Consider the following 57,025-nt stretch of genomic DNA (forward strand, 5'->3'; position numbering starts at 1 on the left):
GTGTTGGGTAGGGGAGCGTCGTGCATCCAGTGAAGCGGCGGGGTGACCCAGTCGTGGAGGGTGTGCGAGTGAGAATGCAGGCATGAGTAGCGAATGCAGAGTGAGAACCTCTGCCGCCGAATGACCAAGGGTTCCTGGGCCAGGTTAATCCGCCCAGGGTGAGCCGGGACCTAAGGCGAGGCCGACAGGCGTAGTCGATGGACAACGGGTTGATATTCCCGTGCCCGTGATAGTGCGTCCGTGCTGAGGCCGGTGATGCTAACCATCCGAACCCGCTTACCGACCTTCGGGTTGGTTTGTTGGGGGAGCGTGGGACCCGATCCGGTAGTAGGCAAGCGATGGGGTGACGCAGGAGGGTAGCTCCGCCAGTGAATGGTAGTACTGGTGCAAGCCTGTAGCCCGACATCCAGGTAAATCCGGGTGTCATATAAGGGTGAGAGGTGACGCGTAGCCGATTGAGGCGAAGTAGAGTGATCCCATGCTGCCGAGAAAAGCCTCTAGCGAGTGCTGTTGCGGCCCGTACCCCAAACCGACACAGGTGGTCAGGTAGAGAATACTAAGGCGATCGAGTGAACTGTGGTTAAGGAACTCGGCAAAATACCTCCGTAACTTCGGGAGAAGGAGGACCGGCTGCTGTGAAGCTCCTTGCGGGCTAGCGGTGTCCGGTCGCAGAGACCAGGCCCAAGCGACTGTTTACTAAAAACACAGGTCCGTGCGAAGTCGCAAGACGATGTATACGGACTGACGCCTGCCCGGTGCTGGAACGTTAAGAGGACCTGTTAGTCCTTCGGGGCGAAGCGGAGAATTTAAGCGCCAGTAAACGGCGGTGGTAACTATAACCATCCTAAGGTAGCGAAATTCCTTGTCGGGTAAGTTCCGACCTGCACGAATGGCGTAACGACTTGGGCGCTGTCTCGACCACAGACTCGGCGAAATTGCACTACGAGTAAAGATGCTCGTTACGCGCGGCAGGACGGAAAGACCCCGGGACCTTTACTACAGCTTGGTATTGGTGCTCGGTTCGGCTTGTGTAGGATAGGTGGGAGACTGTGAAGCGGCCACGCCAGTGGTTGTGGAGTCGTTGTTGAAATACCACTCTGGTCGAATTGGGTGTCTCAACCTCGGGCCATGATCTGGTTCAGGGACAGTGCCTGGTGGGTAGTTTAACTGGGGCGGTTGCCTCCCAAAATGTAACGGAGGCGCCCAAAGGTTCCCTCAGCCTGGTTGGCAATCAGGTGTTGAGTGTAAGTGCACAAGGGAGCTTGACTGTGAGACCGACAGGTCGAGCAGGGACGAAAGTCGGGACTAGTGATCCGGCACCACCTGGTGGAAGGGGTGTCGCTCAACGGATAAAAGGTACCCCGGGGATAACAGGCTGATCTTGCCCAAGAGTCCATATCGACGGCATGGTTTGGCACCTCGATGTCGGCTCGTCGCATCCTGGGGCTGGAGTAGGTCCCAAGGGTTGGGCTGTTCGCCCATTAAAGCGGTACGCGAGCTGGGTTTAGAACGTCGTGAGACAGTTCGGTCCCTATCCGCCGCGCGCGCAGGAGACTTGAGGAAGGCTGTCCCTAGTACGAGAGGACCGGGACGGACGGACCTCTGGTGTGCCAGTTGTCCCGCCAGGGGCACGGCTGGTTGGCTATGTTCGGAAGGGATAACCGCTGAAGGCATCTAAGCGGGAAGCCTGTTCCAAGATGAGGTCTCCCACCACCTTGCGTGGTTAAGGCCCCCAGCAGACCACTGGGTTGATAGGCCAGAGATGGAAGCCCGGCAACGGGTGGAGTTGACTGGTACTAATAGGCCGAGGGCTTGTTCATGACGAGTTGTTTGCATCCACTGTGCGACCCTGAACACACAACTACGGTGTGGTCGGGTTGCGAAGGGTTCTGCGATGGTTCGTCGTCGTGTTTCGCATCCATTAATTGCATACGCTTGATCAGCACGACACTTGGAAGATAGTGTTGTCGGTGGTTATGGCGGAGGGGGAACGCCCGGTCCCATCCCGAACCCGGAAGCTAAGCCCTCCAGCGCCGATGGTACTGCACCTGTCAGGGTGTGGGAGAGTAGGTCGCCGCCGACATCAAACCTGAATTTGTGGGCCCCCGCCGTCAGGCGGGGGCCCACTTTTTTGTATCCTCTGTCGGTGAGTATCGCGGATGGTTCCGGCGATGACCGCCCGCGACGGGATGATCGCGGCGGCTCCCCGGCACGACAAGATCGATCGGGTGGAGAACGACGCGGAAACCCGTCGCGAGGTGGATCCGGTTCCGGCCGTGATTCCCGTGGCGATTCCCGTCGCAGTGGTGGTGCCGGTGGTTCCGGCGGCGTGGGAAGCGGGTGGTCCGACTCGCGCTCGCGCGGTGACGGCGACCGACCTCGGAACGGTGGTGCGCGTCCTGCGCAGGATGGCGACCGCCGTCCTGCTCGCGCGTACGGCGGGGACCGCGGGTCGAGCGCGGCCGGCCCGCGGCGTGACGACCGGCCCCAGGGCGGCGGGTACGGCGCCGGTGGTCGTTCCGGTGGCGGCTACCCCCGCAAGGACGACGACCGCGGCTCGCGCGGCGACCGTCCCTCCCACGGAGGGGCGCGGCGTGACGACGACCGCGGTGGGCGCGGCGCATCGTCGCGCGACGACCGCGGACCGCGCGACGACCGCGGCTACCGCGGTGGTGGCGGTAGCGGTGGGGGTCCGGACGCCCGCGGCGGCTCCGGCCGGCGCTTCGACGGTCCGGCCCGGACGGACGACCGTCGCGGAGGGTCCGACGATCGCCGGGGTGGTTACAGCAAGGACCGCGCGAGTGGCTCGGACCGTCCGGCGCGCAGCGGTGGCTTCGCACCCCGCTCGGACCGCCCCGACGACCGGCGTCCCGCACGCGACGACCGCTCGGGTGGGCGCAGCGGCGGTTACCAGGGTCGCGACGATCGGGGACGCTCCGGCTCGTCCGACCGTCGCGGCGGGTCCGACCGCCCGTCGGGCTCCGGTGGGTACCGGGGCTCGTCCGACCGCGGAGGGTCCGGCGGCTACCAGGGCTCGTCGGACCGGCCGCGCTCGTCCGGCTACCAGGGGTCCTCGGACCGGCGCGACTCCGGCTACCGGGGCACCGGTGACCAGGGATCGGGAAGCAGGGGAGCCGGGTACCAGGGTTCCGGCAACAAGGGACCGCGCGACGACGCGGGCCCGGTGTCGGGCAACCGCGAGGAGCGTCGCGCCGGTTACCAGGGGAACCGGGACGACCGGCGCTCTGGGTACCAGGGTTCCCGGGACGACAGCTCCCGAGGCGGCCGTGACGACCGGGGCCCCCGCGGCGACCGGGGTGGCTCCCAGGGCTCGGGCAGCCGCTTTGGCGGCTACCAGGGCGGGCGCGACGACCGCGGTCCGCGCCGCGACGACGACCGCACCGGGTCCCGCCCGGTAGGGGACCGTCGGGACGACCGTCCGGCGCGCACCTCGTCGGACCGCCCGGCGTCCGCCCCGCCCTCCTCGGACCGTCCTGCTGCGGATCGGTCGTCCACGGCCGGGCCCTCCACGTCCGGGCCCTCCACGTCCGGGCCCTCCACGTCCGGGTCCGCCTCGGACCGGCCGCCGTACGACCGCTCGGACCGTCCGCGGTCGGAGCGGCCTGTGTCCGACCGATCTGGCTCCGACCGCCCCGCCTCCGACCGGCCCCGTACCGACCGGATCGGGTCGGACCGGCCCGCCTCCGACCGCCCCTACCGGGAGCGCCGCGACGACGGACCACGGCGCGACAGCGCGGATCGTCGGCCGGCGCGGCCCGGGGACCGCCCGGACCGCGGCTCGTCCGCGGGCCGCCCCTACGCGGAGCGGACCGGGCGCAGCGACCGCGCCTCGGGCGACCGCCGCCCGGACCGCCCTTCGGGTGACCGCCGCTCCGACGACCGCCGCCCCGCCTCGGGCGGGTACCGCGAGCGGGCCGGCGTGCCGGAGTCGGCGCGGGCGTCGTTCGTCGCCGAGCCGGCGCTGAGCGACGAGTTCACGGTGGCCGCACTCGACCCGGAGGTCCGCCGCGACCTGCGCGGGCTGCAGAAGGACACCGCCGACAGCGTCGCGCGGCACCTGGTCGCGGCGGGGACCCTCGTCGAGGAGGACCCGCAGCTCGCCCTGGAGCACGCGCGGTACGCGCGGCGGCGTGCGTCGCGGATCGCGGTGGTCCGCGAGGCCGCCGGCATCACGGCGTACCACGCGGGGGAGTGGGCCGAGGCGCTCGCGGAGCTCCGCGCGGCGCGGCGGATGGGCGGCGGGCCGGTGCACCTGCCGGTGATGGCCGACATCGAGCGCGCCCTCGGACGTCCCGAGCGGGCGATCGACATCGCGCGCGGGCCGGAGGCGTCCGAGCTGGGCACGGCGGAGCGGATCGAGCTGGCCATCGTGGCGGCCGGTGCGCGCCGCGACCTCGGTGAGCTCGACGCCGCCGTGGTCGGACTGCAGGGCCCCGAGCTCGAGCCGACGCGGCGCGAGCCGTGGAGCCCGCGGCTGTTCTACGCCTACGCCGACAACCTGCTGGCCGCCGGGCGCGAGTCCGACGCGCTGCAGTGGTTCGTGCACGCGGCCGAGGCCGACACCGAGGGCGAGACCGACGCCATGGGTCGCATCGCCGAGCTCACCGGCGAGGACCCGGACGACGCCGACGACTTCGCCTTCGGGGTCGACGACGGGGACGCCGCAGTGGAGGCCTCCGCGCAGGTCGCCGACGACCCGGCGGACGACGAGCCCGACATCGATCAGGTCGAGGAGGCTGCCGACCAGGCCGCACCCGGGACGGTCGCGGTGGACGGGTCCGTCGACGACGAGCCGGCCGAGGACGGGGAGCCCGTCGCGGTGGCCGAGGAGGTCGCGGTCGAGACGCCCGTCGACGACGTGGCGGTGGACGACGTGCGCGTGGAGGACGTGGCCGACCTCCCCGACGAGGAGCCGGCCGAGGACGCCGTGTCCGAGGAGCCCGTGTCCGAGGAGCCCGTGTCCGAGGAGGCACCGGCCGAGGCAGTCGCGATCGACGAGCCGGCCGAGCAGGAGCCGGCCGAGACGGAGTCGGCCGAGACGGAGTCGGCCGTCGAGGAGGATCAGGCCGGGACGGACGGCGGCACCTCCCGATGACCACCCCGCTGGACCGGCACGACGTCCTGCTGGCCGACCTCGACGGCACCCTCTACCGCGGTGCGGTGGCGGTGCCCGGGGCGGTGGAGGCCGTGCTGGCGGCGCAGGCGCGGGGGGTGGCGACGATGTACGTCACCAACAACGCCTCCCGCCGCCCCGTCGATGTGGCCGCGCACCTGGCGGAGCTGGGGTTCCCGGCGACCGAGCGGGAGGTCGTGGCCAGCTCGCAGGCCGCCGCGACGATGCTCGCCGCGCAGCTCCCGGCGGGCGCGGCGGTGCTGGTCGTGGGCACCGAGGCGCTGGCCGAGGAGGTGACGGGGGTCGGCCTCACCGTCACCGCCGACGCCGCGGAGGCCGCGGCCGTCGTGCAGGGCCACAACCCGGAGACGGGGTGGCGGGTGCTGGCCGAGGCCACGGTCGCGCTGCGGGCGGGGGCGGTGTGGGTGGCGTGCAACGTCGACCCGACCCTGCCCACCGAGCGCGGTCCGCTGCCCGGCAACGGGTCGATGGTGGCCGCTCTGCGGACGGCCTCGGGGCGGGAGCCGCAGGTGGCGGGCAAGCCCGCGCCCGCGCTGCTGCACGAGGCGGCGAGCCGGTCGGGCGCGCGCGAGCCGCTGATGATCGGTGACCGGCTCGACACCGACGTCGAGGGCGGCCGCGCCGCCGGCATGACGACGCTGCTCGTGCTCACCGGCGTCTCCGACGCCACCGAGCTGCTGGGTGCCCCGCCCGCGCTGCGCCCGGACCTCGTCGGTGCCGACATGGCCGCGCTGGCGCTGCCCGTCGACGAGCTGGCGCCCGGGCCGCGCCCGGGGTGGGACGTGCGGGCGTCCGACGGGGGACTGGAGCTCTCCGGTGACGGCGACGCGCTCGACGCGCTGCGCGCCCTGTGCGCGGCGCACTGGGCCGCGGGCGGCGGACCGGCGCGGGTCTCACCGTCCGGAGAGGGGGCGGTGCGGGTCCTCGGCGAGCTGGGGCTCGTCCCGGCTACCGTGGCGGGAGCCGACACCCCCGACCCGGCCGGAGCCCGACCATGACCGTCCCGATCCCGGGACCCCCCCGCCCGGCCGACCCGCGCGGGCCCGACCCGCGCACGGCCGTCGCCGCGGCGATGGCCGGCCTGGACGGTCTGGCCGAGCGCCCGCTCGCGGAGCACGTCGACGCCTACGAGCGCGTGCACGCCGCGCTGGGCGACGCGCTGGCCACGGGCTCGGCGTGACGCGGGTGGTGACCCGGGCCCGGCTGGACGCGGAGCTGGTGCGGCGGGGCCTCGCCCGGTCGCGGCAGCAGGCGGCCGAGCTGATCGAGCAGGGGCTCGTCGCCGTGCACGGGGTGGTGGCCGGCAAGCCCGCCACCGTCGTCGACCGCGACACCCCGGTCGTCGTCCGCGAGACCGGCGAGCGCGAGTGGGCCTCCCGCGGCGCGCACAAGCTGATCGGCGCCCTGGACGCCCTCGACGTCGACGTGGCCGGCGCCCGCTGCCTCGACGCGGGTGCCTCCACCGGCGGCTTCACCGACGTGCTGCTCGACCGCGGCGCGGCGGAGGTCGTGGCCGTCGACGTCGGCTACGGGCAGCTCGTGTGGCGGCTGCGCAGCGACGCGCGCGTGCACGTGCACGACCGCACCAACGTCCGGGCGCTCACCCCCGACGACATCGGCGGGACCGTGGCGGTGACCGTCGCCGACCTCTCCTTCATCTCCCTGCGCACGGTGCTGCCCGCGCTCGCGGCCTGCACCGACGGGGTGCTGCTGCCGATGGTGAAGCCGCAGTTCGAGGTGGGCCGTGCGTTGCTGGGGTCCGGCGGGGTCGTGCGCGACCCGGCGCTGCGGCGCTCCGCGCTCGTCGACGTGGCGGCGGCCGCACGGGCGCTCGGGCTGGTCGTGCGCGGGGCGCAGGCGAGCCCGCTGCCCGGTCCGTCGGGCAACGTCGAGTACTTCCTGCTGCTGGCCCGCACCGGCGAGGACGCCGGCGACGACGTGCTCGCGCACGCGGTCGAGCAGGGGCCGGCGTGACGCCCCGGGAGGTCCTGCTCGTCCTGCACACCGGGCGGGAGACGAACCGGCGCACGGCCGCGGCGGTCGCGTCCCGGCTCGCCGTCGACGGCGTCCGGACGCGCGTGATCGGCGACGAGTGGGCCGAGGTCGGCGACGGCGACCTGCCCGCGTCGCTCGCGCCGCGGATCGTCGAGGGGCTGCCGGGGTGCGCGGAGGGCGCGGAGGTCGTCCTCGTCCTCGGGGGCGACGGCACGCTGCTGCGCGCCGCGGAGATGGCCCGGCCGGTGGGGGTGCCGCTGCTCGGCGTCAACCTGGGGCGGGTGGGCTTCCTGGCCGAGGCCGAGCAGGACTCGCTCGGCGACGCCCTCGACGCGATCGTCGCCGGCGACTATCGGGTCGAGGAGCGGATGACGCTCGACGCGCTCGTCCGCCGCAACGGCGACGTCCTGGCCCGCACCTGGGCGCTCAACGAGGCCGCTGTCGCCAAGAGCACGCGCGAGCGGATCCTCGAGGTGGTGCTGGAGGTCGACGGCCGGCCGGTGTCGGCCTTCGGCTGCGACGGCGTGCTCTGCGCGACCCCCACCGGCTCCACCGCCTACGCGTTCTCCGCGGGCGGGCCGCTGGTGTGGCCGCAGGTGGAGGCGCTGCTGCTGGTGCCCAACAACGCGCACGCGCTGTTCGCCCGGCCGATGGTGATCTCCCCGGACTCGACGGTGGCCGTGGAGATCGACGCCGACGGGCCGCCCGCGCTGCTCGACTGCGACGGCCGCCGGACCGTCGAGCTGCCGCCCGGCGCGCGCGTGGAGCTCTCCCGCGGCGAGCACGGGGTGCGGATGGTGCGCCTGGACGGGCAGCCGTTCGCCGACCGGCTCGTCCGCAAGTTCGACCTGCCCGTCCGCGGGTGGCGCGGGGCCCCGAAGCCCTAGCCGTCCCACCCGCGGCGGCCCTCCTCGTCGGGGACTGTCGGGGGGCGCCCGTACCCTCCGACCCATGCTGGCCGAGATGCGGATCCAGGGGCTCGGCGTGATCGACGACGCCACCCTCGAGCTCGATCCCGGGCTCACCGTGCTCACGGGCGAGACCGGCGCGGGCAAGACGATGGTGGTCACCGGGCTGTCGCTGCTCGGGGGCGGTCGCGCCGACGTGTCGCGGGTGCAGGAGGGCGCGAAGCGGGCCGTCGTCGAGGGCCGGTTCGCGGCGGGGGAGGCCGCGCTGGCCGTCGCCGACGAGGTGGGGGCCGACGCCGACGAGGACGGCACGCTCATCGCGGTCCGCACGGTGGGTGCCGACGGGCGGTCGCGGGCGCACCTGGGCGGGCGCTCGGTGCCGGTCGGGGTGCTCGCGCGCCTGGCCGAGGCCACGCTGGCGGTGCACGGCCAGAACGACCAGCTGCGGCTGCTGCGCCCCGCCGAGCAGCGGGCCCTGCTCGACCGGTTCGCAGGCGACGCGGTCGCGGGCCCGCTCGCGCGCTACCGCTCGGTGCGGGCGGAGTGGCAGAAGGTCGCCGTCGAGCTCGTGGAGCGGCGCGACGGGGCCCGGCGGATGGCGCAGGAGGCCGACCTGCTGCGCCACGGCCTCACCGAGATCGGCTCGGTCGACCCGCAGCCGGGGGAGGACTCCGAGCTCCAGGCGCAGGCGCGCCGCCTCGCCGCGGCCGACGAGCTGCGCGAGGTGGCCGTGCTCGCGCAGGTCGCGCTCGTCGGGGCGGAGGAGGGCGATCCCGACGCGCCCGCGGCGCTCGCGCTGATCGGCGACGCCCGCCACCGGCTCGCCGGCTCCGGCGACGACGAGCTCGCCGCGCTCGACGCCCGCCTGGGGGAGGTGCTGGCCCTGCTCGGTGACGTCGGGGCCGAGCTCACCGACTACCTGGGCCGGCTCGACGCCGACCCCGAGCGGCTGGCGGCGGTGCTGTCGCGCCAGGCCGAGCTCAAGGCGCTCACCCGCAAGTACGCCGCCGATGTCGACGGGGTCCTGGCCTGGGCCGAGGAGGCCCGCGGGCGCCTCGACGGGCTCGACACCTCCGAGGAGACGCTCGGCCTGCTCGCCGAGCGCCGCGACGCGCTCGCCGAGGAGCTGGCCGGGCACGCAGAGGAGGTCACGGCCGCGCGGGTCGAGGCGGCGGAGCGCCTGGCCGCCGGCACCACCGCCGAGCTGGGCGGGCTCGCCATGGCCGACGCCCGGCTGCTGGTCGACGTGCGCCCGCGCCCGGCCGGGCCCGACGCCCCCGACGCGCTCACGGTCGGCGGGCTGCGGCTGACCGCCGGCACCACCGGCGTCGACGACGTGGAGCTGCGGCTCGTGGCGCACGGCGGGGCCACGCCGCAGCCGCTGCACAAGGGCGCGTCCGGCGGCGAGCTGTCGCGGGTGATGCTCGCGCTGGAGGTGGCGCTGGCCGGGGCCGACCCGGTGCCGACGATGGTGTTCGACGAGGTCGACGCCGGCGTCGGCGGCCGTGCCGCGGTGGAGATCGGGCGGCGCCTGGCCCGGCTCGCCGCGCGCCACCAGGTGATCGTGGTGACGCACCTGCCGCAGGTGGCCGCCTACGCCGACCGGCACCTCGTCGTCGACAAGTCGGTGCCCACCGGTGCGGGCTCCGACCGGGCGCGCAGCCGCGTGCGCACCCTGGCCGAGGGCGACCGGATCGTCGAGCTGGCCCGGATGCTCGCCGGGCTCGACGACACCGACACCGGTCGCGCCCACGCCGAGGAGCTGCTCGGCGCGGCCCGCGCGCACCGCGAGGCCGACCGCGCGCCGACGGCGAAGCGCGGCGCCGCGCGCAAGGGGGCCGTCACACGGACACGGTGACGCTGGGGTGACGGTCCGGCGTGCCTTCCTGGCCCTCGGTCCACCCGGTGTCACAGTGCGTGCATGAAGTTGTCCGGCCTGCTGCACCGCACTCGCCCCGAGCTGCCCGGGATCTCCGGGATCGCCCGCGTCGACCGCCGCACCGACGCCCTCCTGCGCCGGGTGAAGGCGGGGGAGATCGCGGTGCTCGACCAGATCGACCTCGACCGGGCCACCGCCGACGCGCTGGTGGCCGCCGACGTCGCCGCCGTCGTCAACGCCTCGCCGTCGATCTCGGGGCGCTTCCCCAACCTCGGGCCCGAGGTGCTGGTCGCCGCCGGGATCCCGCTGGTGGACTCCGTCGGCGACGCGGTGCTGCACGCCGTGCGCGACGGCAGCAAGCTGCGCCTGCTCGACGGCGTGCTCTACCTGGGTGAGATGCAGGTCGGCGAGGGCGTCGAGCAGGACGCCGACTCGGTGGCCGACGCGCTGGTCGAGGCCCGGTCCGGGCTGACCCACCAGCTCGAGGCGTTCGCCGCCAACACCATCGAGTTCATGCGCCGCGAGCGCGCGCTGCTGCTCGACGGCGCCGGGGTGCCCGAGGTCGACGTCGAGCTGGCCGGGCGGCAGGTGCTCGTCGTCGCCGCCGGGTACGACCACGTCGCCGACCTCGCGAAGCTGCGCAACTACATCCGCGAGTACCGGCCCGTGCTCGTCGGCGTCGGGGCGGGCGCCGACGCGCTGCTCGCCGCCGGGCACTCGCCCGCGCTCATCGTCGGCAACCCCGGCGAGGTGTCGAACGAGGCGCTCACCAGCGGCGCCGACGTCGTCGTCCCCGCCTTCTCCGACGGCCAGGCCCCCGGCCTGCACCGCGTGCAGGACCTCGGCACCGGCGCCGTCACGTTCCCCAGCTCGGGCAACCCCGAGGACCTCGCACTGCTGCTGGCCGCGCACCACGGGGCGTCGATGGTGGTCACCGTCGGGCTGTCGGCGAGCATGGCGGAGTTCCTCGACCGCGGTCGTTCGGGCAGCAACGCCTCCACGTTCCTCACCCGCCTGCAGCTCGGCGGGATCCTGGTCGACGGGCGGGTGATCGCGGCGCTCTACCGCAGCCGCGTCTCGCTCGGCGCGATCGTGCTGATGATCGCCGCGGCGGTGGTGGCCGTCGTGGCCGCGCTCCTGGTCTCCGACGCGGGGGACGCGGTGCTCGACGCGATCGTCCAGGCCTGGAACGGCCTCGTCGGCACCGTCCGGGGCTGGTTCGGATGATCTCCCTGCGCTACCACGTGGTCTCGATCGCCGCGGTGTTCCTCGCGCTGGCCCTGGGTGTCGTCCTGGGGGCGAGCGGGGTCTCCGACCGCCTGCTGTCGGCCGTCTCCGCCCAGCGCGACGATCTCGGCACCCGGGTGCAGACGCTCACGACCGAGCGGGACGACCTCGCCGCCGCCGCCCGCGCCTCCGACGAGTTCGCCCGCCGCGTCGGCCCCGCCGCCGTCCGCGGCCTGCTCGACGGGCAGGCCGTCGCGCTCGTCACCGCGGGTGCCGACCCGGCGTCGCGCGACGGGCTCGTCGCGCTGCTCGGGCAGTCCGGTGCGACCGTGAGCGGGGAGGTCGCGCTCACCGACGCCGTCGGCGACCCGGCCCGCGCCGACCAGCTCCGCGAGCTGACCGCGGGCCTGCTCCCGACCGGGGCCCAGCTCCCCGCCGCGTCCGACACCGGCAGCCTGCTCGGCGGCCTGCTCGGCGGCGCGCTGCTGGAGGGCGGCGACCCGGCCGCGGTCCTCACCGGCCTCACCACGGCGGGCTTCGTGGCCGCAGGCGACGTCCCGGCGCCCGCCTCGCTCGTCGTCGTGCTCACCGGCGGGGCCCTGACCGGCATCGACGCCGCCGACGCGGCCGCCGTCGTCGCCCGCCTGGCCGCGGAGCTCGACCGGCGCGGCGCAGGTGCTGTGCTGGCCGGCACCACGGGCTCGGCCGAGGCCACCGGCGCCGTCGGAGTGGCCCGCGCGGACTCCACCGTGACCGCCGCGCTCTCCACCGTCGACGACGTGCAGTCGGGCACCGGGCAGGTGTCGACGGTGCTGGCCCTGCGCGAGCAGATGGACGGGCGCGCCGGGCGCTACGGGTCGGCCGCGACGGCCGCGGACGGGGCCGCTCCGGTCGCCTGAGGACGGTCGCGACGGGGGAGCGGGGGACGGGGTGCGCCGCGTTCGGGTGAGCCGGGCGCCCCGCCGATCGGTCGCGGGGGAACCGCTGTAACCTGAAAACCCGTGCAGCCTCGTGCGACGCGTCATCTGTTCGTCACCGGTGGGGTCGCGTCCTCGCTGGGCAAGGGTCTGACGGCTTCGAGCCTCGGCCAGCTCCTCACCGCCCGCGGGTTGCGGGTGATCATGCAGAAGCTCGACCCGTACCTCAACGTGGACCCGGGCACGATGAACCCGTTCCAGCACGGCGAGGTGTTCGTCACCGAGGACGGGGCGGAGACCGACCTCGACGTCGGCCACTACGAGCGGTTCCTCGACCGGAACCTGCACGGGCGGGCCAACGTGACCACGGGCCAGGTCTACTCCACGGTGATCGCCAAGGAGCGCCGCGGCGAGTACCTGGGCGACACCGTGCAGGTCATCCCGCACATCACGAACGAGATCAAGGACCGCATCCTCGCGATGGCCCAGCCCGATTCGTTGGGGCCCGACGAGGACGGGCTCGCGCCCGACGTCGTCATCACCGAGGTGGGCGGCACGGTCGGCGACATCGAGTCGCTGCCCTTCCTGGAGGCCGTCCGCCAGGTCCGCCACGAGGTCGGCCGCGACAACTGCTTCTTCCTGCACGTCTCGCTGGTGCCCTACCTCGCGCCGTCGGGAGAGCTCAAGACGAAGCCGACGCAGCACTCGGTGGCGTCGCTGCGCAACATCGGCATCCAGCCCGACGCGCTGGTGCTGCGCGCCGACCGCGAGATCCCCGAGGGCATGAAGCGCAAGATCTCGCTGATGTGCGACGTCGAGCTCGACGGCGTCGCGGCCTGCGCGGACGCCCCGTCGATCTACGACATCCCCAAGGTGCTGCACGGCGAGGGCCTCGACGCCTACGTGGTGCGGCGGCTGTCGCTGCCCTTCCGCGACGTCGACTGGACGGTGTGGGGCGACCTGCTCGACCGCGTCCACCACCCCGACGAGACCGCGCGGATCGCGCTCGTCGGCAAGTACGTCGACCTGCCCGACGCCTACCTCTCGGTCACCGAGGCGCTGCGCGCGGGCGGGTTCGCGCACAAGGCGCGCGTGGAGATCGTCTGGGTGCAGTCCGACGAGTGCCGCACCCCGGCCGGGGCCGCCGCCGCGCTCGAGGGCATGGACGGCGTGCTGATCCCGGGCGGGTTCGGCGTCCGCGGGATCGAGGGCAAGCTGGGCGCGCTCACCCACGCCCGCACGCGCGGCCTCCCGGCGCTGGGCCTGTGCCTGGGCCTGCAGTGCATGGTGATCGAGGCCGCGCGCAGCCTCGCCGGGCTGGCCGACGCCAACTCCACCGAGTTCGACGAGCGCACCCCGCACCCGGTGATCTCCACGATGGCCGACCAGCGCGACGTCGTCGCCGGCGACCGCGACATGGGCGGCACCATGCGGCTGGGGTCCTACCCGGCGACGCTCGGCGCGGGCACCGTCGTCGCCGCGGCCTACGGCGACCGCGAGGTCACCGAGCGCCACCGGCACCGCTACGAGGTCAACAACTCCTACCGGTCCCGGCTCGAGGAGGTCGGCCTGGTGTTCGGCGGCACCTCGCCCGACGGGAAGCTCGTGGAGTTCGTCGAGCTCTCGGCGTCGACGCACCCGTTCTACGTCGGCACGCAGGCCCACCCCGAGCTCAAGAGCCGCCCCACCCGGCCGCACCCGCTGTTCGCCGCGTTCGTCAAGGCGGCGCTGCGCTACCGCGGGGAGGGCCTGCTGCCCTTCGACGAGCCGGCGCGCGAGTCGGTCTCGGTGAACGGGGCGGGCGCGTGAGTCGTCACGACTTCCCGGTCGAGAGCACCGAGGACGTCTACGCGGGGCGCGTCATGGCGCTGCGCTCGGACCGCGTCGTCATGCCCGGCGGGCGGGTGGCCACACGCGAGATCCTGGAGCACCCGGGTGCCGTGGCGGTCGCGGCGCTCGACGCCGACGACCGGCTGATGATGATCCACCAGTACCGGCACGCGGTCGGGCGCCGGCTGTGGGAGCTGCCGGCGGGCCTGCTCGACGTGCAGGGCGAGGACCCGCTGCTCACCGCGCAGCGCGAGCTGGCCGAGGAGTCCGGGCTCGCGGCCGCGGAGTGGTCGGTGCTCATCGACGTCGTGCCCTCGCCCGGCTTCTCCGACGAGTCGGTGCGCGTCTACCTGGCCCGCGGCGTCACCGAGGTCGGCCGTCCCGACCTGGGCGACGACGAGGAGTCCGACCTGACGACACGCTGGGTGTCGATGCCGGTGGCGGTGCGGATGGTGCTCGCGGGCACGATCGTCAACGCCGTCACGGTGGCGGCGGTCCTCGCGGCGCACGTTCTGGCCGCGGCACCGACGGCCGCGCGTCCCGCGGACGCCCCGTGGACCGACCGGCCGACGCGGTTCGCCGCCCGGAAGGCCTGACGGGAGGGCATCAGGTGCGCAGCGGCCGGCCGTGAGGGTCGGTCGGGTGCCCGGCGAGCAGCACGATGCCGTCGATCCAGGCCCACAGGATCCCGATGCCGAACACCGACAGCAGCAGCTGGGCCACGCCGATGCCGTGGTGGCCGCTGTAGAAGCGGCCGACGCCGAACGGCAGGACCAGCTGCAGGACGCCGGCGACGACCTTGTTGCGGTCGGAGAACGGCAGGCCGGTGCGGTGGTCGACGCCGTAGGGGGCGTCGGATGGGCGGTCTACCGGGTAGGGCGAGGGATAGGACGCCGGGGCCACGGCGGCGGGGGGCCGGGGCAGGTCGGCGAACAGGGCGTCGAGCTCGTCGTCGGTGCGGGCGGAGTACGCGGCGGCGGCGCGCTCGGCGTACTCGTCGGGATCGAGCCTGCCCGCGGCGAGGTGCTCGCCGAGCTCGGTGACCGCCCACTCGCGCTCGGCGTGACCGACGCGGATGCGCCGGGGTTCGGGCGTGCTCACACCCGCGACGGTACCGGCCCGGACGCTCTAGGCTCGGCGATCGTGACCGGTATGCGATTCGGACTGTTCGTTCCCCAGGGCTGGCGACACGACCTCGTCGGCATCGACCCGAAGGACCAGTGGTCCACGATGAAGGGGCTCGTGCAGCACGCCGACGCGGGCCCGTGGGAGTCGGTGTGGGTCTACGACCACTTCCACACCGTGCCCACCCCCACCGACCAGGCCACGCACGAGGCGTGGTCGCTGATGTCGGCGTTCGGCGCCGTCACCGAGCGGGTCCGGCTGGGCCAGATGTGCACGAGCATGGGCTACCGCAACCCCGCCTACCTGGCGAAGGTCGCGGCCACCGCCGACATCATCTCCGGCGGCCGCATCGAGATGGGCATCGGCGCGGGCTGGTACGAGCACGAGTGGCGCGCCTACGGCTACGGCTTCCCGTCGGGCCCCGAGCGGCTGCAGATGCTCGACGAGGGCGTGCAGATCATGAAGCAGGCCTGGGAGACCGGGTCGGCCACGCTCGACGGCAGGCACTACCAGGTCGACGGCGCCATCGTGGAGCCCCGGCCGCTGCAGGAGGGCGGCATCCCGATCTGGATCGCGGGCGGCGGCGAGAAGGTGACGCTCAAGATCGCCGCGAAGTACGCGCGGTACACCAACTTCGACGGCACGCTCGAGGGCTTCACGCGCAAGTCCGACCTGCTCAAGGGCCACTGCGAGACCGTCGGCACCGACTTCGACGCCATCGTCCGCTCGGCCAACTACAACGTGGCCATCGGCAAGGACCAGGCCGAGGTCGAGCAGCGGATGCAGGACGCCAAGGCGCGGATGCTGCCCCACGTCGGCGAGGAGAAGGCCGAGGGCTCCCTCGGCGCGGTGCGCGGGCTACCCGCGTGCGGCACGCCCGACCAGATCATCGAGAACCTGACGGCACTCAAGGAGGCCGGCATGACCTACGCGATCCTCAACTTCGCCGAGGCCGCCTACGACCGGTCGGGGATCGAGCTGTTCGAGCGCGAGGTCATCCCGGCGCTGGCCTGACACCACTGCCGACGGCTCGACGCGCACCCGGCTCCCGGCGGGTGCCGCGCGCTTCCGCGCGGGCCATCCCGCCTCGTGACACGCAGGCCGCGCGGACCGGGACGGACGGCGGGTAGCGGCATGATGGCGCGGTGGGCGTGGCGGTCGGTGCGGCGGTGGAGGCGTTCCTGCACCACCTGACGGTGGAGCGGGGGAGCGCGGCCAACACCGTGGCGTCCTACACGGCCGACCTGCGGCGCTACACCGCGCACCTCGCCGGCCTCGGGACCGAGGACCTCGCCGCCGTGCGCGAGGCCGACGTCAGCGCGTTCGTGGTGGCCCTGCGCAGCGGCCCGAGCCCGCTGGCGGCGTCGTCGGCGGGGCGGGCGCTGGCCGCCGTGCGGGGGCTGCACAGGTTCGCCGCGCGCGACGGGCTGGTGCCCGAGGACGTCGCCCGCGCCGTCACCCCGCCCGCGCTGCCCTCGACGCTGCCGCGCGCGCTGGGCGTCGACGAGGTCGACCAGCTGCTCGCGGGCTGCATCGGCGACGGCCCGGTCGCGCTGCGCGACCGCGCCCTGCTGGAGCTCCTGTACTCCACCGGCGCCCGGATCTCCGAGGCCGTCGGCGTCGACCGCGACGACCTCGACGTCGAGGGGCGCACGGTCCTGCTGCGGGGCAAGGGCGGCAAGCAGCGGATCGTGCCGGTCGGGCGGCCCGCGCTGGCCGCCGTCGACGCCTACCGGGTGCGGGCGCGCCCGGCGCTGGCCGAGAAGGGCCGCGGCACGTCCGCGCTGTTCCTCAACGCCCGGGGGGCCCGGCTGTCGCGGCAGAGCGCCTGGCACGCGCTGCGCGGCGCCGCCGAGGTGGCGGGGCTGACGGCCGACGTCTCCCCGCACACCCTGCGGCACTGCTTCGCCACGCACCTGCTCGCCGGGGGCGCCGACGTCCGCACCGTGCAGGAGCTGCTGGGCCACGCGTCGGTGACGACGACGCAGATCTACACCCACGTCACCGTCGACGCCCTGCGCGAGGTCTACGCGACCAGCCACCCCCGCGCACTGGCGTGAGCGCCGGCCGCCTACGAGGTGGCGTCGCCGGGCAGCGGGATGCGGGCCAGGTGGTAGTCGCGCAGCACCCGGACCGTGGGGCGGGCGGCGAACAGGACCGACCCGACGAGGAAGAACCACGTGCCCGGGGTCTGCTGGGACGGGAAGAAGAACAGCACACTGCCGACCACGAACGCCAGGGCGGCGGCGAACTCGACGACCGTGTAGATCCGCTGGTAGCGGCCGTAGACCTCGCGGTGCTGGGAGCTGGCGGTCGCCGAGCGGGGGTCGAAAACGGCGGTGCGGGTCATCGTGCTCCTCTCGGCCCCGGGCGGACACGCGGCCGTCGTCGGGCGGTCCTGGCCGCGGCGGCGTCGGCGCGCCGCTGACCGCCACCCGGGTACCCGCCACGACCGGTCACATCCCCCGGGGCAGCCGGGGTGACCTGCGCGACACCCACCCGGCGCCGGACGGGCAGCGCCCGGCAACGTCGGTCGCCCGTCGGCTCTGTACAGCCGAAAGACGGCGGTGACACGGCGGGGCGCGTTGCCGGTCGTCGTCGGCGCCTCCTAGTCTGCGCGGAACGGCCCCCACGGGCCGCCCCGTCACAGAGCGGAGCCCGCATGGACACGCCGCGGCCCTTCGTCCCCGGCCCGGAGCCGCACTACGAGGACGAGCCGGATCCGCAGCAGGAGCCGCTCGACCCGGGGGAGGTACCTCGCGTGAACGCACCCGAACCGGCCCCGCTGACCCAGCACGGCCCGGCGCGGATCATCGCCGTGGCCAACCAGAAGGGCGGCGTCGGCAAGACGACGTCGACGATCAACCTGGGCGCCGCGCTCGCCGAGTACGGACGCAAGGTGCTGCTCGTCGACTTCGACCCCCAGGGCGCGCTGTCGATCGGCCTCGGCGTGCAGGCCCACGAGCTCGACACGACCGTCTACAACCTGCTGATGGAGCGCGGCGTCGAGGTCGAGGACGTCATCAAGCAGACCGGCGTCGAGGGGCTGGACCTGCTGCCCAGCAACATCGACCTGTCGGCGGCCGAGGTGCAGCTCGTCACCGAGGTCGGGCGCGAACAGGCGCTGGGCCGGGCCATCAAGCCGGTGCTCGACCGCTACGACGTCGTCCTCATCGACTGCCAGCCCTCTCTCGGACTGCTCACGATCAACGCCCTGGCCTGCGCCGACGAGATCCTCATCCCGCTGGCGTGCGAGTTCTTCTCGCTGCGCGGCGTCGCGCTGCTCATGGACACCATCGAGAAGGTGCAGGACCGCCTCAACCCCGAGCTGAAGATCCTCGGGATACTGGCCACGATGTTCGACCCGCGCACGCTGCACACCCGCGAGGTGCGCCAGCGGGTGGTGGAGGCGTTCGGCGGGCTCGTGTTCGAGGCGGTGATCAACCGCACCGTCCGGTTCCCGGAGACCACGGTCGCCGGGGAGCCCATCACGACGTGGGCGCCGCACTCCAACGGCGCCGAGGCGTACCGGATGCTGGCGCGCGAGGTCATCGCCCGGTGAGCGAGCGTGCGAGCTCGCCCATCGGACGCAGCGACCGGCGTCGCTCGCCCCGTCGAGCGGAGCGAGGTCGGGGCGAATGACCCTGGTCAGCGACGATGCGGCGCCGTCGGGTCCGCAGCGGTTCACCGTCCGCCTGCACAACTTCGAGGGCCCGTTCGACCTGCTGCTGCAGCTGATCGGCAAGCACGAGCTCGACATCACCGAGATGGCGCTGCACCGCGTCACCGACGACTTCATCGCCCACCTGAAGTTCCTGGGCGACGACGCCGACCTCGACGAGACCACCGAGTTCCTCGTCATCGCGGCCACGCTGCTCGACCTCAAGGCGGCGCGGCTGCTGCCCGACGCCGAGGTCGAGGACGCCGAGGACCTGGCGCTGCTGGAGGCGCGCGACCTGCTGTTCGCGCGGCTGCTGCAGTACCGGGCGTACAAGGCGGTGGCCTCGCTGTTCGTCGAGCTGGAGCAGGGCGCGGCGCGGCGGTTCCCGCGGTCGGTGGCGCTCGAGGAGCGGTTCGCGGTGCTGCTGCCCGAGGTGCTGCTCGGCGTCGACGCGGCGACGTTCGCCGACCTCGCCGCCAGCGTGTTCCGGCCCAAGCCGCCGCCGGAGGGGCCGGGGCTGGGCCACCTGCACCTGCACGAGGTGTCGGTGTCCGAGCACGCCGAGCTGCTGCGCGCGCGGCTGGCCGAGCTGGGCGTCGCCACGTTCGCGGTGCTCACGGCCGACTGCGTGGCGCCGATCGAGGTCGTCGCCCGGTTCCTGGCCGTGCTCGACCTGTTCCGCGGGGCCTGCGTCGAGCTGGACCAGCCCGAGCCGTTCGGGGAGCTGACGGTGCGGTGGACGCCGTGACGGACCCGGACGCCGCCCAGGAGGCCGGGTCGGGGGAGGCCGGGGAGCTCGTCCTCGTCGACGACGACGAGCTCGACTCGGCGCTGGAGGCGCTGCTGCTCGTCGTCGACGCCCCGACGGAGGCCGAGTCGCTGGCCCTGGCGCTGGGGCTGCCGGTCGTGCGAGTGACCGAGGCGCTGGTGCGCCTGGCCCGTGGCTACGCCGACGCGCGGCGCGGCATCGACCTGCGCCACGTCGGTGGCGGTTGGCGCTTCTACACCCGCGACGCCTACGCCCCCTACGTCGAGCGGCTGCTGCTCGACGGGCAGCGCGCGAAGCTCACCCGCGCCGCGCTGGAGACCCTCGCGGTGATCGCCTACCGGCAGCCGGTGACCCGGGCGCGCGTCTCGGCGGTGCGCGGCGTGAACTGCGACGGGGTGCTGCGTACCCTGGTGAGTCGCGGGCTGGTGCAGGAGGCCGGCATCGACGGCGCGACGCAGGGCACCCTGTTCCGCACCACCGAGCTGTTCCTGGAGCGGCTGGGGCTGTCCTCGGTGGAGGATCTGCCCCCGCTCGCCCCGCTGCTGCCCGATGTGGACTCGATCGACGACATGTGAAGTAGGACCGTGAACCCCAGCGAAGACCGTGACGGCGTACGACTGCAGAAGGTGCTGGCCCAGGCCGGTGTGGCGTCGCGGCGCGCGTCGGAGGAGATGATCGCGCAGGGCCGCGTCAGCGTCGACGGCAAGACCGTCCGCGAGATGGGCAGGCGGATCGACCCGGCCACCGCGGTCGTGCACGTCGACGGCTCGCGGATCGTGCTCAACGAGGACATGGTGTACCTCGCGCTGAACAAGCCGCGCGGGCTGCTCTCCTCGATGTCGGACGACCTCGGCCGGCCCAGCGTCGGCGACCTGATCGTCGAGCGCGGCATCATGGCCGAGCACTTCACCGGCGAACCGCGCAACCGCCTGTTCCACGTCGGCCGGCTCGACGCCGAGACCGAGGGCCTGCTGCTGCTCATGAACGACGGCGACCTCGGCCACCGCCTGATGCACCCCTCCTACGAGGTCGAGAAGACCTACGTCGCCGAGGTGATGGGGCAGGTCCCGCGCGACCTGGGCAAGCGGCTGCGCTCGGGCGTCGACCTGGAGGACGGGCCGGTCGTGGTCGACTCGTTCAAGCTCGTCGACTCCACCCCGGGCCGGTCCATGGTGGAGCTGAAGATCCACGAGGGGCGCAAGCACGTGGTGCGGCGCCTGCTCGAGGAGGTCGGGTTCCCGGTGCAGCGCCTGGTGCGCACGTCCGTCGGCCCGGTTCAGCTGGGCGACCAGCGGCCCGGGCGGTTCCGCGCGCTCACCCGCCGCGAGGTCGGCGACCTCTACAGCGAGGTCGGTCTGTAGCCCGCCCGGGGCCGCCGCGCGGCTCCGGGGCATGATGGACAGCTGGTCCGGATCACCGAGAACGGGCCCGTCAGCGAAGGGGGCCGCGGGGCCCGGGAGGTCGGGGAACGTGGTGGGCAGGCTGCACGGGGTCGTCGCGATGGACGGGCCCTCGGGCACCGGCAAGTCCACCGTCTCGCGCCGGCTGGCCCGCGAGTGCTCGGTTCCCTACCTCGACACCGGCGCCATGTACCGCGCCGCCACCCTCGCGGTGCTGCGCGCGGGGCTCGACGCCGACAGTCCGGCATCCGAGGTCGTCGCCGCCGCGGCGGGCGCGGAGATCGAGTCGGGCACCGACCCGTCGGCGCCCAGGATCCTGCTCTCCGGTGAGGACGTCGAGGCCGAGATCCGGGGCGCGGCGGTCACCGGGCTGGTCAGCGCGGTGTCGGCGCACCCGGAGGTGCGCGAGCTCGTCGTCGCGCGGCAGCGCGAGCTGATCGCCGACGCCGTCGAGGCCGACGGCGGGATGGTCGTCGAAGGGCGTGACATCGGCACCGTCGTGGCGCCGGACGCGGCGCTCAAGGTCTACCTCACCGCCTCCGACGAGATCCGGGCGGCGCGGCGCGGCGCGCAGGACCGCAAGGCCGGGCGCGGGGCCGACGCGGCCACGGTGCTCGCCTCGGTGCGCCGCCGCGACCACCTCGACACCACCCGCACCACCTCGCCCCTGACCGCCGCCGCCGACGCCGTCGTCCTGGACACCGACCACCTGAGCGTGGACGCCGTGCTCGACGAGCTGCGCAGGCTGGTGGGGGAGCGGGGCCTGGTGCGGTGACCGGCGCGCAGGTCCCGGGCACGCAGCTCCCGCCGGGGGCGTGGCCCTGGCTGCACGACCTGGCCCGGTGGGTCGGCACCTGGTTGTTCACGCCGTTCTACCGGGTGCACGTGCAGCACGGTGAGCGGTTGCCGGCCACCGGCCCGGTGGTGCTCGTCGCCAACCACAGCGCGTTCGTCGACGGGCCGCTGCTGTTCGGACTGGTCGGGCGCCGCGCGGTGTTCCTGGTCAAGCAGGAGATGTTCGACGGCCCACTGGGCCGGGCACTGCCGCGGATCGGGCAGGTGGGCGTGCGCCGCGGGGCGCCCGACCGCCGCCCGCTCACGGCCGCGCTGGCGGTGCTGCGCGAGGGCGGGCTCGTCGGGGTGTTCCCCGAGGGCACGCGCGGCGACGGCGACATGGCCGCCGCGCAGCACGGCGCGGCCTGGCTCGCGCGGACCGCGGGCGCGGTCGTCGTCCCGGTCGTGTGCCGGGGCACCCGGCGCCGCCCGGGCGAGCGGCGCCGCCACCGGCCGCGCGTGGACGTGCTGTTCGGTCCACCGCTGGACCTCCCCGCAGGTGGTGGGCGAGCAGGACTCGCCGCCGCCACCGAGACCGTCCGGGCCGAGCTGGCCGGGATGGTCCGAGAACTCGATGCGTTACGGAGCAGGACATGAGCGAGTACGACGACGACACCATCTCGGAGATGGGCCGGTTGGGCCTGGACCCGTCCGAGTTCACCGACGCCGATCTGGCCGACGGTGCCGACGGCGAGTCCGAGGGGTTGGTCCCGGCACCGGTGCTGGCCGTGGTCGGGCGCCCCAACGTCGGCAAGTCGACGCTGGTCAACCGCCTGCTGGGCCGTCGCGAGGCCGTCGTGCAGGACATCCCGGGCGTCACGCGCGACCGGATCGCCTACGACGCGCTGTGGAACGGCCGCCGCTTCACCCTCGTCGACACCGGCGGCTGGGAGCCCGATGCCAAGGGGCTGCAGGCCTCGGTGGCGGCGCAGGCGGAGATGGCGATGCAGACGGCCGACGCCGTGCTGCTCGTCGTCGACGCCTCGGTGGGGGCGACCACCACCGACGAGGCCGTCGCGCGGGTGCTGCGCCGCGGCGACGTGCCGGTGATGCTGTGCGCCACGAAGGTCGACGACGACCGGCTCACCTCCGACATCGCGGCCCTGTGGCGCCTCGGCCTGGGCGAGCCCTACCCGGTGTCGGGCCTGCACGGTCGCGGCTCGGGCGACCTGCTCGACGCCATCCTGGAGATCCTCCCGGAGAGCCCGCGCGACCTCGGGCTGGGCACCGCGGGCGGGCCGCGCCGCGTGGCGCTGGTGGGCAAGCCGAACGTCGGCAAGTCGAGCCTGCTCAACCGCGTCTCGGGGGAGGTGCGCTCGGTGGTGCACGACGTCGCCGGCACCACCGTCGACCCCGTCGACTCCCTGGTGGAGCTCGACGGCGAGGTGTGGCGGTTCGTCGACACCGCGGGCCTGCGCAAGCGCGTCAACACCGCGAGCGGCATGGAGTACTACGCCAGCCTGCGCACGAAGGCCGCGATCGAGGCGGCGGAGGTGGCCGTCGTCCTCATCGACGCGGGCGAGCCGATCGCCGAGCAGGACCAGCGCGTGATCACGATGGTCGAGGAGGCCGGGCGCGCACTGGTGCTGGTGTTCAACAAGTGGGACCTCGTCGACGAGGACCGCCGCCTCGCCATGAAGCGCGAGCTCGAGCGCGACCTGGTGCGCGTGCGCTGGGCCGAGCGCGTCAACATCTCGGCGCTGACGGGCCGGTCGGTCGTCAAGGTCGCACCCGCGCTGCGCACCGCGCTGGCGTCGTGGGACCGGCGGGTGCCGACCGGACGGCTCAACGGCTGGCTGTCCGAGGTCGTCAACGCCACTCCGCCGCCGGTCCGCTCCGGCAAGCAGCCCAAGATCCTGTTCGCCACGCAGGCCGCCACCCGCCCGCCGACGTTCGTGCTGTTCACCAGCGGGTTCCTCGAGGCGGGCTACCGGCGGTTCCTGGAGCGGCGGCTGCGCGAGGAGTTCGGGTTCACCGGCTCGCCGATCCGGATGTCGATCCGGGTGCGCGAGAAGCGTCCGCGCAAGTAGTGGGTCCCCGGCCACCGCTTCCCGGGCCCAGCAGGGCGAGCGAGGGCGGCGGTCGGGGGTGGGGTAGGCTGATCGAGCCTCTTCGGGGGCGGCCGGGACGTGGCGCAGCTTGGTAGCGCACTTGACTGGGGGTCAAGGGGTCGCAGGTTCAAATCCTGTCGTCCCGACGGTCGAAACGGGCGGTTCTCCTTCGTGGCGAACCGCCCGTTTCGTTGTTCCACCTGCTGTTTCGTGCGCGGTCTTCGGTGCTCGTCCGGCGGCGGTCCGCATCTTCATGATCTACATCGCCTCGGGCTGGGGACCGCTCGGGGACCGCGGCGTGCGGAGGTAGGCGGTGAGCGCCTCTCCGGCGTCGGTGATGGTGCGGCGGTCAGGATGCAGGTAGCACTGCGTCGTCGTCAGCGATCCGTGTCCGGCGATGACGCGCAGGACGTGCACGGGCACTCCTGCGTCGGCCATCCACGTGAGCCCGGTGTGGCGCAGGGCGTGGCGCCGGAGGTGCTCCAGGCCGAGCGAGCTCACGACCTCGTCCCAGTGTGTGGCGTCGCGGAGGACGGCGGTGGTGATGCGCCCGCCCCGTGGTCCGGTGAAGAGACGGGCGTCGGGCCGTCCGTCTGCGGTGGCGATCCGGCGCGCGACGAGCTCGCGGACGTCGGCGATCAGCGGCACGACCCGCGCGCGTTTGCCCTTGGTGCCCTTGTCGACGAGCCCGCCGGGTGAGGGTGTGGTCTGGCGTCGGACGGTCCACACCCAGGTCCGGGTGTCGATGTCGCCGACGCGGCACCCGGAGACCTCTCCGATTCGCGCGGCGGTGCAGGCGGCGAAGACGGTGACGTCGCCCCAACCGCCGTGCTGGTCGGCCGATCTCGCCACGAGTGCGTCGGCCAGCCGGATCAGCGTGTCCCAGTCGGGCAACGCGAGTGAGCGGGGATCGTCGAGTTCGTCCTCGGCTGCACGGAACTGGTGCTGCCACCCGGTGATGCGGGCCGGGTTCCGATCAACGATGCCGTCCCGCACCGCCTGCTCCATGACGCGGACGAGGACGGCGAGGCTGTTCTTGATCGTGGAGCGGCTGCACTCGTCGGCGATCCAGCCGCCCGCGGCGCGGTCGACAGCACCGTTGGTGATCATCCGGGGTGTGAGATGACCGAGTGACGGGACGACACGTCGTCGCCAGCCCGACAGGTAGGGGTCCAGCGTCTTGGCCTCCAGACCGCGCAGCGCAAGCGGCATGACGGCCTCGCCGTACTCGGCGAGCGTCACGGTGGCCGTTCCCGGGTGGACGCCGCCCAGTGCCAGGCGTCGCATCTGATCGACCCATGCGGTGGCCAGCTCCTCGGCGGCGAAGGCCTCGGACTTCGACCGCCTCCTGCCCGACGCGGGATCGGTCCACCGGACCCGGGCGCGGAACCGGAGCGGACGGTCGGGTCGTTCCTCGATCGCGCCGTGCAGCAGAACACCGAGAGGGACGCCGGGGACGGTCACGCGGCGGTGCCCGGATCGCTGCGCTGCTGCTCCAGCCAGGCCTCGACATCCGTCCTCGCGTAGATGGTGTGTCGCGCCGAGACCCGGACGAACGGGGGCCCCTCCGGTGGCGTGGCGGTGCGCCACCGACGCACCGACGAGGGATCGACACCGAGGAGGTCCGCGAGCTCTTCGGTCGTGAACCACGTGTCGTGCGAATTCATGATCGACTCCAGCGGGTGCGATGATCGCGCACTGCGCGGCGATCTAGCTCGATGGTCCGGAACCCGACGTCCGACCTCGTGGTCGGAGGCGGTCGGACCGTGGCTGTCGCGTGGTCGAGCATGGGCCGGCCGGGCGCGTCGACCACGGAACGACCGATGGGGACAACTGATCCGTGGCGCACCGATCGACGGGACAGGAGCGTGGTCGATCTGTTGCCACCCGTGGTCAGGCGGTCAGCTTTCAGGTGATGTCGACGCCGTGGGCGCGGGCGAGTCCGGCGAGGCCGTCGGCCCAGCCCTGGCCGACGGCGCGGAGCTTCCAGACCGGTCGCGTGTCGTGGGTGTGGCGGTAGAGCTCGGCGAGGACCATGGCGCGGATCTGGGGGTCGGCCGGGGTGGGGATGGTCCAGGCGGTGGTGGGGCCGGTGATGGTCAGTGCGGCGTCGTGGAGGGCTCCGCAGGTCAGGCCGGTGTCGACGTCCATGTTGATGGAGACGGCGATGCGGTGGACGTCGTGGGGGAGTGCGGCCAGGCGCACCGAGGCGCGTTCGACGGTGTGCGTCCTCGCTGCTGTCTTGCCGAGGAGCCGGGCTGCGCCGCCGGCGGTGACGGGATGGTTGTAGAAGGCGAAGTCGGTGTCGCTGCGGACGCGCCCGTCGGTGGCGAGCAGGAGCAGGGTGAGGTCGGCGTCGGCTCCGGCGAAGCGGAAGTCGAGGGTCAGGTCGGTCTCGGCGTCGTCGGGGAGCACGAGGTTCTGGCCGGGGGTGAGGGGTTGTGCCTGCGTCGGGGCCGGTGGTGGTGGCGGGGGTTGGGCGGTCCAGTCGGCGAAGGGGACGATGGCGTAGGGGTCGGCCTGCTCGGGTGCGGGCTCGGGGTGGTGGTCGTCGAGGCCGTCGTCGATCGCGGTGTCGACCAGTGCCTGCAGGCCCGGGTTCGCCGCGGTGTCGATGGCGGTGATGCGGGCGGTGGTGGTCCTCGCGGTGCAGGTGACGTCCTCGCCGAGGTCGAGGAACCGCAGGGCGTCCTCGGGTGTGCGCAGGGTGGCGGCGGCGAGGGCGTGGCGGGTCCAGCGGCCTTGGGCGACGACGCCGAGTCGTCCGGTGTCGGGGATGCGGCTCAGGACGGCCAGGTCGACGGCGTCGACGGCGGGTGCGGTGGCGAGGGCTTCGGTGCCGGTGGCGAGGACGTTGGAGCCCATGACGGTGAGCCACCACAGGGTGCGGTCGCGCTTGGTGAGGGTCTTGAGGCGAGCACGGCCTGCCACCAGGTGGCGGCCTGGCGGCTCAGGTCGTGGTGCAGGCGGGTGAGACGGGTCTGCTCGGTGGCGAGGTAGGCCGTGGCGTCCTGGGCTGCGGCTGCGCGTGCGGCAGCTCGGGCCGATCGGGAGAATCGGCCGATGCCGCGCAGGTGGAACGCCTCGGCCTCGGCGGTGGCCCATGCCGGGGTGAGTGCGGGGGGGTGGCGGGATGTCGGGTGCGTGCGCGGTGGGAACTGCTGGAGGTGCACGCTGGTGGTGGACCGGCGGCGCAGCTCGCGGAGCTCGGCGATGCGGGCGTGGCGCTCGGCTCGGCCTGGGCGCGTTCGGCGGCGCGTCGGGCGCGGTCGAGCTGCGCCGGTGAGGGACCGGTGGATCGGGTGCGGGGGGTGCGGGGGGGGGGGGGGGGGGGGGGGGGGGGGGGGCTGCGGCGGCTGGTGGTCGTGCGACGGCCGCTGCTCAGCGAGGTCGAGGCGAACAACGGGCCGAGTCCGCTGGAGACCCGGTTGCCACCGGACCCGACGCTGACGCGCGCGATCCGCGGCCCGGCCGAGGCCCGGACTCCGCGGGCCGACACGCGGATGCCCAGTCCTGGCACGCCGACCCGGAACCCGAAACCCATCGTCGCGCCCCCATCCACCCCAGCTGCAGCCGACGCGCGCGGAGTCGGGTCGCGGTGCCGGAGCGGTCTCGCCCGGACATCGGGCCGGCGGGCTGGCCTGTTACTCGTCGGCCGTATCGGTCGGGGTGCGCAGGTGACCACAGTTCAGCGAGATATGCCGATGGCAGCCTTCTGGCTCGGAAGGGCGGGAACGGGGGCGTTCCCGATGGGGCAGGCGGGCGGTGCGTGGTCGTCGCGGACGACTCGGCGTCTGGCGTGACCACGCATCGATCCGGCCGCGATGGTCGCCTGTCGCCCTGGATGGATCGGCCTGGCTGCGGGACGCCGGCGAGCTCGTGCAGGTGAGGTGCGGTACTACCGGGTGGTGGTTCGGTTCTCGGAGTCGGAGCGCTGCAAGCTCGACGATGTGGGGCGCGTGGCCGGTGGCGCGCTGGTGGCCCTCCTCGTGCGCGACGTCACCGGGGCGGACCGAGCGTGACGGCGGCGGGTCAGGTCACCTCGAGCCCACGATGCGCATCGCGAAGTCGGTGTACTCATCTGCGACCTGGTCGGCCGTGCGGGGTCCGTCGTCCCGGAACCAGCGGGCGACGCTGACGCACATCTCCCGGATCGCGAACGAGGCCAGAGCGGGAGAGTCGACCGAGAACCGTCCCGCGGTCACTCCCTCCTCGATGATCGCGCGCAGCGCGTGGTCGTGTCGGCGGCGGAGTTCCTGCATCTCCGAGCGGTGCGGTTCGTCCAGGCTGGAGGTGTCGCGGTTGACCACGATCGCCTCGCGGCGGTGCGACGCGTGGCGCAGCGCGTAGGCGCGGACTGCCGCACGCAGCTTGTCCCCGGGGTCGGTCAGGCCGTCCGTCGCCGCCGCGAAGTCGTCGAGCACGCCCGTGACGGTGCCCCGGACGATGGTGAGCAGGAGGCCCTGCTTGCCACGCATGTGGTTGTACAGGCTGGGGGTGCGGACCTCGAGCGACTCGGCGATCTGGCTCAGCGCGGTGCCGTGGTAGCCGAGCTCGGCGAACAGGGTCAGAGCGGAGTCGAGGACGGCCGCGCTCGTGACCGTGGTGCGTTCACCGGTCCTGGTCATCGGCGTCCATCTCCGTGTGACCGACGATCCGCAGTGCGAAGTCGGTGTACTCGTCGGCGACCTGCTCGGCGGTGCGGGACCCGTCCTCGCGGAACCAGCGCGCGATGCTGACGCACATCTCCAGGATCGCGAACGACGCGAGGGCGGGGGAGTCGACGCGGAACACGCCGGCGGCGATGCCGTCACCGATCACGGCCCGGACGGCCCGCTCGTGGTCGCGGCGGCGCTCCCGCATCCGGGTCAGCGCGGGTTCCGGGAGGTTCGTGGTGTCGCGGTTGACGACCAGTGCCTCTCGGCGGTGCGTCGCGTGGCGCAGCGCGTAGATCCGGACCGCGCGGCGCAGGCGCTGGACGGGATCGGTGACGCCGGCCACCGAACCCTCGAAGTCGGCGAGCACCTCGTCGAGCGTGCGCTCGACGATCTTCTCGAGCAGCTCCTGCTTGGAGCGCATGTGGTTGTACAGGCTCGAGGTGCGTATCCCCAGGTCGGCGGCGATCTGGCTGACGGCGGTTCCGTGGTAGCCACGGGCGGCGAACACGGTGAGTGCGGCGTCCAGGACGGCGTCGGACGTGACCCCGGCCCGGACGTCGGGAGGACTTGGATCGGCACGCACCGGGGACATGCCGGCGACTCTACCCTTGCCATACGAATGAGCGTTAGCTAGCTTCCCAGCTACGAACGAGCGTTAGCTCGTAGCCCCCCTGCGCACCGAGAGGCAACTCGATGACGAGCCGAATCAGCCCTGCGATCGACTGGTCGGCGGTGCAGCGCTCCGAGGAGTTCCGGGCGCTGGTCGCCCGGCGCGGACGGTTCGTCCGCGTCGCCGCCGCGGCGATCCTCACCTGGTTCGCCGTGTTCCTCGCGGTGGTCGGGGCCGCCCCGGCCTTCGCCGGCACGGTGGTCGTGGCCGGGATGACGGTGGGTTTCCTGCTCGGCCTGAGCCAGTTCGTCCTGGCCTGGTTCCTCACCTGGCGCTACCTGCGCCTGTCGACGACGGTCTTCTCCGGTCTCGAGGACCGGGTCCTGGCGCTCGCGGCGGTGCGGGCGTGAACACGACGCGGCTCCTCGCCTTCGCCCTGATCGTGGGCGTCACGGTGCTGGTCACCGTCTGGGCGTCGCGGCGCACCAGCTCGGCCACCGACTTCTTCGCGGCCGGCCGGGGCATCTCCGGGCCGCAGAACGGCCTGGCCATCGCGGGTGACCTGATGTCCGCGGCCACGTTCCTCGGCTTCACCGGGCTGATGTACCTGTCCGGGTTCGACGGGTGGATCATGCCGTCGGTCACGCTGGTGGCGTTCGTGCTCATCCTGCTGCTGTTCGCGGAGCGGATGCGCAACGCCGGCCGGTACACCGTCGCCGACGTCCTGTCGTTCCGCCTGCGCGAGCGTCCCGTCCGCGCAGCGACCGCCGCATCGACGGTCCTGGTCGCCGTCATCTACCTGGTGGCGCAGCTGGTCGGCGCCGGTGTGCTGATCCGCGCGCTGACCGGGCTGGACTTCGTGCCCGCGGTCGTCCTGACCGGCGTCGCGATGCTCGGCTACGTCGTGTTCGGCGGGATGCTCGCCACGACCTGGGTGCAGATCATCAAGGCCGTCCTCCTGTTGTCCGCGGGCCTTGCGCTGACCGTCGGGGTGCTGGTGCAGACCGGGTTCAGCCTCGAGGTGCTGTTCACGACCGCGGCGGCGAACAGCCCGGCCGGGGACGCCTACCTGATGCCCGGCGGCTCGGGGCGCTCGTTCCTCGACACCGTCTCCGTCGCGCTCGCCTTCGCGATCGGCACGGCCGCGCTGCCGCACATCCTCATCCGCTTCTTCACCGTCCCCGACGCCAAGCGGGCCCGCTCCTCTGCGGGCTGGGCCACTGCCCTGATCGGCTCGTTCTTCGTCATGACGGCGGTCATCGGCTTCGGGGCCCGCGCGGTCCTCCCGCCGGAGGCCGCCGAGGGTGTGGGCAAGAGCGGCAACCTGGCCGCCCCGCTGCTGGCGGAGTTCCTCGGCGGCGGGGCCGGCACGGTCGGCGGCGACCTGTTCACCGCGTTCGTCTCGGCGGTCGCGTTCGCCACGATCCTGGCCGTGGTCGCCGGGCTGGTCCTCTCGGCGTCCGGTGCGGTCGCCCACGACCTGTGGACCAACGTGGTCCGCCGCGGCCGCGAGGCCGGGGACGAGACCGCCATCGCCCGGTACGCCGCCGCCGGGATCGGCGGGGTCGCGATCGTCATCACGCTGGTCGCCGGGCCGAACTTCAACGTCGCCTTCCTCGTGGGTCTCGCCCTCTCGGTCGCAGCCGGCGCCAACTTCCCGGCCCTGCTGCTCGCCCTGACCTGGCGCCGCTTCACCACGACCGGGGCGATCGCGGGCATCACCGCGGGACTGGTCACCTCGATCGCGCTGATCGTGCTCGGGCCGTCGGTCTGGCCCGGCGGCGCCGCCGCCGCGCCCTACCCGATCGAGTACCCGACCCTCGTGGCCATCCCGGTGGGCTTCCTCGCCTGCTGGTTCGGGTCGGTGCTGTCGAGCGAGCGCGGCGCCACGCGCTCCTTCGACGAGCTGCAGGTCCGCTCCCAGACCGGCCTGGGCTCCGAGCAGGCCACGGTCTCCACCCACTGACCGGAGAGGGGTCGCTGTGCTGCACACGGAACTGATCAGGACGGTGTCGGAGACGCTCGACGCGCACGCCCGCCTGCGTCCGGACACCACTGCCTTCGTCGACGACGAGCGGTCGATCACCTACGGCGCGCTCGCGGCCTCGACCGCCCGTCTCGCCGGCCACCTGCAGGGGCTGGGCGTCGACCGCGGTGACCGCGTCCTGCTGCACCTGGACAACCGGGTGGAGGTGGCCGAGTCCTACCTCGCGATCCCGCGGGCCGGGGCGATCGCGGTGTGCGCCAACCCGGGAGCGGCACCGGCCGAGGTCGCGCACATCCTCGACGACAGCGGCGCCCGTGTCGTGATCACCGACGACGCGCACCTCGACGTGGTGCGGGCGCTCGCCGCCGAGCGCAGCGGCCCGCTCGCCGTGATCGTCGTCGGCGCCGGGGCGAGCGCCGGCGAGGTCCGGTACGCGGACCTCCTGGCCGCGCCGGCCGACGAGGCGCCGCGCGACTGCCTCGAGCTCGACGACGTGGCCTGGATGCTCTACACCTCCGGCACCACGGGCCGCCCCAAGGGCGTGCACCTCACCCAGCGCGGCTGCTTCTGGGTGGTGGCCGCGTGCTGGGCCCCGATCGCCGGGCTCGGCCCCGGCGACGTCGTGCTCTCCGCGCTGCCGCTGTTCCACTCCTACGCGCTCGTGCTGTGCGTGCTCGGCGTGGCGGCGGTAGGGGCGAGCGAGCGCATCCTGCCGCGGTTCTCCGTGCAGGAGGTCCAGGACCGGCTGCGCCACGGCGGGCCGGAGGGTCAGGTGACGGTCCTCCCCGGAGTCCCGACGATGTTCCACTACCTGCTGGACCGCGGCGGCCCGGACGGTCTCGACGCCCCCGCCCTGCGGATGTGCATCTCGGCGGGCGCGATCCTGCCCGCCGCGGTCAACGAGGGCTTCGAAAAGGCGTTCGACGTGCCGCTGCTCGACGGCTACGGCATCACCGAGACCTCGACGATGGTCACGATGAACTGGCCCACCGGGACCCGGGTGATGGGCTCGTGCGGACTGCCGCTGCCCGGCCTCAGCGTGCGCCTGGTCGATCCGGCGAGCGGCCGGGACGTCCTGCCGGGCGAGGAGGGCGAGCTCTGGGTCCAGGGCCCGAACGTCACGCCCGGCTACCACAACCTGGCCGAGGCGAGCGCCGCCGTGCTCGTCGACGGCTGGTACCGCACCGGCGACCTCGCCCGCCGCGACGAGAACGGCTACCTGCGGATCAGCGGCCGCACCAAGGAGCTGATCATCCGCGGCGGGGAGAACATCTACCCGGCCGAGGTGGAGGACGCGCTGCTCGCCTCCGACGAGATCCGGGACGCCGCCGTCGTGGGTGCGCCGCACGACCACCTCGGTGAGGTGGCGGTGGCGTTCGTGGTGCCGCGCGAACCGGGCTCGCTGGACCACGAGTCGGTGCTGGCGACCGCCCGAGAGCGACTGTCGATCTTCAAGATGCCCGAGAAGCTCATCGAGGTGGAGCAGATCCCGCGCACCGGCTCCGGGAAGATCCTCCGCTTTCAACTGCAGCAGCAACTCGGGAAGGAACGGACATGGAGCTGAGCAGCACGTTCACCGTCTCCCAGCCGGTTGACCGCGCCTGGCAGGTCATCACCGATCTCGAGCGCGTGGCGCCCTGCCTGCCCGGAGCCGCACTGCTCGGCATCGACGGCGACGACTACCGCGGGGCCGTGAAGATCAAGGTCGGACCGGTCACCGCGCAGTACGAGGGTATCGCCCGGTTCGCCGAGCGCGACGACGCCGCCCACCATGCGGTGCTGCGGGCGGAGGGCCGCGACGTCCGCGGCCAGGGCAACGCCGCCGCCACGATCGACCTGAAGCTGACCGAGCAGGGCAGTGGCACGCAGGTCACCATCGACACCGACCTGGAGCTGGCCGGGAGGGTGGCCCAGTTCGGTCGAGGCGTGATCGCCGACGTCAGCGGCAAGCTGATCGGGCAGTTCGCCACCCGGTTGGAGGAGGAGATGGCGGCCTCCGGGGCGCCCGCCGCCGCACCGTCGGCCGCTCCGACCCCGCCCCGCAGCATCGACGACGTCGAGCCGCTCGACCTGATGTCCGTCGGCAGTGGCACCGCGCTCAAGCAGGCACTGCCCGTCGCCACCGCGCTGGTGGGGCTGCTGATCGGCGTGCTGCTCGGCCGCCGTCGCGGGGCGGTCCGCCCGACGCAGCTCGTCCTGAACCTCGTCCTGCCCAGCAACCCCGAGGAGGGGACCCGATGACCGATATCCTGCGGGAGACCGCGCTCTACATCGACGGGCGGTGGGTGCCCGGCGGTGGCAGCGACCTCGAGGTGCTGAACCCCGCGACCGAGGAGGTCACCGGCGTCGTCACACAGGCCTCCACGGACGATGTCGAGACCGCCGTCGCCGCAGCCCGCGTGGCGTTCCCCGCCTGGGCGGCCACACCCGTCGCCGAGCGCGCCGCGGTACTGCGCCGGGTCCGCGACGTCATCACCGTCCGCGCCGACGTCTTCGCCGACACGGTCACCCGCGAGCTGGGTGCACCGCCGAAGGTCGCCCGCGGCCTGCACGTCGACACGCCCGTCGCCGTCATCGACGCCACGATCGACGCCCTGGAGAACTTCGCGTTCACCAGCGAGATCGGCAACTCGCTGATCCGCCGCGAGCCCGTGGGGGTCGTCGCGGCGATCACGCCCTGGAACCTGCCGCTGCACCAGGTGGTCGTGAAGGTCGTCCCGGCGCTGGCCGCCGGCGCCACCGTGGTGCTCAAGCCGGCCGGGCTCACCCCGCTGGCCGCGTTCGAGCTCGCCCGCGCGTTCGACGACGCGGGCCTGCCCGCCGGTGTGTTCAACCTGGTCCCGGGCAGCGGGCGGGTGGTCGGTGACCTCCTCACCCGCCACCCGGACGTCAACCAGGTGTCGTTCACCGGGTCCACGCCAGTCGGGCGACGCATCGCCGGGGTCGCGGCGGAGACCCTGAAGCGGGTCACCCTGGAGCTGGGCGGCAAGTCGGCGAGCGTGGTGCTGGCCGACGCCGACGACGAGCTGCTGGCCAAGGCCGTCAAGATCACCGTGGCGAACTGCTTCCTCAACAGCGGCCAGACCTGCACCGCGCTGTCGCGCCTCGTCGTGCCGGCCGACCGGCTCGAGCAGGTGGAGAAGCTGGCCGCCGCAGCCGCGGCGAAGTACGTGCCCGGCACCCGCCTGGGGCCGCTGGTCTCCGCCGAGCAGCGCAAGGAGGTCGAGTCCTACCTCGACCCGGCGTCCGGCGGCGCGTCCGCCGTCACCGTGTTCGGCGGTGCCGACCTGCCCGAGCGGGGCTACTACGTCTCACCGGCGGTGATCTCCCGCGTCGACCCCGACTCCCGTCTCGCCCAGGAGGAGGTGTTCGGCCCGGTCCTCGCGATCCTCGCCGCCACCTCCGACGACGACGCCGTCGCGATCGCGAACAACAGCATCTACGGCCTCGGCGGTGCCGTCTGGGGAGCTGACGGCGACGCGGCACTGGCCGTCGCAGCCCGACTGCAGACCGGCCAGGTCGACGTCAACGGTGCAGCGTTCAACCCCAGTGCCCCGTTCGGTGGGTTCAAGCAGTCCGGGACGGGACGCGAGATCGGTGAGTACGGCATCGCCGACGTCTGCGAGATCAAGGCGGTTCAGCGATGACGACCACCCAGGCAGCCCCCGCGGACGTCGAGGAGTACCCGCACGCGGTGCGCGCCGCCGTCCTGCGGGCCGTCGGCGAGCCGATGACCGTCGAGACGATCCGATTGCGGGCGGTCGGTCCTGACGACGTGCGCGTCCGGATCGAGCAGACCGGCGTGTGCCACTCGGACCTCTCGCTCGCTCGGGGCGTGCTCGCGCAGCCGCTGCCCGCGGTGCTGGGCCACGAGGCGTGCGGCAGCGTCGTCGAGAAGGGGGAGCGGGTCACCGACCTGGAGCTCGGGCAGCGGGTGATCCTGCTGTGGATCACCTCCTGCGGGCACTGCTTCCACTGCACCCACGACGAGCCGCACCTGTGCGCCACCGGATCGTCGCGCGCGGGCGAGCCCTACGCGCTCACCCACGACGACGAACCGGTCTATCCCGGACTCACGGTCGGTTCCTTCGCCGAGCAGACCGTGGTGCCGCGCGGCGCCGTCGTCGCCGTGCCCGACGACATCGACACCGCCGACGCAGCCCTGCTGGGTTGCGCGGTGACCACCGGGGTCGGCGCGGTCGTCAGCACCGCGCAGGTCTCCTACGACTCGTCCGTGGTGGTCATCGGCCTCGGCGGGGTCGGGCTGTCGGTCGTGCAGGGCGCCCGGCTCGTCGGTGCGTCGACGATCATCGCGGTGGACCGCACCGTCGAGAAGGCGGATCTGGCGCTCGCCGCCGGGGCCACCCACTTCCTCCCGGCCGACGACGGCACGAGGAGGGTCGTCCGCGGCCTCACCGACGGCCGCGGCGCCGACTTCGTCTTCGACTGCGTCGGGTCCTCGCGCGCGATTCGCGACATGTGGTCCATGACCCGCCGCGGCGGGTCGGCCACAGTGGTCGGCATCGGCGGCGGGGACGACATGGTGTCGTTCAGCGCGCTGGAGCTGTTCCACTTCGCCCGGACGCTGCGCGGCTGCGTGGCCGGCTCGCTCGACGCGGCCGCCGACATGCCGCGCTTCTTCGACTGGGTCCGGGCCGGGGACCTCGACCTCCGGCAGCTGGTCACCGGGGCGGGCACACTCACCGACGTGGACGCCGCGCTCGACGAGCTCGCCGCAGGCCGCGGCATCCGCACCGTCCTGCGCCCGGGGGGTGTCCGATGAGGATCGGGTCGATCGAGGTCCTGCCCGTGCTCGACGGCACGGGCCGCGAACCGGCCGCGGAGGTGCTGACCCGTCCGGGCGTGTCCGACGCGTGGTCCTGCCACGCCGAGCACCTCGACGCCGACGGCGTGCTGACCCTGGACCTGGGTGCCTTCCTCGTCCGCACCGGTGACCGCACGGTTCTCGTCGACGCCGGGGTGGGCACCATCGACAACGGGAAGTACGCGGGCGGCGGCCTGCTCGACTCGCTGCGCGGCCACGGGCTGGGCCCCGACGACGTCACCGACGTCGTGTTCACCCACCTGCACTTCGACCACGTCGGGTGGGCCACGACGAAGGGGCGGGTCGTGTTCCCGAACGCGACCTACCGGGTCCACGCCGACGACTGGGCGCACTTCGTGTCGTCGCCGACGGCCGATCCCGGCGCGGTCCGCAAGCTGTCCCCGCTGGAGCCGCGGCTGGAGGTCTTCGACGGCGAGGTCACGCTCGCCCCGGGCCTGACCGCGCGCCCCGCGCCCGGCCACACGCCCGGCTCCACCGTCTACGTGGTGTCGAGCGGCGACGAGCGCGCACTGCTGCTCGGCGACGTCGTCCACTCCGTGGTCGAGCTGGGCGAGCGCGACTGGGAGGCCGTCTTCGACGTCGACCCCGTCGCGGCGTGCGCGGTGCGCAACGCGCTCGCCGACGAGGTCGCCGACTCCACCGACCTCGTCGTCGGCGCCCACTTCCCGGGCCTGCGCTTCGGCCGCGTGGTCACCGCCTTCGGCAACCGCACCTTCCGAGCCATCTGAGAGGCAGGAACATGGATCTGCAACTGTCGGGCACGAACGTCCTGGTCACCGGGGCGGGTCAGGGTCTGGGCCGCGCTCTGGGCATGGGCTTCGCCGCTGAGGGCGCGAACGTCGCCTTCCACTACAACTCCTCGGGCGAGGGCGCCGAGAAGGCGGCCGCCGAGGCCGCCGAGCTCGGTGTCCGCGCGATCGCCGTGGGCGGTGACCTGCGCGACGCCGGGGCCGTGGCGCGGATCGTCGAGCGGACGGAGAGCGACCTCGGCCCGATCGACGTACTGGTGAACAACGCCGCCGTCGCGGTCAAGCAGCGCTTCCTCGAGTCGACGCCGCAGGACTGGCAGGCGCAGATCGACGTCACGGTGACGGGGACGCTCCAGATCACCCACGCCGTGGCGACGCTGATGGCCGGGCGGAAGAGCGGCGCGATCGTGAACATGATGGGCGACTCCGGACGGGTCGGGGAGTCGGGGCTGCTCGTCACCGCCACCGCCCGTTCGACCACGGTCGGGCTGACGCGCTCGCTGGCAAAGGAGCTGGCCCGGTTCGGCATCCGCGCGAACGCGGTCTCGCTGGCGCTGGTGCGGTCCGACAACTTCGACAGCCACGCGGGCACCGGGGGGGCGGGGGACGGGGAAGCCGAGCAGATGAAGAAGATCCTGGCCCAGTACCCGCTGCGCCGGGTCGGGCACCCGGACGACATCACCCCGATGGTGCTGCTGCTGGCGTCGCCGCTGTCGTCGTGGACCACCGGCCAGGTCGTGTCGGTCAACGGCGGGTACGCGATGCCATGAGCAGCCTGGGAAGCAGTCCTCGCCGCAAGGAGGACCGGCGGCTGGTCACCGGCCACGGTCGCTTCGTGTCCGACCTCGAGCTCCCGCGCATGCGGCACGTCGCGTTCCTGCGCAGCCCCTACGGCCATGCCCGGATCACCGGCGTCGACGCCGGCGCGGCCCGCGCGGCCGGGTACCGCGTGTTCACCGGCACCGACTTCGCCCACGTGGCGCTGCGCGCGCAGTCGGCGCTGCCGTCCTACGTCGAGACCGACCAGCCGGTGATCGCCCACGAGAAGGTCTGCTTCGCGGGCGAGACGGTCGCCGCGGTGGTGGCGCGCAGCCGCTACCACGCCGAGGACGGGCTCGAGCTGATCGAGGTCGACTACGAGCCGTTGCCGCCCACGGTCTGCGCGTGGGACGAGCCGCGCGAACCCGTTCACCCGGAGGCCCCGGACAACGTCCTGCTCCAGCGCACCTTCGACGCCGGGTCCGTGGAGGACGCCTTCGCCGCCGCCGCCGTCGTCGTCGAGCGGGAGCTCGTCACCAACCGGCACTCCGGCAACCCGATGGAGTGCCGTGCGGGCGTGGCGCTGTGGAACGCGTCGGACCGCAAGCTCACCTTCTGGAACGGCACCCAGGTGCCGCACATCGTCCGCAACATGATCGCCGAGCTGATGGACCTGCCCGAGGGGAACGTCCGCGTGATCGCGCCGGACGTCGGCGGCGGCTTCGGTGTGAAGGCCGTGCTGTATCCCGAGGACGTGGCGCTGTGCCTGATGGCGCGGGCGGTGCCGGGCGTGCCGCTCAAGTGGGTGGAGGACCGCGCCGAGCACCTGCTCGCCGCCACGCACGCCCGAGACCACCGCTACGTGATGAAGGCCGGTTTCGCCACCGACGGGGAGCTGCTCGCCGTCGAGGCCGACGTGACCTGCAACGTCGGCGCCTACTCGGTGTACCCGTGGACGGCGGGGATCGAGCCGCTGATGGCGGGCGGGCTGCTGTCGGGCCCGTACAAGCTCACGAACTACCGCGCCACGGTGCGCGGGGTCGCGACCAACACCGCGCCGTCCGGGCCGTACCGCGGGGTCGCCCGCCCGTCCAGCGTCTTCGCCATGGAGGCGGTGCTCGACGACGGCGCCCGGGAGCTCGGGCTGTCGGGGGTCGACATCCGCCGGAGGAACCTCATCCGGCCCGAGGACATCCCGTACCGGATGCCCTCGCGCCTGGTCGACGACTCCGGCCACTACGACGAGTGCCTCACCAAGGCCCTCGACGCCCTGGGCTACGACGGCTTCCGCGCCGAGCAGGAGCGTCGCCGCGGTACCGACGAGCCGCAGATCGGCATCGGCTTCGCCTGCTACAACGAGCTCACCGGACTCGGCCGGGCCGCGAGCGCCGGCCCCCGGATGCCGTTCCGCACCGGGCACGACGCGTGCACCGTGCGGATGAACCCCGACGGGCGGGTCACGGTGTTCTCCGGCGTCACGTCGCAGGGCCAGGGGCTGGAGACGACGATGGCGCAGATCGTGGCGGACGGCGTCGGCGTCTCCTACGACGACGTCGAGGTCCGCATCGGCGACACCGACGAGTCGCTGTGGGGCTTCGGGGCGTTCTCCTCCCGCCAGGCCGTGATCGGCGGTGGTGCCGCGCACCGGACCGCCGAGGCGGTCAAGGAGAAGGTGCTGCTGCTGGCCGCGGGCCTGCTGGAGGCGGATCCGGCCGACCTGCGCATCGAGGACGGGCAGATCTCGGTGGTCGGTGAGCAGAAGGCGCGGATGTCGGTGGCCGAGGTGGCGCGGGTGGCCTACCTCGAGTCCAACCGGCTGCCCGAGGGGATCGAACCCGGGCTCGAGGCCACGAAGTTCTACGACCCGATCCGCGGCGCGTTCGCCGCAGGCGCGCAGGTCGCCGCGATCGAGGTGGACCGGACAACCGGTGAGCTCACGATCCTGAGGTACGTGTGCGTCGAGGACGCGGGGCGCGCGATGCACCCGCAGATCGTCGACGGGCAGATCCTCGGCTCGATCGCCCAGGGCATCGGCGGGGCGCTCTACGAGCACCTGGTCTACGACGACGACGGCAACCTGTCCACGGGCACGCTGCTCGACTACCTGATGCCGACCAGCGCCGAGGTGCCCGACATGGTCATCGGGCACGTCGCGCACCCGGCTGACAACCCGCTCGGCGTCCGCGGTGTGGGGGAGGGCGGCACCCTCGGCCCCAACGCCGTGCTGGCCGGAGCCGTCGCCGATGCCCTCGGCGTGCGGATCGACACCCTCCCGATCACTCCCGCGAGCGTCTGGACGGTGCTGCAGTGATCATCACGTCGTCACACGGCCGCACCGCGGTGATCGCGCTGGACCGGCCCGGGAGGCGCAACGCGCTGACCACGGCGCTGTGCCGCGCCGTCCGCGACGCCGTCGGGAAGGCCGTCGCGGACGGGGCGCGGGCGGTCGTCCTCACCGGTGCGGGCACGAGCTTCTGCTCGGGAGCCGATCTCGACGAGGTCTACACGGCCGACTTCCGCGACGCGCTCTACGCGATGCTGCACACCGTCACCGACGCACCGGTCCCGGTCGTCGCGGCGGTGAACGGGCCGGCGATCGGGGCGGGCACCCAGCTCGCCATCGCCGCCGACCTGCGCGTCGCCGCGCCGGGCGCCGTATTCGGCGTGCCGACGGCGAGGATCGGGCTGGCGGTCGACCCGTGGACGATCCGGCGGCTCGCACTGCTGGCCGGCAACGGTACGTCGCGGGCGCTCCTGCTGGCGTGCGACCAGCTCGACGCGGCCGCCGCCCGTGCCTGCGGACTCGTCGAGCGCCTCGGCGAGGTGGAGGACGCGATCGCGTGGGCGCAGGGGATGGCCGCGCTCGCTCCGCTGACCGTCGCCTACTCCAAGCAGGTGCTCAACGGGGTGTTCGAGCCCGTGCTCGACGAGGCGCAGCTGGACGCCGCGTTCGAGGGCTGCTGGTCCAGTGCCGATTTCGCGGAGGGCCGCCTGGCCCGCACCGAGAAGCGCCCGCCCGTGTTCGAGGGGAGATGACACGATGAAGTGCGCACCGTTCGACTACGTCCGCGCCGGCAGCGTGGAGGAGGTCGTGAAGGTCCTGGCCGACTCCGACGGTGACGGCAAGATCCTCGCCGGCGGGCAGAGCCTGGTCCCCGTCCTGGCCCTGCGGATGGCCCGGCCGTCGGTGCTCGTCGACGTCAACCGCATCCCGGGCCTCGGCGCGATCCGCCCGGTGGCCGGCGCGGTCGAGGTCGGTGCGCTGGCCCGGCACAGCGCGCTCGTCGCGCAGGCGCACCACCCGCTGCTGGCGGAGGCCGCGAGCTGGATCGGTCACACCGCGATCCGCTCCCGCGGTACGGCGGGCGGCAGCATCGCCCACGCCGACCCCTCGGCCGAGCTGCCCGTCGTCGCGGTCGGCACCGGGGCCACCGTCAGCGTGGCCGGCCCGCGAGGTGTCCGCACGTCCACGGCCGAGGAGCTGTTCGTCAGCGCCCTGGTCACCTCGCTCGGCGAGGACGAGATGATCACGAGCATTCGGTTTCCGCGGCCCGAGCGCTGGGGCTTCGCCGAGTTCGCGCGGCGCCACGGCGACTTCGCGCTGGTCATGGCGCTGGTCGCCGAGGTCGAGGGCGCCGTCCGCGTCACGATCGGAGGCGTCGGCGCCGTGCCCACCCGGGCTGCGGAGGCCGAGCAGGTGCTCGCTGCCGGCGGCACCGCCCGAGAGGCGGCGGCCGCCGCCTCCACCGGGATCGAGCCCACCGCCGACCTGCACGGCTCCGTGCCGTTCCGCCGCGCGATGGCCGCCGAGATGGTCCGGCGTGCGTGCGCCCGGGCCGGCATCGACTAGATCACCATCTCTCAGGGAGAGACCATGGACGTCACCTTCAGCGTCAACGGCGAGCGCGTCAGCCTCGACGTCGAACCCCGGCGCACCCTTGCCGACACCCTGCGCGAGGACTGCGGCCTCACCGGCACCCACCTCGGGTGCGAGCACGGCGTCTGCGGCGCCTGCACCGTGCTCGTCGACGGGCAGCCCGTGCGCGCCTGCCTCATGTTCGGGGTGCAGGCCGACGGCTCGTCGGTCACCACCGTCGAGGGGCTCGAGGGCGAGGACGGCGAGCTGCACCCGCTGCAGGAGGCGTTCGTCGAGCACCACGGCCTGCAGTGCGGCTTCTGCACGCCGGGGATGCTCATGAGTGCCCTGCACCTGCTCGACACCGACCCCGGTGCCGGCCGGGAGACCATCCGCGAGGAGATGTCGGGCAACATCTGCCGCTGCACCGGCTACCAGGGGATCGTCGACGCCGTGGAGGCCGCGGGTGCGGCGCTGCGCGGGGACGCGGACGGGTCGGTGTCGTCGTAGTCGGGCGGCCGGGTCAGCCGGTCGTGAGGTGGTGGCGCACGACCGCGACCACCGACGGCGGCGTGCTCTCGGTGCGGACGGTCGTGTCGCACACCGCCCCCCGGTCGGCGCGGCTGAGGAGCACCGACTCCGCGACGAGGACGGTGCCGGCCCCCCGCGGCAGTGCCACGACGTCGACGACGTGGCGGTGCACGGCGGCCCCGGCCAGCAGTCCCTGCGCAGCGGTCTCGGCGAGCACGAGGAGGTAGCCCGACCTCAGCCCGCCGTCGTCGTCGAGCATCACGCTGGTGACCGTCATCCGGGCCGGTGCCCGGTCCGCCTCGATCACGGCGCTACACCGCCGCCGGCTGGAGGATGTGGGCGTCGAGCCCCAGCTCGGCGACCGCGATCTCGCGCATGCGGAACTTCTGCACCTTGCCGCTCGCCGTCGCCGGGAAACGGTCCGTGAACCGCCACAGCGAGGGGATCTTCGAGCGGCTGATCCGCCCCACGCACCACGCAGCGAGGTCTTCGCCATGTGCCTGCGCCCCGTCCGTGAGCCGGACCCAGGCCATCACCTGCTCGCCGAGGCGCTCGTGCGGCACCCCGACGACGTGCGCGTCGGCCACGGCGGGATGGGTGCGGAGCAGCTCCTCGACCTCGCGCGGATGGATGTTCTCGCCCCCGCGGATGATCACGTCCTTGAGCCGGCCGACGATGCTCACGCTGCCGTCGTCGCCCATGACGGCGAGGTCACCGGTGCGCATCCAGCCGGCGGGATCGATGGCGTCCCGGGTAGCCGTCGGGTCGTCCCAGTAACCCGGCATGACGCTGTAGCCGCGGGTGCACTGCTCGCCGGGCGTCCCGGTGGGCACGACCCGCCCCGACACCGGATCGATGATCTTGACCTCGACGTGCGGGGTCGGCCGCCCGACGGTCGTGTCCCGCCGCGCCGCGGGGTCGTCGGGCAGGGTCTGGGTGGAGATGGGGGAGGTCTCGGTCATGCCGCAGACCGTGGACAGGTCGGGCACGTGCAGCTCGTTCCGGATCCGGGCCAGCAGGTCGGGGGCGCACGGCGCCCCGCCGATCAGGCCGGTGCGCAGGCTGTCGAGCCGGATGTCGCCGCGCCGCGGGTGCTCCAGCATCGCGAGGTACATCGTGGGCACGCCGTAGACCGCAGTACACCCCTCCTGCTGGATCGCCTCCAGCGTGCGCCCGGCGTCGAAGGTGCCGCCGGGCAGGACGAGTGCGGCGCCGTGGGTGCTGGTGCCCAGCGTGCCCAGCACCATCCCGAAGCAGTGGAACAGCGGAACCGGGACGCACACGCGATCGGTGGGGCCGAAACCGACGCCCGCGCCGACCAGGTGGCCGTTGTTGAGCAGGTTGTGGTGGGTGAGCGTCGCGCCCTTGGGGCGGCCGGTCGTGCCCGAGGTGTACTGGATCGCGACCGGGTCGTCGATGTCGACCTCCTGCTCGGCCGCGTCCACGGCGGCGGGGGAGCCGTCGAGGAGGTCGGCCCACCCACCCTCGAACGCGATCGCCTCGCGCAGGTCCGGGCAGTCGGCACGGAGCCGTGCGACCGTCGCGCCGCAGTCGGTGTCGCGGAACTGCGCGGCGTGCAGCAGCAGCGACGTGCCGGAGTGGGCGAGCGCGTAGCCGAGCTCGCCAGCCTCGTAGGTCGGGTTCAGCGCCACGAGGATCGCGCCGGCCCGGGCTGCGGCGAACTGCAGGACGACCCACTCGTACCGGTTGGCAGCCCAGACGCCGACCCGGTCACCCCGCCGGACTCCCCGGGCCAGCAGCGCGCCGGCGACCCGGCCGGTCTGCTCCCACAGCTCGTCGTAGGTCAGCCGCACGCACTGCGTGCGGTCGACGACCGCGGTGTGCCGGCCGAACCGCTCCGCGGTGCGCCGCAGGTTCTGGCCGATGGTCTCGCCGAGCAGCGGCCGGTCGACGCTCCCGCAGGCGTAAGACGGCGCGGTCACTTCACACCGCCGCGGCGCTTCGGGTCCCAGGCCTGCTCGAGGTTGCGGATGATCGCCGGGGAGTACATGCACCGCGCCTGCAGGATGGCGAGGTTCGCCATGTAGTGGCGGAAGGTCTCGAGGGGCTCGACGCCGATGCGCATCTCCGTGCGGTTGGCGTTGACACCGACCGGACCGGTGGCGGTCAGGGCGTCGACGGCGTTCGCGATCGCGGCCTGCATCCCGTCCTCGTCGACCACCAGGTCGTCGACGATCATGCGGCCCTCGGGGGAGTCGACGTAGATGTCGCGGTTGAAGAAGATGCCCTGTCGGGCGACGCGCTCGCCGACGAACCGGGGCAGGCGCATGTTGCCGCAGCCGGGGAGGAATCCCTCCCGGCGGGCAGGGAGGTTGACGTAGGCGCCGGACCGGGCGACCACCCGGTCCATGACGAGCAGGAACTGGCAGCCGCCGCCGATGGCGAAGGTGTCGACGGCGGCGATCCACGGCTTCTCGTGCCGCTCCTCGACGGCCGAGACCGCACCCGAGCCCAGCGAGTGCCCGCGGTACCACTTGGTGATCAGCCCGAGCTCGCGCTCGATGAAGAACTCGATGAGCGACACCTCGCCGTGGTAGAGCCGGGTGAGGTTGACGCCGGTGTCGAAGACCCGCCGGCCCGCGTACTTGGGGTGCTCGGAGACGGCGCCGCGCAGCACGCCGACCTCGATCCGGTCGTCGAGCAGGACCAGGTCGGTGGCGGTCTCCATGGCGGCCGTGGACTCGTCGTCCTCGGCGTTGAGGTACTTCTGGTGCTGGATCGTCAGGTGCCCGACGTTCGCGCGGCGCTCCAGCAGGCAGCTGCCCAGGTCGACGCGGTCGGTCCGGCGGAACTCCTCCAGCAGGCCCAGCGCCTCGCGGCGCGGCTGCGCCATGGCGTGCAGCAGGTGGTACCCGGTCCGGGCGTTGTCGAGCACCCGGGAGATCAGGATGCCCTGGTCGTACTCCCAGCCGTCCTTGTGCTTCTGCGGGTGGCGCCGCTCCTGCGCGATGCGCTCGCGCGACGGGACGAGACCTGGGACGAGGTCGGCGGCCGCGTAGGCCAGCTCGGCGACCCGCAGCATGCGCGTGCCGCCGTCGGTGAGGGCGTCGTACACCGCCTCGACGTGCCGGTCGAGGAAGCGCTCGCGGACGCCCCGGCCGCCGTCGAGGACCGCCTCGGCCCGCTCCTGCTGCTCCGCGGTGCGCTCGGCCTTCGGAGGCAGGGCAGCGAGCTGCTCGTCGAGGAGGGCGAAGTGCTCCGACGCCAGGGCCGCGTCCTTCTCGAAGTCGCCGGTGAGCTCGGTCGGGAGTGCCGGTGCGTGCGCCATGTCAGTCGTCCGTCTTCGTGAGGAGGGGCAGGGGCTTCGAGGGGCGGGGCGTCGGGGGCAGAGGCGTCAGGGGGAGTGACAGGGTGGTGGCGAGGCGGCCGCGCAGCACCTCCGCGCGGGCGACGGCCTCGGCGGCGGACCGCAGCTTGATGTCCTCGTAGCCGCGGATGTCATCGGGCAGCCGGGCCAGGTCCAGCACCGCGGCCCGGTTCTGCAGCCGCAGCTCGTCCATCGCGCCCAGGACGAGGTCGGTGTACCAGCCGACGAGCCGGCGTTCCTCGACGCGCACGCGGTCGCGCCCGAACGGGTCGAACCGGGTGCCGCGCAGCCTCCGCATGCGGGTCAGGGCGGTGAAGGCGGGATCCATCCAGCGTGCGCGGACCGAGATCTTGTTCCGCATCCCGAGCGCCCGCAGCACCGGCGGGTGGAGGTTGTACCGGACGACCGGCGAGCCGGCGAACATCCCGGACGCCCGGTGCTCGCGGCTGGAGCGCAGGTGCAGCCGCGCCACCTCGTACTCGTCCTTGTAGGCCATGAGCTTGAACAGGTTGCGGACCACCTCGCGCGTGATCGACAGGGCGGCCGGGTCCCCGAGGCGGGCCCGCTCCCGGGCGGCGACGTCGAGGACGACGTCGAGGTAGCGGGCCGCGTAGTCGGCGTCCTGGTAGGAGATCAGCTCGCCGACCCGCACGGCCAGCAGCCGCCGGTCCTCCTCGGGCAGGTCCGCGACGCGGGCCATGGCCGTGTCGTACGCCGCGCGCTGCGCGGCCGGCAGGAGCCCGCGGGCGTGTGCGCGCTCGGCCTCGGCGTCGCGGGGCGGCGGGGAGAGCAGCGCCCGGATCCGGGCGGGGTCGGCCACGGCGAGGCGGCCGTGGCGGAAGGCCTGGCGGTTCTGCTCCGCGGCCGTCCCGTTGAGCGCGATAGCCTCCTCGATCGCCGCCGACGACAGCGGCAGCATCCCGGCCTGGTAGGCGGCGCCGAGCGCCACCGTGTTGGTGGCCATGTAGTCGCCGAAGACCGTCTCGGCGACGGCCCGGGCGTCCACGCACACGGCCTCGGCGCTGAACCGGGTGACGGCGTCGACCATGGGGTCGACCGGCGCGGCGAGGCGGCTGTTCCGGATCATCTCACCGCTGGGCAGCAGGCCGGTGTTGACGAGCGCGCGGGTCCGGTCGGGGGAGCAGCGGTCGAGGTTCGCAGGGTCGGTCGCGGCCATCGCGTCGACCGCCAGGTAGAGGTCGGCTCGGGCCGCGCCCACCTTGTTGGCGTCGACGCCGGTGCCGCGCGGGCTCAGGACCAGGCTGCTCAGGACCGCGCCCCACTTCTGGGCCGCGCCGGTCTGGTCGTAGCTCAGCGCCTCGGCGCCGTCGATCAGCGCGGCCCAGGCGAGCACCGAGTTGAGCGTCAGCACCCCCGTGCCGCCGACCCCGGGCACGAAGACGTGGAACGGCCGGTCCAGGGCCGGGCGCCGCGGCTCGGGGATCTCCGCCGCGTCCACCGGGACGTACTCCGGCCTGATCAGGCCCTCCGAAGCGGTGACCGTGAGGAAGGAGGGGCAGTCGCCCTTGAGGCACGAGTGGTCCTGGTTGCAGGAGGACTGGTGCACCGTCGTCTTGGGCCCGAACTCGGTGTCGTCCTTGTGCAGCGACATGCAGTTGGTGATCTCGCCGCAGTCGCCGCAGTCCTCGCACACGCCCTGGTCGACCACCACGAACGTCGACGCCTCCGGCGCCGTGCCGCGCTTGCGCTTGCGGCGCCGTTCGTTGGCGCACTCGCCGTCGTAGAGGAAGACCGTGACGCCGGCGGTCCGCTGCAGGTCGCGCAGGACCGTGCCGATCTCGTCCGCGCCGTGCACCGTCGCGATCGCGGGGAGCTCCGCCCGGCGGTAGACGGCGGGGTCGTCGGCGACGATCGCGATCTTCGTGACGCCCTCCAGAGCGAGCAGGCCCGCCAGCGTCGGCACGTCCGCCTGCCCGATCGGCTCCTGCGCGCCGGTGTTCGCGACCGCGCCGTTGTAGAGGATGCGGTAGGTCATCGTCACGCCCGCGGCGACCGAGAACCGGATGCCCAGGTAGCTGGAGTGGAACAGGCTGCCGTCGCCCTGGTTCTGGATGACGTGCTCCAGGTCGGTGAAGGGGCTCAGCCCGATCCAGGCGACGCCCTCGCCGCCCAGCGGGAACGTCGCATCGATCCGCCGCTCGGGCTGCTCGATGATCGAGGCGAAGATGTGGCAGCCCGGGGCGCCCCAGGCGACCTGGCCGTCGGGCACCACGGTCGACACGTTGTGCGGGCAGCCCGAGCAGTAGTTCGGCGACCGCTTGAGCATCGCGGTGTAGTCGCGCCCGCGGACCTGCTCGAGCTCGTCGGTGCGGCGGGTGACGGTGATCCGCTCCGGTATCCGGGCGCGCAGGATCGGCGCCAGGCCGGCGGCGACCGCGTCGGCGTCGAGGCTGCCGTACTCCGGGAAGCGGACGCGGCCCGCGGCGTCGCGCTTGCCGTGCACCCGCGGGTGGGCCGCGAGGTTGCACACCGCGGACCGGACCGCGTCCTCGAGGATCGGGCGCTTCTCCTCGATGACGACCACCTCGTCGAGGTCGCCGACCGCCTCGCTGACGAAGTCGGCGTCCAGCGGGTAGAGCGCACCGATCTTGATCAGCCGGATCCCGGCGCGGCGCAGGTCGTCGTCGTCGACACCCAGGTCGCGCAGCGCCTGGACGGTGTCGGCGTAGCTCTTGCCGGCGGTGAGCAGTCCGATGCGGTCGTCCCGTCCTCGGACCCGCACCTTGTCCAGCGCGTTCGCCCGGGCGTAGGCGACGGCCGCGGGGTGCCGCTCGGTGAAGACGTGCCGTTCGGTCTCGACGACCTTGCCGGGGAAGAACGCGTGGTCCTGCCACTTGCGGAACGGCCGGCCGTCGATCTCGAACTCGGGGACGACGATCCGGGGCTCGCCCCGGACGAGGTCGAGGGTCTGGCCGCCGTCGCAGAGCTGGGCGACGAGCTTCATCGCCACCCAGCACCCCGAGAACCGCGACATCGCGACCGCGTGCTGCGCGTAGGTGAGGAACTCCGCCACCGACGACGGGTAGAGCACAGGGATCCCGGCGTGGGCGAAAGCGTACTCCTGCTCGAACGGCAGGGACGAGCTCTTCGCCTCGTGGTCCTCCCCGCTGAGCACGACGACCGCGCCGTGCGTGGTCGTGCCGCCGAAGTTGCCGTGGCGCAGCGAGTCGCCGGCCCGATCCAGCCCGGGGCCCTTGCCGTACCAGAACCCGGTCACCCCGTCGTAGCGGCTGTGCGGGTACCGCTCGAGCAGCTGCGTCCCCATCAGCGCCGACGCGGCGAGCTCCTCGTTCTGCCCCATCCGGTGGACAACGTCGTGTTCGGTGAGCAGGCCGCGGTTCTGCTGCAGCGCCAGGTCGTAGCCGCCGAGCGGGGACCCCGGGTAGCCGGTGATGAACGTGCCGGTGCGGAGCCCGGCGCGCCGGTCCCGCCGGACCTGGTCCAGCGGTGCCCGCACCAGCGCCTGGACCCCGGTCAGGAAGACGCGGCCGTCCTCCAGCTGGTAGCGGTCCTCCAGCGCCACCCGCGGCGGCCGCCCCACATCGATCGACATGCGTCGCTCCCGGTCCTCGTCGTGCTGAGGACGTCAGCGTGGCGCGTGTTGGCCGTGATGTCGGTAACACACGATACGGACGGTCAGGGCCGGTAGCCGCCGGCGACGGCGCGCAGCGCGTCCAGATCCGGAACGACGATCTCCCGCCCGTGCCTGCGCACCACGCCCTCCTCGAGCAGCCGCGCGAGCTCTCGGCTCATCGTCACGCGCGTGACACCGATCATCAGGGACAGCTCGTCGAGCGAGTACTGGACGCGCAGCCGGAGGCTGCCGTCCGGCTGCAGCACGCCGTAGGCCTCGACGAGGTGGTCGAGCACGAGTGCGACGCGCCCCCGGGCCGGGAGCCCGTCGGCGGCGATGTGCATGGCGAACAGGCGCGCCTTGCGGGAGATGCGGCGCGTCATCTCGACGAGGATCGCCGGCTGTGCCCGGGCGGCCTCGATCACCGCCTGCCTGCTGATCACCGACATCTCGCTGTCGGTGACGGCGACGCAGGAGGCGTACCGGGGGAGTCCGTCGAAGCAGGTCGACTCGCCGAGCCCGGCACCGGGCTCGGCGTAGGACAGGACCCGCTCGGACCCGTCGGCCCGCGTCAGGTAGATGCGCAACCGGCCACTGACGACCTGGTAGAAGAAGTCCGACACCGACCCCTGGCGGTAGACGAACTCCCCGGCGCGATAGCGGCGCACCTCGCCCAGCGCCGCGATCCGGTCCGCGATCGTCGGGTCCTCGGTGAGCAGGAACGGCGATGTGGTCGACACCTCCCGCCCGCGCCTTGCGGCCGCATCTCCTCGATCACTCACGGTGGTCACGGGAGCCCCCTGCGCTGTGTTCCGGCCAGTGATACTAGCGATCGTTAGTCGGTTCTGGCCGGTCTGCCCAGCGGTGCGAACCTGCCGCGGCTCAGGAGCTGAGTCCGATGCTGCGGACGAGGTGCTGGGACGATGACGAGGTGCTGGCAAGAAGGGGCGCCGGGAGACTGCTGGTGCGATGAGCCGATCACCCGCTCCCGCTCGCTACCGGCCGGCTACGAGGAACGACCCGGAGTAGCTGCGGGCGAAGGCGGATGCCGGTGGATGCGGAACCGATGTCCGGTCTCCTTCGGACGAGGCAGGTCGGGTGCGTCGTTCGTCGTTGCGCACGGTGAGGGTGAGGGAGTGGACGCCGGGCTTGTCCGGGGCGCGGAACCACGCGGCGTACTCGCCTTCGGACTCCGCCTCGAAGGTTCCCGCGCGGAAGCGGACGGCGCGAGTGCCTCCTGGGCCGCTCAACCGGGCGCCGACCCTGATCCCGGTGAGCAGCCGGTCTGCGGAGGGGTGCCGTCGCTCCCGGTACCCACCGAGTGGTGTGCAGCTGCCGGGGACCACCGGGGGACCAGCAGCCGTGCGCGAGCTGGTTCCTCCCTCACGGACCGCCGAGCTACCCGTGGGTCTGTACGTGTGTGACGTGCATGGGCGCCGTACCCACCGTCCTGGGGGTCAAGGGGTCGCAGGTTCAAATCCTGTCGTCCCGACGGTCGAAACGGGCGGTTCCTCTTCGTGGGGAACCGCCCGTTTCGTGTTCCTGACCTGGTGAAACGCAGTTGCGAGGTGAGGGTCGGCTGGGACGTTATCGACCATGAGACGCGGACGAGTCGATCTCGGAGCGTTCTGACAGCGGACGTTGACAGCAACGGCCTTCAGCCGGACAGCTGTTCGTCGAGGTGGTCGAGCGCTGCGCGCTGGGTCTCGAGGTTGACGTGGCCGTACACGTTCATGGTCATCTCGATCGCGCTGTGTCCGACGATCTCCATGACCACCCGCGGATGGACGCCGAGCGACAGCAGCAGGGAGACGCAGGTGTGACGCAGGCCGTGCAGCGGGACGCGACGGATTCCGTGCGCGTCGCAGAGCTGTCCGAACATCCGGGTGAGGTTGCGCGGCTCCAGTGGTGTGCCGTGGCGGGTGCCGAACACGTAGCCGTCCGGCGGCCACGGCCGTCCCGGCCCGGCGCCGTGCTGGAGCTGCAGACGCTGGTGGTGGGCGGCGAGAGCGTCGAGGCACCGGGGTGGGAGGGGGACGGTGCGGTTGCTGCGGCGGGTCTTGGGAGCGAACTCGCGCAGCTAACCGACCCCGAGCAGCGCGGCCAGCAGATCGCGGTGGCGCTCCACGAACTTGGTGTCGACGCCCGGCGCGGTGATCTCTCGCAGGTGGCGTCCGGAGCCGCGGGCCTGGTCCAGCCAGCGGTAGGCCGCGAGCAGGGGTGCCCATTCGTGCGCGGTGCGCAGGGAGCGCAGGGGATGGTCGGTCACCCACCGCCGGACGAAGCCGCGGCCGAGCCCGGCCAGACCGTCGTCGTAGCCCTGACCGACAGCCCTGACCCTCCACGTCGCGTCCCGGCGGTAGAAGTCGAAGAGGACCACGGCACGTTCGGTGGGCATCGGGGCCGGGACGGCGGGAAGGTCAACCCGGATTTCCTCGAACAGGTCGGCGTGGTCGAGGCCCTGCTCGCTGCCGTGGCGGACCAAGCCGTCCGGACTGGTTGGCTGGCTGTTGAAGATCACGTCGTGGTCGGCGAGGACGCGACGGTCCGATCGCAGGAGCAGGGCGAGGGCCATCGGAATCGACCCCCACGAACGAACTCGTACAGCGATAGCGCCGGATCCCACCACCCACTGAGCCTGACTCAGATCTGTGTGGTGTTGTGCGACGATGTAGGGCGTGCTGGACGACCTGTGGTGGCGCGATGAGGATGCGGAGTACATCCGCCGCCGCAGTGATCGTTACCTGGGTGCGACGAACATCGAACCGGAATGGACGTTGGAGGCGGCCGCGGATCCGCGCGGGATCGTGCACGACCCCGATCCGAAGAGCAGGACGGGCGCGGTCCGCATCATCGGCTTCTCGTCGAGCGCGGGTTTCGTGATCACGGTCATCGCGACGGGCGGGACGCATGCCGGAGTGACGGCGTGGAAGAGCAGTGGCGCGGACCTACGGGACTACGAGGGGCAGGGATGACGGTGGGCGATCGCGACGAGACACCGAGGCGGCCGGCTCGGCACGATGACGCTGACGTCGCTGCCGAGGTGCGTGCCGTCCGGGAGGAGTACGCGGACGAGGAGGCAGAGACGGCCGAGGTGGAAGCGGCGGAGAACGCGGCGGCGCTGGAGGTGGCGCTGTCGCTGCGCATCGACCGGGGGCTCGACGGGGCCCTGAAGCGGCGGGCGACCCAGGAACAGATCTCCCCGTCGGCGCTGGTCCGTCGTCTGCTGCGGGATGCGCTGCGTGGTGGGAACGAGCCCGTCCTCACGGCGCGGCAGGTCGAGGAGATCGCCCGACGGGTGATGCGCGAGTCGGCCTGAGTTCTGTCGGACGAGCCTGCCCGGGCACGTGGCGCCACGGTCGCGCTTGGGACCAATCTGGGACCACACGCACCGACCATCCACTCGCGGACCTGCATGTCGGGGTCACCGATGCCCGTCCTGTACCGCGTCTGACGTGCAGAAAACGTGCACAGTGGTGTTCTGGGGGTCAAGGGGTCGCAGGTTCACATCCTGTCGTCCCGACGGTCGAACTTGACCGAGGACGGTCCAGTTGCGGCAGGCTCCGCCGTTCGCCCGGTCAGGGCGCCTGTCGCAGTTCGACTATCGGCAGTGGCGTGTCCTGCAGGGTGATCGGGAGCCGAGCGCGCGCTCCAGCGCCGGCCGCATCGTGTCCCAGGCCCGGCGGTGGCGCGCTGCGTAGGCGTGCAGGGCGGCGTCCGCCTCGGCGGTCCCGAGCACCCGCGCGACGGCGGGCCTCGGCCCCCGCCACCCGGTCGACAGCCGTACGCGCGGCTCGGCGGACACGTTGCGGAACCACTGCGCGCGCCGGCCGAACCCGGACGCGACGACGTACACGCCGGGGGCGGGTCGCCCGATGACCTCCAGGACCACCCGGCGCCGGGCACCCGTGCGCCGCCCACGGTGCTCGAGCATCAGCAACCGGGTGCCGAGCAGGAAGCCCAACCGGGCGCGGTAGAGGTGGATCGGCAGCCTCATCAGCGTGCGGCTGCGCAGGAGGTGGCCGACCGTGCGGCCCAGGAGGGTGGCGGTGCTCATGATCGTCGTGTCCATCCTGTCGTCGGGTCAGGCCCGCCGGGCGTCGGCGCGGTAGCGGGAGGCGGCGAACAGCCCGAGCGCGGCGGTCCAGGCGAGGAGGACCCCGACGCCCGTCCAGCCGATCCCGGGCCCGCCGATGACCGCCCGGCCTGCGGCGTTGAGCCAGTACGAGGGCAGTGCCCGGGCGACGGCCTGCACCCACTCGGGCAGGATCTCGATCGGGAACCAGACGCCGCCCAGCAGCGACAGCGCGAGCAGCACGAACGTGCTCACGGCCTGGACGGACTCGCTGCTGCCGGTGAACCCGAGTGCGATCCCGAGCACCACGAACGGCAGCAGCGCTGTCCAGGTCACGCCGGCCAGCGCGAACCACCGCCACAGCGGGAGCGCTACCCCCAGCAGCGCCCCGGCGGTGTAGACCAGGACCAGCCCCGGCAGGGTGACCAGCCAGGCCGCCAGCCCCTTGACCAGCACGTACCGGCTCGGGGGCAGCGGGGTCAGCCGGAGCTGGCGGTTCCACCCGATCCGGCGTTCGAGCGCGATGGCTGCGGTGGAGAACAGCGCGCCGCCCAGCGAGCCGTAGGCCGCCATGCCCTGCATGGTGTAGGCGGTGGACGACACGCCGCCGAAGCGGGCGGCGCCGAAGAGGTTGGCGAACACCAGGAACAGGACCAGCGGCAGGACCACGGTGAAGACCAGCAGCTGCGGCACGCGCAGCACCCGCAGGATCTCCAGGCGCAGGTAGGTGGGGTTCATCGCGCCGGCTCCCCGGTCAGGGTGAGGAAGGCGTCGGTCAGGTCGGCGCCGGTGACCTCGACGTCGCGGGCGGCGGGTTCGCTCGCGAGCAGGGCCCGCAGGGCCCGGTCGGAGTCGTTGCAGCGCAGGACCACCGCGTCACCGTGCGTCTGCGCGGTCCGCACTCCGGGCAGGCCCGCCAGCCGGTCGAGGTCCGCGCCCGGCACGACGGCCCGAAGGGTGCGCCCCGTCGCGCGCCGGTGAGCTCGGTGACCGGCCCGTCGGCCGCGACCCGGCCCTGGGCCAGCAGCACGATCCGGTCGGCGTAGGCGCCCGCCTCCTCGAGGTAGTGTGTGGTGAACACGACGGTCCGCCCGGCCCGCCCCTGGCCGCGGATCGCGTCCCAGAACGCCGACCGCGAGGCGACGTCCAGGCCGGCGGTCGGCTCGTCGAGCACGAGCAGGTCGGAATCGGCCACCAGCGCGACGGCGAAGCGCACCCGCTGGACCTGCCCGCCGGAGAGCCGGTTGGTGCGCCTGCGCCGCAGATCGGCGATCCCCGCGACGTCGAGCGCGGTGTCGACGGCGAGCGGGCGGTCGTGCAGCGCGGCGACGAGCTCGACCAGCTCGCCGACCGTCACGTGCGGCAGCAGTTCCCCGGACTGCAGCAGGGCGCCGACCCGGCCGTCCCGCACCGCCTCCGCGGGTGACCGGCAGAGTACCCGCGCCGTGCCGGTGTCCGGAGTGCTCAGGCCGAGGACGAGGTCGAGGGTGGTGGACTTGCCCGCGCCGTTGGGTCCGAGCAGCGCGACGACCTCGCCCTGGCCGATCCGCAGGTCGAGGTCGGCCACGGCCGGCACCCGGCCGTAGGACCGGCTGACCCCGCGCAGGTCGACGGCCGGGGTCCCCGGCGGCTCCGGGCGGGTGTCGGTGAGGAAAGGCATGGGGCCACGCTGCCCCGCCGCGGACGGCGGAACATCCGCCAGCACGCCGAGGTTTCAGCGGGCCCGGCGCGTGGCGACCGCGGCGAGCTCGGTGCGCGACGAGAGCCCCAGCTTGCCGAACACGTGCCCGACGTGGGTCTGCACGGTGCGCCGCGACAGGAACAGGCGGTCCCCGATCTGCGGGTTGGACAGGCCCGGGGTGAACTCCTCGAGGGCGCGGTTCGCCTGGCCAACGTCGCGGCGTCCCTCTCGGTGGGCGGAGACGGCGCCCGGGGCGGCATGCCCACCGCTGACGAGTTGACGACGGAGGCCTCCATCCACGCCCTCTGATCTTCCACGACTGTCGGTATTGGAATCGTTTCTGACGTTCCATTGGACAGGAGCGAACGTTCGTGAGCGGACGCCCCCACGCGGCACGGCTCCAGGTTCCGCACCGGGGGCGCTGGAACTGCACTGTCTGTGGCGTGGGCGGCCGCTCGAGGCCAAGGTGCGCCTCGGAGCAGAGGTCGTCCTGCTTCATGAGGGCGAACTCGGTCTTCAGATGAGTTGACGGTCACACTAGAAAGGTTAATATGGTGTTGCCGAATGGGCCAACCCCTGGTGGTGGGCCAGTGCTTACGCAAGGCTGCTCGAAGGCGCAGAACCGCGGTTCCGCGCATCCCAAGTCCGTTGTGCCGTCCGACGTCGGCACGCAGGGCAGGTAGAAACGACTCTCTCGGAAGGTGGACGGGCCGATGGGCTACCTCGACAACCTGATCATCAACACCGACAACTACAAGCACTGCCACTACCCCCTGTACCCCCCGGGCACCGAGTACGTCTCGAGCTACATCGAGTCCCGTGGCGGCGACTGGCCGGTGACTCAGTTCGTCGGGTTGCAGGCGTACCTGCGCGAGTACCTGATGCGCCCGATCACGCTCGAGGACATCGACGAGGCCGAGTTCGTCACGCGCGAGCAGGGCATGCACTTCAACCGCGACAACTGGCTCGGCATCCTCAACGACCACGGCGGCTACCTGCCCGTCGAGATCGAGGCCGTGCCTGAGGGCATCGTCCTACCGGCGCGCAACGTCCTCGTCCAGCTGATCAACACCGACCCGAAGTACTTCTGGGCGACCAGCTTCTTCGAGACCGCCCTGCTGCGTGCCGTCTGGTACCCGACGACGATCGGCACGGTGAGCTGGCTGTCGAAGATGGTCATCAAGGAGGCGCTGGCCCGCACCTCCGACAACCCCCACCTGATCCGCAACATCCTGCACGACTACGGGGCGCGCGGAGTGAGCTCCCAGCAGTCCGCCGCGCTCGGCGGTCTGGCGCACCTGGTCAACTTCGACCAGTCCGACACGGTGCCCGGCATCCTGGCCGCCAAGCACTTCTACAACGCCGGCAAGGTCTCCAACTCGGGCCCGAACTCCGAGCACGCCGGCTTCTGCGCCTGGGGACGCGAGAACGAGGCCGATGCGCTCCGCAACATGCTCGACATCTACGCCGCGGATGGTGTCGCGCTCCTCCTCAGCGACACCTACGACCACGAGAACTGTGTCAAGAAGATCATCGGCGTCGAACTCAAGGACCAGATCCGCAACTTCCCGGGTCTGGTCGGGATCCGGCCGGACTCCGGCGACATCGTCGAGGTCACCGCGGACACCACCGAGTGGCTGATGGAGGCCTTCGGCTACGAGGTCAACTCGAAGGGCTTCAAGATCCTGCCGCCCTACATCCGGGTCGTGCAGGGCGACGGCGTCAACTTCCACAGCCTGCCGCAGGTGTACATGGAGCTCGAGCGCCGTGGTCTCGCCGCCGACAACGCGGTCTTCGGCATGGGCGGCGGCCTGCTGCAGCACTGGAACCGCGACACGATGAACTTCGGGCAGAAGGCGTCGGCGGTGTGCGTCGACGGTGAGTGGCGTGACATCTCCAAGCAGCCGACCGGCGCCTCGTTCAAGACCTCGAAGGCGGGCCGACTCGCGCTCAAGTACGAGAACGGCACGTACGTCACCGTGCCGAAGGGATCGATCCCGGAGTCGGAGAACGTGCTCAAGCCGGTGTTCCGCAACGGCAAGCTGCTCAAGAAGTGGGACTTCACCGAGCTCATCGCCAACGGCGAGCGTGAGGTTCCGGAGTCCTACTACATCACCCACGTCGGACAGATGCGCACTGTGGTCAACGAGGCCGCCGTGATCGCGTCGGCCTGACGCACCTGTGGTGCCGTCGCGGCCGGGTCCCCTCCCCGGCCGCGACGGCACCGCTCTCCGACCCCCTGGAGCCCGCTCGATGACCCGGACGCACCTGCACGTCTTCGACATGGACGGCACCCTCCTGCGCGGAGCCGGCTCGGTCGAGCTCGCTCGTCACCTCGGGACCTACGAGCCGGCCGACCGGGTCGAGCGGGCTTGGCTGCGCGGCGAGATCACCGACGTGCAGTTCTGGGAGCAGATGCTGCCGCTCTGGGCGGACGTCAGCGACGCCGAGATCGACGCGGCGTTCGCCGCGTCGGCCTGGATGGACGGCGTCCGCGAGGTCTTCGCCGACATCCGGTCCCGCGGCGAGCACATCGCCGTCATCTCGCAGTCGCCGCACTTCTTCGTCCGGAGGCTGGAGACCTGGGGCGCTCATCGCA

Annotated in this window: 52 protein-coding genes, 1 tRNA gene, 2 rRNA genes and 1 pseudogene (2 of these 56 only partly in view); 38 read left to right on the forward strand and 18 right to left on the reverse strand. The window is 72.9% G+C overall.

Features of this window, described 5'->3' with window-relative positions:
• The 12 genes from I4I82_RS28920 to I4I82_RS28975 form a co-directional block, all read left to right on the forward strand.
• Window positions 1-1,820, forward strand: a 23S ribosomal RNA gene (locus tag I4I82_RS28920) (it extends 1,295 nt beyond the left edge of the window).
• Window positions 1,821-1,966: 146 nt separating this feature from the next.
• Window positions 1,967-2,083 (forward strand): 5S ribosomal RNA (gene rrf / locus I4I82_RS28925).
• Window positions 2,084-3,625: 1,542 nt separating this feature from the next.
• A complete protein-coding gene (locus I4I82_RS28930; RefSeq protein ID WP_218594415.1) occupies window positions 3,626-5,116 on the forward strand; it encodes a hypothetical protein in 1,491 nt (496 codons plus the stop codon).
• Window positions 5,113-6,153 (forward strand): HAD-IIA family hydrolase, encoded by a 1,041-nt coding sequence (locus I4I82_RS28935; protein WP_218596246.1) that lies wholly within the window; start codon window positions 5,113-5,115, stop codon window positions 6,151-6,153. The genes I4I82_RS28930 and I4I82_RS28935 overlap by 4 nt, the downstream gene beginning before the upstream one ends.
• Window positions 6,150-6,335, forward strand: coding sequence for a hypothetical protein (locus I4I82_RS28940; protein WP_218596247.1), 186 nt, complete (start codon window positions 6,150-6,152; stop codon window positions 6,333-6,335). Before I4I82_RS28935 ends, I4I82_RS28940 begins: the two co-directional genes overlap by 4 nt.
• A gap of 5 nt (window positions 6,336-6,340) precedes the next feature.
• Entirely contained in the window at window positions 6,341-7,129 is a 789-nt protein-coding gene (locus I4I82_RS28945) for a TlyA family RNA methyltransferase (RefSeq protein ID WP_218593288.1), read from the forward strand.
• Complete coding sequence (locus I4I82_RS28950; protein ID WP_218593281.1) at window positions 7,126-8,037, forward strand: NAD kinase; 912 nt, start codon at window positions 7,126-7,128, stop codon at window positions 8,035-8,037. The genes I4I82_RS28945 and I4I82_RS28950 overlap by 4 nt, the downstream gene beginning before the upstream one ends.
• A 64-nt stretch (window positions 8,038-8,101) precedes the next feature.
• Entirely contained in the window at window positions 8,102-9,916 is a 1,815-nt protein-coding gene (recN, locus tag I4I82_RS28955) for a DNA repair protein RecN (protein ID WP_218593282.1), read from the forward strand.
• 63 nt (window positions 9,917-9,979) lie between these two features.
• Entirely contained in the window at window positions 9,980-11,164 is a 1,185-nt protein-coding gene (gene steA, locus I4I82_RS28960) for a putative cytokinetic ring protein SteA (protein ID WP_218593283.1), read from the forward strand.
• Window positions 11,161-12,063, forward strand: coding sequence for a copper transporter (locus I4I82_RS28965; RefSeq protein WP_218593284.1), 903 nt, complete (start codon window positions 11,161-11,163; stop codon window positions 12,061-12,063). The genes steA and I4I82_RS28965 overlap by 4 nt, the downstream gene beginning before the upstream one ends.
• A 102-nt stretch (window positions 12,064-12,165) precedes the next feature.
• The gene (pyrG, locus tag I4I82_RS28970) at window positions 12,166-13,890 is read left to right on the forward strand and encodes a CTP synthase (protein WP_218593285.1); all 1,725 of its coding nucleotides are present in this window, start codon (window positions 12,166-12,168) and stop codon (window positions 13,888-13,890) included.
• 53 nt (window positions 13,891-13,943) lie between these two features.
• Window positions 13,944-14,507 carry an NUDIX domain-containing protein gene (locus I4I82_RS28975; protein ID WP_225922462.1) on the forward strand — a complete coding sequence of 188 codons (564 nt, stop codon included), beginning with the start codon at window positions 13,944-13,946 and terminating at the stop codon, window positions 14,505-14,507.
• Window positions 14,508-14,517: 10 nt separating this feature from the next.
• Here I4I82_RS28975 and I4I82_RS28980 read toward each other — a convergent pair whose 3' ends face one another.
• A complete protein-coding gene (locus I4I82_RS28980; protein WP_226370309.1) occupies window positions 14,518-15,012 on the reverse strand; it encodes a DUF1707 domain-containing protein in 495 nt (164 codons plus the stop codon).
• A 51-nt stretch (window positions 15,013-15,063) separates the two neighbouring features.
• Between I4I82_RS28980 and I4I82_RS28985 the strand changes: the two genes are divergently transcribed.
• Window positions 15,064-16,050, forward strand: coding sequence for an LLM class F420-dependent oxidoreductase (locus tag I4I82_RS28985; protein WP_218592731.1), 987 nt, complete (start codon window positions 15,064-15,066; stop codon window positions 16,048-16,050).
• Window positions 16,051-16,181: 131 nt separating this feature from the next.
• The gene (locus I4I82_RS28990; RefSeq protein WP_226370310.1) at window positions 16,182-17,096 is read left to right on the forward strand and encodes a site-specific tyrosine recombinase XerD; all 915 of its coding nucleotides are present in this window, start codon (window positions 16,182-16,184) and stop codon (window positions 17,094-17,096) included.
• Between the two features lie 11 nt (window positions 17,097-17,107).
• On the opposite strand, the gene I4I82_RS28995 is transcribed toward I4I82_RS28990, so the two are convergent.
• Window positions 17,108-17,386, reverse strand: a complete 279-nt coding sequence (locus I4I82_RS28995) for a YrhK family protein (protein ID WP_218592730.1) — start codon at window positions 17,384-17,386, stop codon at window positions 17,108-17,110.
• A gap of 312 nt (window positions 17,387-17,698) precedes the next feature.
• Between I4I82_RS28995 and I4I82_RS29000 the strand changes: the two genes are divergently transcribed.
• The 8 genes from I4I82_RS29000 (at window position 17,699) to I4I82_RS29035 (ending at window position 23,897) form a co-directional block, all read left to right on the forward strand.
• Complete coding sequence (locus I4I82_RS29000) at window positions 17,699-18,598, forward strand: AAA family ATPase (protein ID WP_218592729.1); 900 nt, start codon at window positions 17,699-17,701, stop codon at window positions 18,596-18,598.
• A gap of 76 nt (window positions 18,599-18,674) precedes the next feature.
• Entirely contained in the window at window positions 18,675-19,445 is a 771-nt protein-coding gene (locus I4I82_RS29005; protein WP_225920714.1) for a segregation and condensation protein A, read from the forward strand.
• Window positions 19,385-20,041, forward strand: coding sequence for an SMC-Scp complex subunit ScpB (scpB, locus tag I4I82_RS29010; protein WP_372451503.1), 657 nt, complete (start codon window positions 19,385-19,387; stop codon window positions 20,039-20,041). The genes I4I82_RS29005 and scpB overlap by 61 nt, the downstream gene beginning before the upstream one ends.
• Window positions 20,042-20,050: 9 nt before the next feature.
• Window positions 20,051-20,827: a pseudouridine synthase gene (locus I4I82_RS29015; protein WP_172164008.1), complete on the forward strand. Its 777-nt coding sequence runs from the start codon at window positions 20,051-20,053 to the stop codon at window positions 20,825-20,827.
• Window positions 20,828-20,966: 139 nt separating this feature from the next.
• Entirely contained in the window at window positions 20,967-21,641 is a 675-nt protein-coding gene (cmk, locus tag I4I82_RS29020) for a (d)CMP kinase (RefSeq protein WP_225922465.1), read from the forward strand.
• Window positions 21,638-22,297 (forward strand): lysophospholipid acyltransferase family protein, encoded by a 660-nt coding sequence (locus I4I82_RS29025; protein ID WP_218592728.1) that lies wholly within the window; start codon window positions 21,638-21,640, stop codon window positions 22,295-22,297. Before cmk ends, I4I82_RS29025 begins: the two co-directional genes overlap by 4 nt.
• Complete coding sequence (gene der, locus I4I82_RS29030; protein WP_218592727.1) at window positions 22,294-23,730, forward strand: ribosome biogenesis GTPase Der; 1,437 nt, start codon at window positions 22,294-22,296, stop codon at window positions 23,728-23,730. The genes I4I82_RS29025 and der overlap by 4 nt, the downstream gene beginning before the upstream one ends.
• Before the next feature lie 93 nt (window positions 23,731-23,823).
• Window positions 23,824-23,897: transfer RNA gene (locus I4I82_RS29035), tRNA-Pro, on the forward strand.
• 112 nt (window positions 23,898-24,009) lie between these two features.
• On the opposite strand, the gene I4I82_RS29040 is transcribed toward I4I82_RS29035, so the two are convergent.
• The 5 genes from I4I82_RS29040 to I4I82_RS29060 form a co-directional block, all read right to left on the reverse strand.
• Window positions 24,010-25,215, reverse strand: a complete 1,206-nt coding sequence (locus I4I82_RS29040; RefSeq protein WP_218592726.1) for a tyrosine-type recombinase/integrase — start codon at window positions 25,213-25,215, stop codon at window positions 24,010-24,012.
• Entirely contained in the window at window positions 25,212-25,418 is a 207-nt protein-coding gene (locus I4I82_RS29045) for a helix-turn-helix transcriptional regulator (RefSeq protein WP_218592725.1), read from the reverse strand. Before I4I82_RS29045 ends, I4I82_RS29040 begins: the two co-directional genes overlap by 4 nt.
• 241 nt (window positions 25,419-25,659) lie before the next feature.
• Window positions 25,660-26,682 carry a TerD family protein gene (locus I4I82_RS29050; RefSeq protein WP_218596248.1) on the reverse strand — a complete coding sequence of 341 codons (1,023 nt, stop codon included), beginning with the start codon at window positions 26,680-26,682 and terminating at the stop codon, window positions 25,660-25,662.
• Between the two features lie 1,106 nt (window positions 26,683-27,788).
• Window positions 27,789-28,379, reverse strand: coding sequence for a TetR/AcrR family transcriptional regulator (locus I4I82_RS29055; protein ID WP_218592994.1), 591 nt, complete (start codon window positions 28,377-28,379; stop codon window positions 27,789-27,791).
• Entirely contained in the window at window positions 28,363-29,001 is a 639-nt protein-coding gene (locus I4I82_RS29060) for a TetR/AcrR family transcriptional regulator (protein WP_218592993.1), read from the reverse strand. Before I4I82_RS29060 ends, I4I82_RS29055 begins: the two co-directional genes overlap by 17 nt.
• A 101-nt stretch (window positions 29,002-29,102) precedes the next feature.
• Here I4I82_RS29060 and I4I82_RS29065 point away from each other — a divergent pair, with 101 nt between their 5' ends.
• From I4I82_RS29065 to I4I82_RS29120, 12 genes are read left to right on the forward strand one after another with little or no spacing between them, the layout of a single operon-like run.
• On the forward strand, window positions 29,103-29,429 hold the full coding sequence (locus I4I82_RS29065) for a DUF485 domain-containing protein (RefSeq protein ID WP_218592992.1): 327 nt from the start codon (window positions 29,103-29,105) through the stop codon (window positions 29,427-29,429).
• Window positions 29,426-30,985: a solute symporter family protein gene (locus I4I82_RS29070; protein WP_218592991.1), complete on the forward strand. Its 1,560-nt coding sequence runs from the start codon at window positions 29,426-29,428 to the stop codon at window positions 30,983-30,985. Before I4I82_RS29065 ends, I4I82_RS29070 begins: the two co-directional genes overlap by 4 nt.
• A gap of 16 nt (window positions 30,986-31,001) precedes the next feature.
• Window positions 31,002-32,570: a class I adenylate-forming enzyme family protein gene (locus tag I4I82_RS29075; protein ID WP_218592990.1), complete on the forward strand. Its 1,569-nt coding sequence runs from the start codon at window positions 31,002-31,004 to the stop codon at window positions 32,568-32,570.
• Entirely contained in the window at window positions 32,561-33,247 is a 687-nt protein-coding gene (locus I4I82_RS29080; protein WP_218592989.1) for an SRPBCC family protein, read from the forward strand. The genes I4I82_RS29075 and I4I82_RS29080 overlap by 10 nt, the downstream gene beginning before the upstream one ends.
• Window positions 33,244-34,653 carry an aldehyde dehydrogenase family protein gene (locus tag I4I82_RS29085; protein WP_218592988.1) on the forward strand — a complete coding sequence of 470 codons (1,410 nt, stop codon included), beginning with the start codon at window positions 33,244-33,246 and terminating at the stop codon, window positions 34,651-34,653. Before I4I82_RS29080 ends, I4I82_RS29085 begins: the two co-directional genes overlap by 4 nt.
• Window positions 34,650-35,789, forward strand: a complete 1,140-nt coding sequence (locus tag I4I82_RS29090; RefSeq protein ID WP_218592987.1) for a zinc-binding dehydrogenase — start codon at window positions 34,650-34,652, stop codon at window positions 35,787-35,789. The genes I4I82_RS29085 and I4I82_RS29090 overlap by 4 nt, the downstream gene beginning before the upstream one ends.
• Window positions 35,786-36,580 (forward strand): MBL fold metallo-hydrolase, encoded by a 795-nt coding sequence (locus I4I82_RS29095; RefSeq protein ID WP_218592986.1) that lies wholly within the window; start codon window positions 35,786-35,788, stop codon window positions 36,578-36,580. The genes I4I82_RS29090 and I4I82_RS29095 overlap by 4 nt, the downstream gene beginning before the upstream one ends.
• 11 nt (window positions 36,581-36,591) lie before the next feature.
• Complete coding sequence (locus I4I82_RS29100) at window positions 36,592-37,371, forward strand: SDR family NAD(P)-dependent oxidoreductase (protein ID WP_218596249.1); 780 nt, start codon at window positions 36,592-36,594, stop codon at window positions 37,369-37,371.
• Window positions 37,368-39,671, forward strand: a complete 2,304-nt coding sequence (locus tag I4I82_RS29105; protein WP_218593503.1) for a xanthine dehydrogenase family protein molybdopterin-binding subunit — start codon at window positions 37,368-37,370, stop codon at window positions 39,669-39,671. Before I4I82_RS29100 ends, I4I82_RS29105 begins: the two co-directional genes overlap by 4 nt.
• Window positions 39,668-40,396 (forward strand): enoyl-CoA hydratase, encoded by a 729-nt coding sequence (locus I4I82_RS29110; protein ID WP_218593502.1) that lies wholly within the window; start codon window positions 39,668-39,670, stop codon window positions 40,394-40,396. Before I4I82_RS29105 ends, I4I82_RS29110 begins: the two co-directional genes overlap by 4 nt.
• A gap of 4 nt (window positions 40,397-40,400) precedes the next feature.
• Complete coding sequence (locus tag I4I82_RS29115; protein ID WP_218593501.1) at window positions 40,401-41,210, forward strand: FAD binding domain-containing protein; 810 nt, start codon at window positions 40,401-40,403, stop codon at window positions 41,208-41,210.
• 24 nt (window positions 41,211-41,234) lie between these two features.
• Window positions 41,235-41,726: a (2Fe-2S)-binding protein gene (locus tag I4I82_RS29120; protein WP_218593500.1), complete on the forward strand. Its 492-nt coding sequence runs from the start codon at window positions 41,235-41,237 to the stop codon at window positions 41,724-41,726.
• 13 nt (window positions 41,727-41,739) lie between these two features.
• On the opposite strand, the gene I4I82_RS29125 is transcribed toward I4I82_RS29120, so the two are convergent.
• The 7 genes from I4I82_RS29125 to I4I82_RS29155 form a co-directional block, all read right to left on the reverse strand.
• Window positions 41,740-42,054, reverse strand: a complete 315-nt coding sequence (locus I4I82_RS29125) for a hypothetical protein (protein ID WP_218593499.1) — start codon at window positions 42,052-42,054, stop codon at window positions 41,740-41,742.
• A gap of 4 nt (window positions 42,055-42,058) precedes the next feature.
• Entirely contained in the window at window positions 42,059-43,690 is a 1,632-nt protein-coding gene (locus I4I82_RS29130; protein WP_218593498.1) for an AMP-binding protein, read from the reverse strand.
• Window positions 43,687-45,036: an enoyl-CoA hydratase/isomerase family protein gene (locus tag I4I82_RS29135; RefSeq protein ID WP_218596250.1), complete on the reverse strand. Its 1,350-nt coding sequence runs from the start codon at window positions 45,034-45,036 to the stop codon at window positions 43,687-43,689. Before I4I82_RS29135 ends, I4I82_RS29130 begins: the two co-directional genes overlap by 4 nt.
• Before the next feature lies 1 nt (window position 45,037).
• A complete protein-coding gene (locus I4I82_RS29140) occupies window positions 45,038-48,649 on the reverse strand; it encodes an indolepyruvate ferredoxin oxidoreductase family protein (protein ID WP_218596251.1) in 3,612 nt (1,203 codons plus the stop codon).
• 83 nt (window positions 48,650-48,732) lie between these two features.
• Window positions 48,733-49,410, reverse strand: a complete 678-nt coding sequence (locus I4I82_RS29145; RefSeq protein ID WP_218594002.1) for a Crp/Fnr family transcriptional regulator — start codon at window positions 49,408-49,410, stop codon at window positions 48,733-48,735.
• Between the two features lie 917 nt (window positions 49,411-50,327).
• Window positions 50,328-50,750 (reverse strand): tyrosine-type recombinase/integrase, encoded by a 423-nt coding sequence (locus I4I82_RS29150; RefSeq protein WP_218596547.1) that lies wholly within the window; start codon window positions 50,748-50,750, stop codon window positions 50,328-50,330.
• Window positions 50,751-51,299, reverse strand: coding sequence for a TerD family protein (locus I4I82_RS29155; RefSeq protein ID WP_218597079.1), 549 nt, complete (start codon window positions 51,297-51,299; stop codon window positions 50,751-50,753).
• A gap of 49 nt (window positions 51,300-51,348) precedes the next feature.
• Here I4I82_RS29155 and I4I82_RS29160 point away from each other — a divergent pair, with 49 nt between their 5' ends.
• Window positions 51,349-51,645 carry a hypothetical protein gene (locus I4I82_RS29160; protein WP_218592338.1) on the forward strand — a complete coding sequence of 99 codons (297 nt, stop codon included), beginning with the start codon at window positions 51,349-51,351 and terminating at the stop codon, window positions 51,643-51,645.
• Window positions 51,642-51,989 carry a hypothetical protein gene (locus I4I82_RS29165; RefSeq protein ID WP_218592339.1) on the forward strand — a complete coding sequence of 116 codons (348 nt, stop codon included), beginning with the start codon at window positions 51,642-51,644 and terminating at the stop codon, window positions 51,987-51,989. The genes I4I82_RS29160 and I4I82_RS29165 overlap by 4 nt, the downstream gene beginning before the upstream one ends.
• 282 nt (window positions 51,990-52,271) lie before the next feature.
• Here I4I82_RS29165 and I4I82_RS29170 read toward each other — a convergent pair whose 3' ends face one another.
• The 4 genes and pseudogenes from I4I82_RS29170 to I4I82_RS29185 form a co-directional block, all read right to left on the reverse strand.
• On the reverse strand, window positions 52,272-52,727 hold the full coding sequence (locus I4I82_RS29170; RefSeq protein ID WP_225920716.1) for a nitroreductase family deazaflavin-dependent oxidoreductase: 456 nt from the start codon (window positions 52,725-52,727) through the stop codon (window positions 52,272-52,274).
• 27 nt (window positions 52,728-52,754) lie between these two features.
• Window positions 52,755-53,483, reverse strand: a complete 729-nt coding sequence (locus I4I82_RS29175; RefSeq protein WP_218592340.1) for an ABC transporter permease — start codon at window positions 53,481-53,483, stop codon at window positions 52,755-52,757.
• Window positions 53,480-54,405: pseudogene (locus tag I4I82_RS29180) on the reverse strand (ABC transporter ATP-binding protein). The gene I4I82_RS29175 and the pseudogene I4I82_RS29180 overlap by 4 nt, the downstream one beginning before the upstream one ends.
• 54 nt (window positions 54,406-54,459) lie before the next feature.
• Window positions 54,460-54,726 carry a response regulator transcription factor gene (locus tag I4I82_RS29185; protein ID WP_226370312.1) on the reverse strand — a complete coding sequence of 89 codons (267 nt, stop codon included), beginning with the start codon at window positions 54,724-54,726 and terminating at the stop codon, window positions 54,460-54,462.
• 401 nt (window positions 54,727-55,127) lie between these two features.
• Between I4I82_RS29185 and I4I82_RS29190 the strand changes: the two genes are divergently transcribed.
• Together I4I82_RS29190 and I4I82_RS29195 are read left to right on the forward strand one after the other, a co-directional pair.
• The gene (locus I4I82_RS29190) at window positions 55,128-56,600 is read left to right on the forward strand and encodes a nicotinate phosphoribosyltransferase (protein ID WP_226370313.1); all 1,473 of its coding nucleotides are present in this window, start codon (window positions 55,128-55,130) and stop codon (window positions 56,598-56,600) included.
• 79 nt (window positions 56,601-56,679) lie between these two features.
• Window positions 56,680-57,025 carry the 5' portion of an HAD family hydrolase gene (locus I4I82_RS29195; protein WP_225920717.1) on the forward strand. 314 nt of this gene lie beyond the right edge of the window, so 346 of the gene's 660 nt are visible here — the first part of the coding sequence; its start codon is at window positions 56,680-56,682; its stop codon lies off the right edge, out of view.

The organism is Pseudonocardia oceani (assembly GCF_019263585.2).
In the GTDB taxonomy this organism is placed as follows: Bacteria; Actinomycetota; Actinomycetes; order Mycobacteriales; family Pseudonocardiaceae; genus Pseudonocardia; species Pseudonocardia oceani.

Bases quoted from the DNA above. Each gene is read 5' to 3' on its own strand.
- I4I82_RS29065 (WP_218592992.1), top strand. From the start codon at position 29,103: ATGACGAGCCGAATCAGCCCTGCGATCGACTGGTCGGCGGTGCAGCGC.
- I4I82_RS28995 (WP_218592730.1), bottom strand. From the start codon at position 17,386: ATGACCCGCACCGCCGTTTTCGACCCCCGCTCGGCGACCGCCAGCTCC.
- I4I82_RS29115 (WP_218593501.1), top strand. From the start codon at position 40,401: ATGAAGTGCGCACCGTTCGACTACGTCCGCGCCGGCAGCGTGGAGGAG.
- I4I82_RS29055 (WP_218592994.1), bottom strand. From the start codon at position 28,379: ATGACCAGGACCGGTGAACGCACCACGGTCACGAGCGCGGCCGTCCTC.
- I4I82_RS29080 (WP_218592989.1), top strand. From the start codon at position 32,561: ATGGAGCTGAGCAGCACGTTCACCGTCTCCCAGCCGGTTGACCGCGCC.
- I4I82_RS29085 (WP_218592988.1), top strand. From the start codon at position 33,244: ATGACCGATATCCTGCGGGAGACCGCGCTCTACATCGACGGGCGGTGG.
- I4I82_RS28985 (WP_218592731.1), top strand. From the start codon at position 15,064: ATGCGATTCGGACTGTTCGTTCCCCAGGGCTGGCGACACGACCTCGTC.
- steA (WP_218593283.1), top strand. From the start codon at position 9,980: ATGAAGTTGTCCGGCCTGCTGCACCGCACTCGCCCCGAGCTGCCCGGG.
- I4I82_RS29090 (WP_218592987.1), top strand. From the start codon at position 34,650: ATGACGACCACCCAGGCAGCCCCCGCGGACGTCGAGGAGTACCCGCAC.
- I4I82_RS29105 (WP_218593503.1), top strand. From the start codon at position 37,368: ATGAGCAGCCTGGGAAGCAGTCCTCGCCGCAAGGAGGACCGGCGGCTG.
- I4I82_RS29120 (WP_218593500.1), top strand. From the start codon at position 41,235: ATGGACGTCACCTTCAGCGTCAACGGCGAGCGCGTCAGCCTCGACGTC.
- I4I82_RS29005 (WP_225920714.1), top strand. From the start codon at position 18,675: ATGACCCTGGTCAGCGACGATGCGGCGCCGTCGGGTCCGCAGCGGTTC.
- I4I82_RS29045 (WP_218592725.1), bottom strand. From the start codon at position 25,418: ATGAATTCGCACGACACGTGGTTCACGACCGAAGAGCTCGCGGACCTC.
- I4I82_RS29135 (WP_218596250.1), bottom strand. From the start codon at position 45,036: ATGGCGCACGCACCGGCACTCCCGACCGAGCTCACCGGCGACTTCGAG.
- I4I82_RS28940 (WP_218596247.1), top strand. From the start codon at position 6,150: ATGACCGTCCCGATCCCGGGACCCCCCCGCCCGGCCGACCCGCGCGGG.
- I4I82_RS29100 (WP_218596249.1), top strand. From the start codon at position 36,592: ATGGATCTGCAACTGTCGGGCACGAACGTCCTGGTCACCGGGGCGGGT.
- I4I82_RS28975 (WP_225922462.1), top strand. From the start codon at position 13,944: ATGGCGCTGCGCTCGGACCGCGTCGTCATGCCCGGCGGGCGGGTGGCC.
- I4I82_RS29165 (WP_218592339.1), top strand. From the start codon at position 51,642: ATGACGGTGGGCGATCGCGACGAGACACCGAGGCGGCCGGCTCGGCAC.
- recN (WP_218593282.1), top strand. From the start codon at position 8,102: ATGCTGGCCGAGATGCGGATCCAGGGGCTCGGCGTGATCGACGACGCC.
- I4I82_RS29170 (WP_225920716.1), bottom strand. From the start codon at position 52,727: ATGAGCACCGCCACCCTCCTGGGCCGCACGGTCGGCCACCTCCTGCGC.
- I4I82_RS29060 (WP_218592993.1), bottom strand. From the start codon at position 29,001: ATGTCCCCGGTGCGTGCCGATCCAAGTCCTCCCGACGTCCGGGCCGGG.
- I4I82_RS28965 (WP_218593284.1), top strand. From the start codon at position 11,161: ATGATCTCCCTGCGCTACCACGTGGTCTCGATCGCCGCGGTGTTCCTC.
- cmk (WP_225922465.1), top strand. From the start codon at position 20,967: ATGGACGGGCCCTCGGGCACCGGCAAGTCCACCGTCTCGCGCCGGCTG.
- I4I82_RS29140 (WP_218596251.1), bottom strand. From the start codon at position 48,649: ATGTCGATCGATGTGGGGCGGCCGCCGCGGGTGGCGCTGGAGGACCGC.
- I4I82_RS29000 (WP_218592729.1), top strand. From the start codon at position 17,699: ATGGACACGCCGCGGCCCTTCGTCCCCGGCCCGGAGCCGCACTACGAG.
- I4I82_RS29095 (WP_218592986.1), top strand. From the start codon at position 35,786: ATGAGGATCGGGTCGATCGAGGTCCTGCCCGTGCTCGACGGCACGGGC.
- der (WP_218592727.1), top strand. From the start codon at position 22,294: ATGAGCGAGTACGACGACGACACCATCTCGGAGATGGGCCGGTTGGGC.
- I4I82_RS28935 (WP_218596246.1), top strand. From the start codon at position 5,113: ATGACCACCCCGCTGGACCGGCACGACGTCCTGCTGGCCGACCTCGAC.
- I4I82_RS29175 (WP_218592340.1), bottom strand. From the start codon at position 53,483: ATGAACCCCACCTACCTGCGCCTGGAGATCCTGCGGGTGCTGCGCGTG.